Origin of the sequence: Pseudomonas sp. YuFO8 (assembly GCF_035065025.1) — a bacterium.
GTDB classification, from domain to species: Bacteria; Pseudomonadota; Gammaproteobacteria; order Pseudomonadales; family Pseudomonadaceae; genus Aquipseudomonas; species Aquipseudomonas putida_AE.
The window spans coordinates 171,988-227,699 of record NZ_JAXDEQ010000005.1; the positions used below are offsets into that span (position 1 = coordinate 171,988).

General features: G+C 61.4%; 56 protein-coding genes (2 of these 56 only partly in view). 27 read left to right on the top strand and 29 right to left on the bottom strand.

The features are described from left to right. The 4 genes in view from SOP95_RS06895 to SOP95_RS06910 are tightly spaced (at most 22 nt apart) and all read left to right on the top strand, a layout consistent with a single transcriptional unit that may run on beyond the window. On the top strand, positions 1–328 hold the 3' portion of the coding sequence (locus tag SOP95_RS06895; RefSeq protein ID WP_274075654.1) for a DUF4426 domain-containing protein. It extends 107 nt beyond the left edge of the window; only the last 328 of its 435 coding nucleotides appear in the window; its start codon lies beyond the left edge, outside the window; it ends in the stop codon at positions 326–328. Beyond that, positions 325–921, top strand: coding sequence for an RdgB/HAM1 family non-canonical purine NTP pyrophosphatase (gene rdgB / locus SOP95_RS06900; protein ID WP_323606621.1), 597 nt, complete (start codon positions 325–327; stop codon positions 919–921). Before SOP95_RS06895 ends, rdgB begins: the two co-directional genes overlap by 4 nt. Next, positions 918–2,123 carry a radical SAM family heme chaperone HemW gene (hemW, locus tag SOP95_RS06905; protein WP_274075656.1) on the top strand — a complete coding sequence of 402 codons (1,206 nt, stop codon included), beginning with the start codon at positions 918–920 and terminating at the stop codon, positions 2,121–2,123. Before rdgB ends, hemW begins: the two co-directional genes overlap by 4 nt. A gap of 22 nt (positions 2,124–2,145) precedes the next feature. Continuing rightward, the gene (locus tag SOP95_RS06910) at positions 2,146–2,469 is read left to right on the top strand and encodes a DUF3392 domain-containing protein (protein ID WP_008063519.1); all 324 of its coding nucleotides are present in this window, start codon (positions 2,146–2,148) and stop codon (positions 2,467–2,469) included. Here SOP95_RS06910 and SOP95_RS06915 read toward each other — a convergent pair. Beyond that, positions 2,466–2,918: an Lrp/AsnC family transcriptional regulator gene (locus SOP95_RS06915; RefSeq protein WP_323606622.1), complete on the bottom strand. Its 453-nt coding sequence runs from the start codon at positions 2,916–2,918 to the stop codon at positions 2,466–2,468. The genes SOP95_RS06910 and SOP95_RS06915 overlap by 4 nt on opposite strands. A 269-nt stretch (positions 2,919–3,187) precedes the next feature. Between SOP95_RS06915 and SOP95_RS06920 the strand changes: the two genes are divergently transcribed. After that, the gene (locus tag SOP95_RS06920; protein ID WP_323606623.1) at positions 3,188–3,571 is read left to right on the top strand and encodes a hypothetical protein; all 384 of its coding nucleotides are present in this window, start codon (positions 3,188–3,190) and stop codon (positions 3,569–3,571) included. A 22-nt stretch (positions 3,572–3,593) separates the two neighbouring features. Further along, positions 3,594–4,193: a LysE family translocator gene (locus SOP95_RS06925; RefSeq protein WP_323606624.1), complete on the top strand. Its 600-nt coding sequence runs from the start codon at positions 3,594–3,596 to the stop codon at positions 4,191–4,193. A 40-nt stretch (positions 4,194–4,233) separates the two neighbouring features. Here the strand turns inward: SOP95_RS06925 and trmB are convergent, their stop codons facing one another. The 4 genes from trmB to SOP95_RS06945 all read right to left on the bottom strand — a co-directional run bounded on the left by trmB (position 4,234) and on the right by SOP95_RS06945 (position 6,476). Then, on the bottom strand, positions 4,234–4,959 hold the full coding sequence (trmB, locus tag SOP95_RS06930) for a tRNA (guanosine(46)-N7)-methyltransferase TrmB (RefSeq protein WP_274075660.1): 726 nt from the start codon (positions 4,957–4,959) through the stop codon (positions 4,234–4,236). Between the two features lie 9 nt (positions 4,960–4,968). After that, positions 4,969–5,763, bottom strand: a complete 795-nt coding sequence (locus SOP95_RS06935) for a thiazole synthase (RefSeq protein ID WP_323606625.1) — start codon at positions 5,761–5,763, stop codon at positions 4,969–4,971. Positions 5,764–5,823: 60 nt separating this feature from the next. Beyond that, positions 5,824–6,024: a sulfur carrier protein ThiS gene (gene thiS / locus SOP95_RS06940; RefSeq protein ID WP_046818722.1), complete on the bottom strand. Its 201-nt coding sequence runs from the start codon at positions 6,022–6,024 to the stop codon at positions 5,824–5,826. Positions 6,025–6,095: 71 nt separating this feature from the next. Continuing rightward, entirely contained in the window at positions 6,096–6,476 is a 381-nt protein-coding gene (locus tag SOP95_RS06945) for a DUF423 domain-containing protein (protein WP_274075662.1), read from the bottom strand. 74 nt (positions 6,477–6,550) lie between these two features. Between SOP95_RS06945 and mtgA the strand changes: the two genes are divergently transcribed. Then, positions 6,551–7,273: a monofunctional biosynthetic peptidoglycan transglycosylase gene (gene mtgA / locus SOP95_RS06950; protein WP_323606626.1), complete on the top strand. Its 723-nt coding sequence runs from the start codon at positions 6,551–6,553 to the stop codon at positions 7,271–7,273. Positions 7,274–7,463: 190 nt separating this feature from the next. Here the strand turns inward: mtgA and rpoH are convergent, their stop codons facing one another. From rpoH to ftsY, 4 genes are all read right to left on the bottom strand, one after another. Further along, positions 7,464–8,318, bottom strand: a complete 855-nt coding sequence (gene rpoH / locus SOP95_RS06955; protein ID WP_323606627.1) for an RNA polymerase sigma factor RpoH — start codon at positions 8,316–8,318, stop codon at positions 7,464–7,466. A 113-nt stretch (positions 8,319–8,431) separates the two neighbouring features. Further along, the gene (ftsX, locus tag SOP95_RS06960) at positions 8,432–9,454 is read right to left on the bottom strand and encodes a permease-like cell division protein FtsX (protein WP_274075664.1); all 1,023 of its coding nucleotides are present in this window, start codon (positions 9,452–9,454) and stop codon (positions 8,432–8,434) included. Next, positions 9,451–10,122 (bottom strand): cell division ATP-binding protein FtsE, encoded by a 672-nt coding sequence (gene ftsE, locus SOP95_RS06965; RefSeq protein WP_008065082.1) that lies wholly within the window; start codon positions 10,120–10,122, stop codon positions 9,451–9,453. Before ftsE ends, ftsX begins: the two co-directional genes overlap by 4 nt. Beyond that, complete coding sequence (gene ftsY / locus SOP95_RS06970; protein WP_323606628.1) at positions 10,119–11,657, bottom strand: signal recognition particle-docking protein FtsY; 1,539 nt, start codon at positions 11,655–11,657, stop codon at positions 10,119–10,121. Before ftsY ends, ftsE begins: the two co-directional genes overlap by 4 nt. A 344-nt stretch (positions 11,658–12,001) precedes the next feature. Between ftsY and SOP95_RS06975 the strand changes: the two genes are divergently transcribed. The 5 genes from SOP95_RS06975 to SOP95_RS06995 all read left to right on the top strand — a co-directional run bounded on the left by SOP95_RS06975 (position 12,002) and on the right by SOP95_RS06995 (position 17,347). Continuing rightward, the gene (locus tag SOP95_RS06975; protein WP_323606629.1) at positions 12,002–13,357 is read left to right on the top strand and encodes a M16 family metallopeptidase; all 1,356 of its coding nucleotides are present in this window, start codon (positions 12,002–12,004) and stop codon (positions 13,355–13,357) included. Beyond that, on the top strand, positions 13,350–14,840 hold the full coding sequence (locus SOP95_RS06980) for a M16 family metallopeptidase (RefSeq protein WP_274075667.1): 1,491 nt from the start codon (positions 13,350–13,352) through the stop codon (positions 14,838–14,840). Before SOP95_RS06975 ends, SOP95_RS06980 begins: the two co-directional genes overlap by 8 nt. Beyond that, positions 14,840–15,454 (top strand): 16S rRNA (guanine(966)-N(2))-methyltransferase RsmD, encoded by a 615-nt coding sequence (rsmD, locus tag SOP95_RS06985; RefSeq protein WP_274075668.1) that lies wholly within the window; start codon positions 14,840–14,842, stop codon positions 15,452–15,454. Before SOP95_RS06980 ends, rsmD begins: the two co-directional genes overlap by 1 nt. A 63-nt stretch (positions 15,455–15,517) precedes the next feature. Continuing rightward, positions 15,518–16,516, top strand: a complete 999-nt coding sequence (locus SOP95_RS06990) for a hydrolase (RefSeq protein ID WP_323606630.1) — start codon at positions 15,518–15,520, stop codon at positions 16,514–16,516. A 3-nt stretch (positions 16,517–16,519) separates the two neighbouring features. Next, the gene (locus tag SOP95_RS06995; protein ID WP_323606631.1) at positions 16,520–17,347 is read left to right on the top strand and encodes an AraC family transcriptional regulator; all 828 of its coding nucleotides are present in this window, start codon (positions 16,520–16,522) and stop codon (positions 17,345–17,347) included. A 79-nt stretch (positions 17,348–17,426) separates the two neighbouring features. Here SOP95_RS06995 and SOP95_RS07000 read toward each other — a convergent pair whose 3' ends face one another. Further along, positions 17,427–18,281: a sulfurtransferase gene (locus SOP95_RS07000; RefSeq protein WP_323606632.1), complete on the bottom strand. Its 855-nt coding sequence runs from the start codon at positions 18,279–18,281 to the stop codon at positions 17,427–17,429. Positions 18,282–18,328: 47 nt separating this feature from the next. Beyond that, the gene (locus tag SOP95_RS07005) at positions 18,329–18,997 is read right to left on the bottom strand and encodes a TetR/AcrR family transcriptional regulator (protein ID WP_274075672.1); all 669 of its coding nucleotides are present in this window, start codon (positions 18,995–18,997) and stop codon (positions 18,329–18,331) included. Positions 18,998–19,144: 147 nt separating this feature from the next. Here SOP95_RS07005 and SOP95_RS07010 point away from each other — a divergent pair, with 147 nt between their 5' ends. From SOP95_RS07010 to SOP95_RS07030, 5 genes are all read left to right on the top strand, one after another. Next, positions 19,145–20,575: a coniferyl aldehyde dehydrogenase gene (locus tag SOP95_RS07010; protein ID WP_323606633.1), complete on the top strand. Its 1,431-nt coding sequence runs from the start codon at positions 19,145–19,147 to the stop codon at positions 20,573–20,575. 28 nt (positions 20,576–20,603) lie between these two features. Next, positions 20,604–21,149 (top strand): twin-arginine translocation pathway signal protein, encoded by a 546-nt coding sequence (locus SOP95_RS07015; RefSeq protein ID WP_274075674.1) that lies wholly within the window; start codon positions 20,604–20,606, stop codon positions 21,147–21,149. A gap of 159 nt (positions 21,150–21,308) precedes the next feature. Continuing rightward, complete coding sequence (locus tag SOP95_RS07020) at positions 21,309–22,904, top strand: GMC family oxidoreductase (RefSeq protein WP_274075675.1); 1,596 nt, start codon at positions 21,309–21,311, stop codon at positions 22,902–22,904. A 115-nt stretch (positions 22,905–23,019) separates the two neighbouring features. Beyond that, the gene (gene coaD, locus SOP95_RS07025) at positions 23,020–23,499 is read left to right on the top strand and encodes a pantetheine-phosphate adenylyltransferase (RefSeq protein WP_323606634.1); all 480 of its coding nucleotides are present in this window, start codon (positions 23,020–23,022) and stop codon (positions 23,497–23,499) included. Positions 23,500–23,683: 184 nt separating this feature from the next. Next, positions 23,684–23,935 carry a YfhL family 4Fe-4S dicluster ferredoxin gene (locus SOP95_RS07030; RefSeq protein WP_003195146.1) on the top strand — a complete coding sequence of 84 codons (252 nt, stop codon included), beginning with the start codon at positions 23,684–23,686 and terminating at the stop codon, positions 23,933–23,935. 78 nt (positions 23,936–24,013) lie between these two features. Here SOP95_RS07030 and mutM read toward each other — a convergent pair whose 3' ends face one another. Both mutM and SOP95_RS07040 read right to left on the bottom strand, forming a co-directional pair. Next, on the bottom strand, positions 24,014–24,826 hold the full coding sequence (gene mutM, locus SOP95_RS07035) for a bifunctional DNA-formamidopyrimidine glycosylase/DNA-(apurinic or apyrimidinic site) lyase (protein ID WP_274075677.1): 813 nt from the start codon (positions 24,824–24,826) through the stop codon (positions 24,014–24,016). Positions 24,827–24,868: 42 nt separating this feature from the next. Next, on the bottom strand, positions 24,869–25,684 hold the full coding sequence (locus SOP95_RS07040; protein WP_274075697.1) for an HDOD domain-containing protein: 816 nt from the start codon (positions 25,682–25,684) through the stop codon (positions 24,869–24,871). 207 nt (positions 25,685–25,891) lie between these two features. Here SOP95_RS07040 and SOP95_RS07045 point away from each other — a divergent pair, with 207 nt between their 5' ends. The 4 genes from SOP95_RS07045 to ilvD all read left to right on the top strand — a co-directional run bounded on the left by SOP95_RS07045 (position 25,892) and on the right by ilvD (position 31,219). Further along, entirely contained in the window at positions 25,892–26,431 is a 540-nt protein-coding gene (locus SOP95_RS07045) for a type 1 glutamine amidotransferase domain-containing protein (RefSeq protein ID WP_323606635.1), read from the top strand. Positions 26,432–26,593: 162 nt separating this feature from the next. Next, positions 26,594–27,790, top strand: a complete 1,197-nt coding sequence (locus SOP95_RS07050; RefSeq protein ID WP_046818366.1) for a class I SAM-dependent rRNA methyltransferase — start codon at positions 26,594–26,596, stop codon at positions 27,788–27,790. Between the two features lie 137 nt (positions 27,791–27,927). Continuing rightward, positions 27,928–29,136, top strand: coding sequence for an MFS transporter (locus SOP95_RS07055; protein ID WP_274075679.1), 1,209 nt, complete (start codon positions 27,928–27,930; stop codon positions 29,134–29,136). 241 nt (positions 29,137–29,377) lie between these two features. After that, positions 29,378–31,219 (top strand): dihydroxy-acid dehydratase, encoded by a 1,842-nt coding sequence (gene ilvD, locus SOP95_RS07060; RefSeq protein WP_046818369.1) that lies wholly within the window; start codon positions 29,378–29,380, stop codon positions 31,217–31,219. Positions 31,220–31,276: 57 nt separating this feature from the next. On the opposite strand, the gene SOP95_RS07065 is transcribed toward ilvD, so the two are convergent. Together SOP95_RS07065 and SOP95_RS07070 are read right to left on the bottom strand one after the other, a co-directional pair. Further along, positions 31,277–31,564 (bottom strand): DUF6124 family protein, encoded by a 288-nt coding sequence (locus tag SOP95_RS07065; RefSeq protein ID WP_323606636.1) that lies wholly within the window; start codon positions 31,562–31,564, stop codon positions 31,277–31,279. A gap of 539 nt (positions 31,565–32,103) precedes the next feature. Then, entirely contained in the window at positions 32,104–33,159 is a 1,056-nt protein-coding gene (locus SOP95_RS07070; RefSeq protein WP_323606637.1) for a haloacid dehalogenase-like hydrolase, read from the bottom strand. Between the two features lie 241 nt (positions 33,160–33,400). Here SOP95_RS07070 and SOP95_RS07075 point away from each other — a divergent pair, with 241 nt between their 5' ends. Further along, complete coding sequence (locus SOP95_RS07075) at positions 33,401–34,792, top strand: L-cystine transporter (protein ID WP_274075682.1); 1,392 nt, start codon at positions 33,401–33,403, stop codon at positions 34,790–34,792. Positions 34,793–34,914: 122 nt separating this feature from the next. Here SOP95_RS07075 and SOP95_RS07080 read toward each other — a convergent pair whose 3' ends face one another. Then, positions 34,915–35,427 (bottom strand): dihydrofolate reductase, encoded by a 513-nt coding sequence (locus tag SOP95_RS07080; protein WP_323606638.1) that lies wholly within the window; start codon positions 35,425–35,427, stop codon positions 34,915–34,917. A gap of 98 nt (positions 35,428–35,525) precedes the next feature. On the opposite strand from SOP95_RS07080, the gene SOP95_RS07085 reads away from it, so the two are divergent. Together SOP95_RS07085 and SOP95_RS07090 are read left to right on the top strand one after the other, a co-directional pair. Continuing rightward, a complete protein-coding gene (locus SOP95_RS07085) occupies positions 35,526–36,896 on the top strand; it encodes a DUF2868 domain-containing protein (RefSeq protein ID WP_323606639.1) in 1,371 nt (456 codons plus the stop codon). After that, positions 36,889–38,265: a GTPase/DUF3482 domain-containing protein gene (locus tag SOP95_RS07090; RefSeq protein WP_323606640.1), complete on the top strand. Its 1,377-nt coding sequence runs from the start codon at positions 36,889–36,891 to the stop codon at positions 38,263–38,265. The genes SOP95_RS07085 and SOP95_RS07090 overlap by 8 nt, the downstream gene beginning before the upstream one ends. A gap of 43 nt (positions 38,266–38,308) precedes the next feature. Here the strand turns inward: SOP95_RS07090 and SOP95_RS07095 are convergent, their stop codons facing one another. The 7 genes from SOP95_RS07095 to SOP95_RS07125 form a co-directional block, all read right to left on the bottom strand. Continuing rightward, positions 38,309–38,866 (bottom strand): phosphonate degradation HD-domain oxygenase, encoded by a 558-nt coding sequence (locus SOP95_RS07095; RefSeq protein ID WP_274075686.1) that lies wholly within the window; start codon positions 38,864–38,866, stop codon positions 38,309–38,311. Beyond that, on the bottom strand, positions 38,866–39,999 hold the full coding sequence (locus SOP95_RS07100; RefSeq protein ID WP_323606641.1) for a TIGR03364 family FAD-dependent oxidoreductase: 1,134 nt from the start codon (positions 39,997–39,999) through the stop codon (positions 38,866–38,868). The genes SOP95_RS07095 and SOP95_RS07100 overlap by 1 nt, the downstream gene beginning before the upstream one ends. Positions 40,000–40,116: 117 nt before the next feature. Then, entirely contained in the window at positions 40,117–41,142 is a 1,026-nt protein-coding gene (locus SOP95_RS07105; RefSeq protein WP_274075688.1) for a putative 2-aminoethylphosphonate ABC transporter substrate-binding protein, read from the bottom strand. A gap of 33 nt (positions 41,143–41,175) precedes the next feature. Next, positions 41,176–42,900 (bottom strand): putative 2-aminoethylphosphonate ABC transporter permease subunit, encoded by a 1,725-nt coding sequence (locus SOP95_RS07110; protein WP_323606642.1) that lies wholly within the window; start codon positions 42,898–42,900, stop codon positions 41,176–41,178. Next, positions 42,900–43,976, bottom strand: a complete 1,077-nt coding sequence (locus SOP95_RS07115; RefSeq protein WP_323606643.1) for a putative 2-aminoethylphosphonate ABC transporter ATP-binding protein — start codon at positions 43,974–43,976, stop codon at positions 42,900–42,902. Before SOP95_RS07115 ends, SOP95_RS07110 begins: the two co-directional genes overlap by 1 nt. 212 nt (positions 43,977–44,188) lie before the next feature. After that, positions 44,189–45,052 carry a LysR family transcriptional regulator gene (locus tag SOP95_RS07120; protein WP_323606644.1) on the bottom strand — a complete coding sequence of 288 codons (864 nt, stop codon included), beginning with the start codon at positions 45,050–45,052 and terminating at the stop codon, positions 44,189–44,191. A gap of 16 nt (positions 45,053–45,068) precedes the next feature. Next, entirely contained in the window at positions 45,069–47,327 is a 2,259-nt protein-coding gene (locus SOP95_RS07125; RefSeq protein WP_323606645.1) for a heavy metal translocating P-type ATPase, read from the bottom strand. A gap of 85 nt (positions 47,328–47,412) precedes the next feature. Between SOP95_RS07125 and cadR the strand changes: the two genes are divergently transcribed. Beyond that, a complete protein-coding gene (gene cadR / locus SOP95_RS07130) occupies positions 47,413–47,862 on the top strand; it encodes a Cd(II)/Pb(II)-responsive transcriptional regulator (protein ID WP_274075693.1) in 450 nt (149 codons plus the stop codon). An 89-nt stretch (positions 47,863–47,951) separates the two neighbouring features. Here cadR and SOP95_RS07135 read toward each other — a convergent pair whose 3' ends face one another. The 3 genes from SOP95_RS07135 to SOP95_RS07145 all read right to left on the bottom strand — a co-directional run bounded on the left by SOP95_RS07135 (position 47,952) and on the right by SOP95_RS07145 (position 50,652). Beyond that, positions 47,952–48,923 carry a thymidylate synthase gene (locus SOP95_RS07135; RefSeq protein ID WP_323606646.1) on the bottom strand — a complete coding sequence of 324 codons (972 nt, stop codon included), beginning with the start codon at positions 48,921–48,923 and terminating at the stop codon, positions 47,952–47,954. A gap of 49 nt (positions 48,924–48,972) precedes the next feature. Continuing rightward, complete coding sequence (gene lgt, locus SOP95_RS07140; protein WP_274073600.1) at positions 48,973–49,779, bottom strand: prolipoprotein diacylglyceryl transferase; 807 nt, start codon at positions 49,777–49,779, stop codon at positions 48,973–48,975. Between the two features lie 90 nt (positions 49,780–49,869). Then, complete coding sequence (locus SOP95_RS07145) at positions 49,870–50,652, bottom strand: sulfite exporter TauE/SafE family protein (RefSeq protein WP_274073601.1); 783 nt, start codon at positions 50,650–50,652, stop codon at positions 49,870–49,872. Positions 50,653–50,784: 132 nt separating this feature from the next. Between SOP95_RS07145 and SOP95_RS07150 the strand changes: the two genes are divergently transcribed. Then, positions 50,785–51,531: an NRDE family protein gene (locus SOP95_RS07150; protein ID WP_274073602.1), complete on the top strand. Its 747-nt coding sequence runs from the start codon at positions 50,785–50,787 to the stop codon at positions 51,529–51,531. 112 nt (positions 51,532–51,643) lie between these two features. Here the strand turns inward: SOP95_RS07150 and ptsP are convergent, their stop codons facing one another. Next, a complete protein-coding gene (gene ptsP / locus SOP95_RS07155; protein ID WP_274073603.1) occupies positions 51,644–53,923 on the bottom strand; it encodes a phosphoenolpyruvate--protein phosphotransferase in 2,280 nt (759 codons plus the stop codon). Between the two features lie 22 nt (positions 53,924–53,945). After that, positions 53,946–54,425 carry an RNA pyrophosphohydrolase gene (locus SOP95_RS07160; RefSeq protein WP_007897732.1) on the bottom strand — a complete coding sequence of 160 codons (480 nt, stop codon included), beginning with the start codon at positions 54,423–54,425 and terminating at the stop codon, positions 53,946–53,948. Between the two features lie 143 nt (positions 54,426–54,568). Between SOP95_RS07160 and SOP95_RS07165 the strand changes: the two genes are divergently transcribed. Next, positions 54,569–55,225: an HAD family hydrolase gene (locus tag SOP95_RS07165; RefSeq protein WP_323606647.1), complete on the top strand. Its 657-nt coding sequence runs from the start codon at positions 54,569–54,571 to the stop codon at positions 55,223–55,225. A 108-nt stretch (positions 55,226–55,333) separates the two neighbouring features. Here the strand turns inward: SOP95_RS07165 and SOP95_RS07175 are convergent, their stop codons facing one another. After that, on the bottom strand, positions 55,334–55,712 hold the 3' portion of the coding sequence (locus SOP95_RS07175) for a DUF2269 domain-containing protein (RefSeq protein ID WP_323606648.1). The gene runs 47 nt beyond the window's last position; only the last 379 of its 426 coding nucleotides appear in the window; its start codon lies off the right edge, out of view; the stop codon is at positions 55,334–55,336.

The window sequence follows — 55,712 nt, forward strand, 5'->3', positions numbered from 1 at the left end:
GCACTACAACACCTTCAACTCCACGTTCCTGACGCCGGACATTGCCAAGGCCGCAGAGCTCACCCGCAGCAAGAACCAGGGCGTGATCAACGTTTCGGTGCTCAAGGACGGCAAGCCGCAGATGGCCCAGGTCAGCGGTACGGTCAAAGACCTGACCAGCCAGAGTGTGAACCTGAACTTCCGCCAGATCACCGAACAAGGCGCGATCTACTACATCGCCCAATTCCCGGTGGAGCAGCAGGAAACCCGCACCTTCGACATCAAGGTGCAGACCGGTGACAAAATCAACACCATCAACTTCAACCAAGAGCTCTTCCCCGGCGAATGATCAACTTCACGCAACTCGTACTGGCCAGCCACAACGCCGGCAAACTCAAGGAACTCCAGGCCATGCTCGGCGAGTCGGTGCAACTGCGCTCGATCGGCGAGTTCAGCAGCGTGGAGCCTGAAGAAACCGGCCTGTCGTTCGTCGAGAACGCCATCCTCAAGGCCCGCAATGCCGCGCGCATTTCCGGCCTGCCGGCCCTGGCCGACGATTCCGGGCTGGCGGTGGATTTCCTCGGCGGTGCGCCGGGCATCTACTCGGCGCGTTATGCCGATGGCAAGGGCGATGCGGCGAACAACGCCAAGCTGCTCGACGTGTTGAAGGACGTGCCTGAAGCCGAACGCGGCGCGCAGTTCGTCTGCGTGCTGGCGCTGGTAAGACACGCCGACGATCCGCTGCCGATTCTCTGCGAAGGCCTGTGGCACGGGCGCATCCTGACCCAGGCCAGCGGCGAACACGGTTTTGGCTACGACCCGCTGTTCTGGGTGCCGGAGCGTGATTGCTCCAGCGCCGAGTTGAGCCCGGCCGACAAGAACCAGATCAGCCACCGCGCCCGTGCAATGGATCTGCTGCGCCAGCGCCTGGGCTTGAAATGACCCGTGAATCCTCCGCGTCGCCGCTGATCTTCGGCGGCGCCGCACAATCGCCTCGGGCCGCCCTGCCGGTGCTGCCGCCCCTGGCGCTGTACATCCACATCCCGTGGTGCGTACGCAAATGCCCCTATTGCGACTTCAACTCCCACACCGCCAGCCCCGTGCTGCCGGAAGAAGAGTATGTCGACGCATTGCTGGCCGACCTCGACCAGGACCTGCACGCTGTCTATGGCCGCGAGCTGAGTTCGATCTTCTTCGGCGGCGGCACGCCAAGCCTGTTCAGTGCCCAGGCCTTGGGGCGCCTGCTCAAAGGCGTAGAACAGCGCATCCCGTTTGCCCACGACATCGAAATCACCCTGGAAGCCAACCCCGGTACGTTCGAGCAAGAGAAGTTCGTTGCCTACCGCGCGCTGGGCATCAATCGCCTGTCGATCGGCATCCAGAGCTTTCAACAAGAAAAGCTCGAGGCCCTGGGTCGCATCCACAACGGTGACGAAGCGGTGCGCGCCGCCGGCATGGCCCGTCAGGCCGGGTTCGATAACTTCAACCTGGACTTGATGCACGGCTTGCCCGATCAATCCCTGGACGACGCCCTGAGCGACCTGCGCCAGGCCATCGCCCTGAAGCCGACCCACCTGTCCTGGTATCAGCTGACCCTGGAACCGAACACCGTGTTCTGGAACCAGCCACCGACGCTGCCGGAAGACGACACCCTGTGGGATATCCAGGAAGCCGGGCAGGCGCTGCTGGCCGAACACGGTTACGCGCAATACGAAGTCTCCGCCTACGCCCAGCCCGGGCGCCCGGCGCGGCACAATCTCAATTACTGGAGTTTTGGCGACTTCATCGGCATCGGTGCCGGCGCCCACGGCAAGCTGAGCCATCCGGACGGCCGTATCGTGCGCACCTGGAAGACCCGCTTGCCGAAGGATTACCTGAATCCGGCGAAAAGCTTCCAGGCCGGCGAGAAAGCGCTGACCAATGACGAGATGCCGTTCGAGTTCCTGATGAACGCCCTGCGCCTGACGGCCGGGGTCGAGGCGCGGCTGTACCCGGAACGCACCGGAATGTCCCTGGAAAGCCTCGCCAAAAGCCGTCGCGAAGCCGAACAAAGCGGCCTGTTGCAGGTCGAACCGTCACGTCTGGCGGCTACCGAGCGCGGACAACTCTTCCTCAACGACTTGCTGCAGAAATTTCTGAGCTGATTTCAGCCTTAAGGGAAAACGAATGGATTTGGTACTCGACCTGCTCGCCACCGCGTCTCGCTGGAGCCGCAGCAACCTCTCGGAAATCGCCCTCGCCCTGGTAGGTTGCCTGCTGGTGTTGTTCGGTGCGGATTTCAAAGGCTGGGTCGAGCAACGCCTGGGCAGCATCGCTGGCGCCTTGCGCGTACCGCTGATGTCCCTGCTGTGCATGATCGGCAGCGGTGCGGCGCTGATCTATGCCACGCCGTGGATCGTCAAGGGTTTGAGCCAGTTCAACAACTACAGCCTGGCGCCGGTGTTGTTGGTGGTACTGGTGCTGATTGGCGTAGTCGCCGACCGCCGCTAAAGCGGCGGCAACTTGCGCTCCATTGCTTTGATCAACGACGTATGAGTTGCTGCCATTGGCGCAAAACGGCATAGCAGTTCGTCTAGATGGTCGACTGAGCGCAGATACATCACGCAGACAAAGTCGTCATCCCCCGTCACCTTGTAAAAGGTGACGCACTCCTCCGCCTCCCTGAGTAGCTGCTCCACCGTTTGCATCTGACCGGGATTGGAGCGCATCCGAACAATCATCTGCAGCCGATATCCGACCACCTCGGGATCGACATCGACGCAGTAACCCTTGATTGCAGTCCTCTCCAAGTGCCGAAGTCGCTCCCCGCAACTGGGCGCAGACAGGCCAACCTGCCGGCTCAATGCTTTCACCGACAACCTGGCATTACTATTCAGTGCAGTGATGATCGACTTGTCGAGCGGGTCAAGTACCGCCTCTTTTTTAATAAGTTTTTTCATTCTGATGGCCTTCTGAAAACAGGTCTATGAAGGAGAACTCGTTGATCTTGTCGCATGCCAATGGAATTCATAGCACGTCGTCGGCTGTACTCATACACTCAAAAAACCGCCAAACAGCGTTATAGAAAAATACTACATAAAAATCGGAATGAGATGACGAGGTATCAAAATGAAACTTGAGCCCGACGAAAATCTGTTTGCCTGCTATCTTTCAAACCTGTTCCCAGAACAGCGTATATTTACATTAATACATAGAGCAACGATTGGGCATGGAACTAAAAAAGCGAGGTTTGAATGTTCTATTCCACGAGCGCAATTTTACAGCCACCCACCAGATTGTTATTAAATCGACTTATCTGGATAGCGCCGCCCAGGAAGTCAGATTATTAGAGTCTGCCAATATCATATGCAATAAAACACCACTTGGCTGGGGATCATCAAAAGACAGCCCTGCAGATCAAAGCGCGATAAGACTGGGTACTACCGAAATCACAAGACGAGGAATGAAGGAGCACCACATGGCGTGGATAGCTGAAAGAATAGCCGAAGCACTGCACCATTCACGCAGTCCCGAGTTGATTGCCCAAGATGTAATCGAGTTCATGAAAGATTTTAGAACGCTGTACTTCTGCCACGACACCGCTACTCACTGAAGCCCTCTTTCAGGTTTTCCCTATGAGCTTTATTACATCTTCGGAGTTTTCTTTTCTAATAACAGCCTCAGCGCTACTTGCAAGTCCAGGGCCCGCAACAATGGCTCTGGCGGCGAGTGGGGCGGCATACGGGCTCAAGCGATCACTCCTGTTCTTCGCCGGAATCATGGCAGGGCTCGCGATTTCAGTTAGCCTGGTAGCGTCAGGCGTCTTCCTTGTTATTCAACAGGTTCCAATACTTGCTACGGGAGTGGGACTTGTCTCGGCAGCCTACATCCTGTTCCTCGCCTGGTCGATTGCTAGAACTCCGCCTATCAGTAGTGTAACAACGGTGGCAGCACCACGATGGAATGCCGGATTTATTATTGGCGTAACCAATATCAAAGCCTACGCAGTATTTGCAGCGCTGCTGGGAGGATTTCCGCTGGGATTACCACATCCATGGGATTTGGTATTCAAGATTGCTGGTAGCCTGGGGATCTGCGTTACTTTTGATTTTATCTGGCTTTGTTCCGGCAATCATTTGAGACGCTTTTTTATCCGACCACGCTGGAATCGAGCACTCAACATAAGCTTTGCCATGCTGATGATATCCAGCGTTGCCTGGTCGCTATTGCTCTGAGATTCAACATGGGCAGGAGCGGGCGAGCCGCTCCTGAACATTAGGACTGTTTTTCGAACTTCAGGTCCCAAACGCCATGTCCAAGACGTTCGCCACGGCGTTCGAACTTGGTGATCGGCCGCTCGGCCGGGCGTGGTACACATTTTCCGTCTTCGGCCAGGTTGCGGTAACCCGGGGCCACGTTCATCACTTCCAGCATGTACTCGGCATACGGTTCCCAGTCGGTGGCCATGTGCAGGATACCGCCGACCTTCAGCTTGCTGCGCACCAGCTCGGCGAATGACGCCTGGACGATACGACGCTTGTGGTGACGGCTCTTGTGCCATGGGTCCGGGAAAAACAGCATCAGGCGGTCGAGGCTGTTATCGGCCACGCAGCGGTTGAGCACTTCAATGGCATCGCAATCGTAGACCCGCAGGTTGGTCAAACCCTGAGTCAGCACGCCATTGAGCAGCGCGCCGACACCCGGACGGTGAACCTCGACGCCGATGAAATCCTGATCCGGCGAAGCCGCGGCCATTTCCAGCAGCGAATGGCCCATGCCGAAGCCGATTTCCAGCGAGCGCGGTGCCGAGCGACCGAACACCTGGTCGAAGTCCACCGGCGCTTCGGCCAGGGGCAGCACGAACAGTGGCGCGCCCTGCTCCAGGCCGCGTTGCTGGCCTTCGGTCATGCGCCCGGCGCGCATCACGAAACTCTTGATGCGGCGGTGTTGGCGCTCGTCGCCTTCTTCCGTCTGGATTGGCGTGTCGTTCGATTCAGTCATCAATGGCTCTTACTTGATCAGACCATCCAGCGGCGAAGAGGCGCTGGCATAGAGTTTTTTCGGCATGCGGCCGGCGAGGTAGGCCAGGCGGCCTGCGACGATCGCGTGTTGCATGGCTTCGGCCATCATGATCGGCTGCTGGGCGTGGGCGATGGCCGAGTTCATCAGCACCGCATCACAGCCCAGTTCCATGGCGATGGTGGCGTCGGATGCGGTGCCGACACCGGCATCCACCAGCACCGGGATGTTCGCTTCTTCGAGGATGATCTGCAGGTTGTACGGGTTGCAGATCCCCAGGCCCGAACCGATAAGACCGGCCAGCGGCATCACTGCGATGCAGCCGATTTCCGCCAGTTGACGGGCAATGATCGGGTCATCGCTGGTGTAGACCATCACGTCGAAGCCTTCCTTTACCAGCAATTCAGCGGCCTTGAGGGTTTCGATCACGTTGGGGAACAGGGTTTTCTGGTCGGCCAGCACTTCCAGCTTCACCAGGTTGTGGCCATCGAGCAGCTCACGGGCCAGGCGGCAGGTGCGCACGGCCTCGATCGCGTCGTAGCAGCCGGCGGTGTTCGGCAGGAAGGTGTAGCGATCCGGCGAGAGGAAATCCAGCAGGTTCGGTTCGCCCGCGTTCTGGCCGAGGTTGGTACGGCGCACGGCGAAAGTGACGATCTCGGCACCCGAGGCCTCGATGGCCAGGCGGGTTTCTTCCATGTCACGGTACTTGCCGGTACCGACCAGCAAACGCGACTGGTAAGTACGACCGGCCAGGACGAAAGGCTTGTCGTTACGAACGATGCTCATGGGGAATCCTCTGTAGGGGTGAGGGTCTTGCAGAATTCTGTGGCCAATCGGCCGAGACTACTAGCCGCCGCCGATGGCGTGCACCACTTCGACGTTGTCGCCGTCGTTCAACGTGGTGCCTGCGTGCTGACTGCGCGGGACGATATCCAGATTGAGTTCGACCGCCACACGGCGTCCGGTCAAGTCCAGACGAGTCAGCAGGGCCGCAACGGTTTCACCGTCGGGCAGTTCAAAGGATTCGCCGTTCAACTGAATGCGCATGCGCAATGCCGCCATCATTTTTTGGGGCTGGCATTCTAGCCCGATCGTGACCTAAAGGTCAGCAACAAGCGTCAAGCGGTCAGCGGCAAGCGCCAGGCGGCAAGGCCCAGGCAGAGCCAGCCCGCCAGGAACGCCAGGCCGCCGAAGGGGGTGACGATGCCGAGCTTGCTGACACCCGTCAGCGTCAGCACGTACAGGCTGCCGGAGAAAAGCAGGATGCCGATGACAAAGGAAGCACCGGCCCAGGTGACCAGGCGACCGGGCATCTGCGTCGCCAGTAATGCCACGCCCAGCAATGCCAGGGTGTGCACCAGCTGATAGGTGACGCCGGTATGGAAAATCGCCAGGTATTCGGCACTCAGGCGGTTTTTCAGGCCGTGGGCGGCGAACGCGCCGAGACCGACTCCGGTGAAGCCGAAAAAAGCGGCCAGCATCAAAAAGCCACGCAGCATGAAGAACTCCAGTCAGTCTCGATCAACAGGGTCTGTATAATGGCCCGCTCAACGGGTTCGGCCAAGCCATCTCTATGCTGCGTATCTATTTCCGTCGTTTCATCAAGGCCGTGCTCTGGTTCATGGGCGTCAGCGTCGTGCTGGTGTTGATTTTTCGCGTGGTGCCACCGCCCGGGACCACGCTGATGGTCGAGCGCAAGATCGAATCCTGGATCGATGGCGAGCCCATCGACCTGCAACGCACCTGGAAACCCTGGGATGAAATCTCCGACGACCTGAAAGTCGCGGTGATTGCCGGTGAGGACCAGAAATTTCCCGAGCATTGGGGTTTTGACTTTGGCGCGATCCAGAAAGCACTGGCCCACAACGAGCTCGGCGGCACGATTCGTGGTGCCAGCACCCTAAGCCAGCAGGTGTCGAAGAACCTGTTCCTGTGGTCCGGCCGCAGCTGGCTGCGCAAAGGCCTGGAAGCCTGGTTTACCGGGTTGATCGAGGTGTTCTGGCCCAAACAGCGGATTCTTGAGGTGTACCTCAACAGCGTTGAGTGGGATGACGGGGTGTTTGGCGCCGAAGCCGCGGCCAGGCACCACTTTGGCGTGAGCGCGAAAGGCCTCAGCCGCCAGCAATCGAGCCTGTTGGCAGCGGTGTTACCTAATCCGCGGGTGTGGAGCGCCAGCCACCCGACCAATTACGTGGCGCGACGCGCTGGCTGGATTCGGCAGCAGATGAGCCAGCTCGGTGGGGACAGCTATCTGGTGGGCCTGAACGACTCGCGTCGTGCGCCTTGGGCGCAGTAACACCGCAGATCCCCTGTGGGAGCGGGATTGCTCGCGAAAGCGGTGTGTCATTCAGTATTAAAGCGCCTGACGCGACGCCTTCGCGAGCAAGCCCGCTCCCACATTGGCTCTGCGGCACACCAGGGATTCTCGCTCCAAACAAAAAAGCCCCGATCAATGATCGGGGCTTTTTTTATTGCCTTGGTGCAGCTTACGCGGCGATCGACATTTTGAGCTTGTTCATCGCGCTCTTCTCGAGCTGACGAATACGCTCGGCCGATACGTTGTACTTCTGCGCCAGGTCGTGCAGCGTGGACTTTTCTTCTGCCAGCCAGCGCTGGTAGAGGATGTCGCGGCTGCGGTCGTCCAGCACTTCCAGCGCTTCGTGCAGGTTGTGGTTGGAGTTGTCGCTCCAGTCGGCATCTTCCAGTTGACGGGCCGGGTCGTACCGGTGGTCTTCCAGATAGTTGGCCGGCGATTGGAAAGCGCTGTCGTCGTCGGCTTCGGCCGCCGGGTCGAAGGCCATGTCGTGACCGGTCAGGCGACTTTCCATCTCGCGCACTTCCCGCGGCTCGACGCCAAGGCTTTCCGCCACACGGTGAACTTCCTCGTTGTTCAGCCAGGCCAGGCGTTTTTTCTGGCTGCGCAGGTTGAAGAACAGCTTGCGCTGGGCCTTGGTGGTCGCGACTTTCACGATGCGCCAGTTACGCAGGATGAATTCGTGGATTTCCGCCTTGATCCAGTGCACGGCAAAGGACACCAGGCGCACGCCCATTTCCGGGTTGAAGCGCTTCACGGCCTTCATCAGGCCGACGTTACCTTCCTGGATCAGGTCAGCCTGGGCCAGGCCGTAGCCGGAATAGCTACGGGCGATATGTACGACAAAACGCAGGTGGGCGAGCACCATCTGCCGAGCCGCCTCAAGATCCTGCTCATAATAGAGACTCTCGGCCAGTTCACGCTCCTGCTCCGGCGTCAGCAATGGAATGCTGTTGACGGTGTGCACATAGGCCTCCAGGTTCGCACCCGGGACCAGAGCATATGCAGGCTGCAAAGAATTGGTCATACGAAAAAACCTCCCACTTACATACTCGTGCCAATGGCACTGCGAAAATTGACCGGAAACCGAAAGACAAGTTCCCCTAAAAACTGCAAGGTCAATCACGCGCAAAAAAGATTCTACTTCGGCGCCAGCTCCCTGAGATGACGTGCGACTGCAATCCATGCACCGATATAACCCAACAGCACCGCGCCAAGCAAGAGAGACAGACCGTCGGCAACCGGTACGCCGGCCAGTGCGAAATCACTGCCATATAAACCGGCCAGCCCGACCACTGCATCGTTCAACCAGTTCAGGCCGAACGCCAATACGCCCCAGGAAAGAATCCCCGCACCGAAACCGTAGAGCGCGCCCATATAAAGAAAGGGCCTGCGCACATAGCTGTCGGTGCCGCCTACGAGTTTAATCACTTCTATCTCTGTGCGGCGGTTTTCAATATGAAGACGAATGGTATTGCCTATCACCAAAAGTAATGCGGAAACCAGGAGCACGGTCAGACCGAAGACAAAACGGTCGCCCAGCTTGAGGATGGCTGCCAGACGCTCGACCCAGACTAGATCAAGCTGCGCCTGTTGTACCCTGGGCAGTTCGGAAAGTTTTTGTCTTAATGCTTCAAGGGTCGGCTTGTCGACCTCGGTCGGCGTCACCAGAACCACGCCAGGCAGCGGGTTTTCCGGCAGTTCCTTGAGCGCTTCACCCAGGCCGGACTGCTGCTGGAACTCTTCCAGCGCCTGATCGCGGCCGACGTATTCGGCATCTGCCACGCCAGGGATGCCCTTGATCTGTTCGCGCAGCGCCTCGCCGTCAGTCGGGCTGGCGTCGAGTTGCAGGTACAGGGAAATCTGCGCCGCGCGCTGCCATGAACCGCCCAGTCGCTCGACGTTACTTAGCAAAAGTGACAGCCCCATGGGCAAACTCAAGGCCACCGCCATCACCATGCAGGTGAAAAAGCTGCCGATGGGCTGCTTGCCCAGGCGGCGCAAGCTGTCGAGCAGGCTGGCGCGATGGCTCTCGATCCAGGCGCGCAACAGCGTGGCGAAGTCCGGCCCGTCATCGTCGTCGTGTTTTTTCTTCTTCGGTTGCGGGTCGGCAGCCTTGGGGGCCACGCGCTCGGAAACCTTTGGACTGCGGGTCGCACTCATTCGCCGGCCTCCCCATCGCCGATCAATCGGCCGCGTTGCAACGTCAGCATGCGGTGGCGCATGCGCGCGATCAGCGCCAGGTCGTGGCTGGCGATCAGCACGCTGGTGCCCAGGCGATTGATGTCTTCGAACACACCCATGATTTCCGCCGCCAGGCGCGGGTCGAGGTTACCGGTCGGTTCGTCCGCCAGCAGCAGGGCCGGGCGGTGCACGATGGCGCGGGCAATGCCGACGCGCTGTTGCTGACCGGTGGACAGGTCGCCGGGATACAGGTCGGTCTTGTCCGACAGCGCCACGCGCTCCAGGGCCGAGTCCACGCGCTTGGCGATTTCAGCCTTGGACAAACCGAGTATCTGCAACGGCAGCGCGACGTTGTTGAACACCGTGCGATCGAACAGCAACTGGTGGTTCTGGAACACCACGCCGATCTGCCGACGCAGGAAGGGAATCTGTGCGTTGCTGATGGTGCTCAGGTCTTGCCCGGCCAGCAGCAGCTTGCCACTGGTCGGGCGCTCCATGGCCAGCAGCAGTCGCAGCAAAGTGCTTTTGCCGGCGCCGGAATGGCCAGTGACGAACAAAAACTCGCCGCGACGGACCCGAAAGCTCAGCTCATGCAAGCCGACGTGACCGTTCGGGTAGCGTTTACCGACCTGTTCGAAACGAATCATGAACGCTCCCGCTCGGCAAACAGTGCCTGGACAAAGGGTTCAGCTTCAAAAGTGCGCAGATCGTCGATGCCTTCACCAACGCCGATGTAGCGGATCGGCAGGCCAAACTGCTTGGCCAGGGCGAATATCACCCCGCCCTTGGCGGTGCCGTCGAGCTTGGTCAGCGCCAGGCCGGTCAGTTCGACGGTCTGGTTGAATTGCTTGGCCTGGTTGATGGCGTTCTGGCCGGTGCCGGCATCGAGTACCAGCAACACCTCGTGGGGTGCGTCGGCATCGAGCTTGCCGATCACCCGGCGAACCTTCTTCAGTTCTTCCATCAGGTTGTCTTTGGTGTGCAGGCGACCGGCGGTATCGGCGATCAGCACATCGATGCCACGGGCCTTGGCGGCCTGCACGGCGTCGAAGATCACCGAAGCCGAGTCGGCGCCGGTGTGCTGGGCGATGACCGGAATCTTGTTGCGTTCGCCCCAGACCTGCAGTTGCTCGACGGCGGCGGCGCGGAAGGTGTCGCCGGCGGCGAGCATGACTTTCTTGCCTTCCAGCTGCAGTTTTTTCGCCAGCTTGCCGATCGTGGTGGTTTTACCGGCGCCGTTGACGCCGACCACCAGGATCACGAACGGCTTGTTCTGCGAGGTGATTTTCAGCGGTTGCTCGACGGGCTTGAGCATGGCTGCCAGCTCGCCCTGCAAGGATTTGTACAACGCGTCGGCATCGGCCAGCTCCTTGCGTGCGACCTTCTGGGTCAGGCGCTGGATAATCACTGAAGTGGCTTCGACGCCAACGTCAGCGGTCAGCAGGCGAGTTTCGAGGTCATCAAGCAACTCGTCATCGATGGCTTTCCTGCCCAGGAACAGGCTGGCCATGCCTTCGCCGATGCTGGCGCTGGTCTTGGACAGGCCTTGCTTGAGGCGGGCGAAGAAACCGGCTTTGGTTTCCTCGGAGCGTACTGGCTCGGCTGGAACTTCGACTGGCGCTTCGACGGGGGCGGAGGCGACAGGCGTAATAACAGGTGCAGGTGCAGGTGCAGGTGCAGGTGCAGGTGCAGGTGCAGGTGCAGGCTCTGGCGCCTGGACAATCGGTACAACCGGCGGAACAAATACAGGAGCCGCAGGCGTTGGCGCAGCCTCGACCGCGGGCGCAACGACCGGCTCGATCACTGGCGCCCGAACCGGCTCCGGCGTCCACGCAGCGGGTGCCGGAATCGGCGGCGTCACATGCGGCGCCTGCTCGTCTTCGACCAGCGCCACCGGCTCTTCCGCCACCGGCAAGGTCAGCCAAGGCTCAGCGACCGGGGTCAGCGGCAGTTCGGCGACGATTTCAGGTGCAGGCTCGACAACCGGTTGCAGCACCGGCTCGGCGATCGGCAACACCACCGGCGCAGGTTCGGCGTCTATCACCGGCGCAGGCGTTGGCTCAGGAAGTGGCTGTGGCTGTTCGACGACGGGTTCCTGCGGCTTTTTGCGCAGCCATCCGAACAGGCTTTTCTTTTCACCAGCCGCAGCTGGGGTCTTCTTGTCGTCGTTGGAACCAAACATGGAGGACGGCTATCTCACGGTAGCGACGCGCCAACGGGCGCCCCGGCAAATAAAAATTCGATGCAGAACAGACTGCGATTGACCCAGCTTGTTCACGCGCAACATTTTGTCGAGGTGCTGATCGGCGCCTCAAGGAATCGGCTTCTCATAGGACTAAAGCAGCAATATCGGCGAAAACGCGGAATTCAGTTGATAAATATCCACCTTCCGTCGCAAACCCATTCAACCTGATCAAGCATAAAGGCCTGATAGGCGTGGCCGCCGCTAAAACGGATCAGTATCCTAGCACCCTCTCGCCCGCTGACGCTAAGACCATGCGGGCAGCCCCAAAGGTTTAAAAACGAATGAATGCTCTAGCCCGCCGCGCCGCAGGCCTGCTGCTCAGCACAGTTTGCCTGCCCCTTTCGGCCCTGGCGGCCGACCCGCAACCGACCCACGAATTCACCCTCGACAACGGCTTGAAGGTCGTCGTGCGCGAAGACCATCGCGCACCGGTGGTGGTTTCCCAGGTCTGGTACAAAGTTGGCTCCAGCTACGAGACGCCAGGTCAGACCGGCCTGTCCCATGCCCTGGAACACATGATGTTCAAGGGCAGCGAGAAAGTCGGCCCCGGCGAAGCGTCGCTGATCCTGCGCGACCTCGGTGCCGAAGAGAACGCCTTCACCAGCGACGACTTCACTGCGTACTACCAGGTCCTGGCCCGCGACCGCCTGGGCGTGGCCTTCGAACTTGAAGCCGACCGCATGGCCAGCCTGCGTCTGCCGCCCGACGAGTTCGCCCGGGAAATCGAAGTCATTAAAGAAGAACGGCGCCTGCGCACCGACGACAAACCCATGTCCAAGGCCTACGAGCGCTTCAAGGCCATGGCCTATCCGGCCAGCGGCTATCACACGCCGACCATTGGCTGGATGGCGGACCTGGACCGGATGAAAGTCGAAGAGCTGCGCCACTGGTACCAATCCTGGTACGTGCCGAACAACGCCACGCTGGTGGTGGTCGGCGACGTGACGCCGGACGAGGTCAAGACCCTGGCCCAGCGCTACTTCGGCCCGATCGCCAAACGCGAGGTGCCGGCGGCGAAGATTCCGCTGGAGCTGGCCGAGCCCGGCGAACGCCAGATCACCCTGCACGTCAAGACCCAATTACCCAGCCTGATGCTGGCCTTCAACGTACCGAGCATCGCGACCGCCGAAGACAAACGCCTGGTCAACGCCTTGCGCCTGATCTCGGCGCTGCTCGATGGCGGCTACAGCGGACGCATCCCGACTCAACTGGAGCGCGGCGAAGAACTGCTGTCCGGCGGTTCGTCGAGCTACGACGCCTATACCCGTGGCGACAGCCTGTTCACCCTGTCGGCCACCCCCAACAGCCAGAAGAAAAAGACCATCGCCCAAGCCGAAGCCGGGTTGTGGAAGCTGCTTGAGCAACTGAAGACCACCGCGCCGACCAGCGAAGAACTGGAACGCGTACGGGCCCAGGTCATCGCCGGGCTGGTCTACGAGCGTGATTCGATCACCAGCCAGGCCACGGCCATCGGCCAGCTGGAAACCGTCGGCCTGTCGTGGAAACTGATGGACAGCGAGCTCGCCGACCTGGAAAGCGTGACACCGCAAGATGTCCAGAACGCCGCCAAGCTGTATTTCACCCGCGAACGTCTCAGCGTCGCCCATGTACTGCCAGAGGAGACGACTCATGAGTGAGCGTAAAAAACCGCGCCTGGCCCTGTTCGGCCTGATCGCCGTCGCCCTGATCGGGTCGGCCGCGTTCTATTTTTCCAAGACCGACCAGACCAACGCCAGCGAGGCGCTGGACAAGGCCAAGGCCAGCCAGAAGCTGCAATCACTGACCGAGCTCAACGGCAAGGCGCCGAGCCACCGCAAGCTCGACGTGCAAACCTGGAACACCGCCGAAGGCGCCAAGGTGCTGTTCGTCGAAGCCCGCGAACTGCCGATGTTCGACATGCGCCTGATCTTTGCCGCCGGCAGCAGCCAGGACGGCGACGCACCAGGCCTGGCGCTGCTGACCAATGCCATGCTCAACGAAGGCGTGGCCGGCAAGGATGTCAGCGTCATCGCCCAGGGTTTTGAAGGGCTGGGGGCCGATTTCGGCAACGGCGCCTACAAGGACATGGCGGTTGCCTCCCTGCGCAGCCTCAGTGCTGCAGACAAGCGTGAGCCGGCGCTGAAGCTGTTCGCCGAAGTCGTCGGCAAACCGACCTTCCCCGCCGACTCGTTTACCCGCATCAAGAACCAGATGCTCGCGGGCTTCGAATACCAGAAACAGAACCCCGGCAAACTCGCCAGCCTTGAACTGATGAACCGCTTGTACGGCGATCATCCCTACGCGCACGCCAGCGATGGCACGGCGCAGACCGTTCCGGCCGTTACCCTCGCGCAATTGCGCGCGTTCCACCAGAAAGCCTATGCCGCGGGCAACGTGGTGATCGCGCTGGTCGGCGACCTGTCCCGCGCCGAAGCCGAAGCCATTGCCGCGCAGGTCAGCGCCGCCCTGCCCAAAGGTCCGGCCCTGCCGAAGATCGAGCAACCCGCCGAACCCAAGGCCAGCATCGGCCACATCGAGTTCCCGTCCAAGCAGACCAACCTGATGCTCGCGCAACTGGGCATCGACCGTGACGATCCGGATTTCGCGGCCCTGTCCATGGGCAACCAGATCCTCGGCGGTGGCGGTTTCGGTACCCGATTGATGAGCGAAGTACGCGAAAAACGTGGCCTGGCGTATGGTGTGTACTCGGGTTTCAGCCCGATGCAGGCACGCGGTCCGTTCATGATCAACCTGCAGACCCGCGCCGAAATGAGCGAAGGCACCCTGAAACTGGTGCAGGATGTGCTCGCCGACTACCTCAAGACCGGCCCGACCGAAAAAGAACTCGACGACGCCAAGCGCGAACTGGCCGGCAGCTTCCCGCTGTCCACCGCCAGCAACGCCGATATCGTCGGCCAGCTGGGCGCGATCGGCTTCTACAACTTGCCGCTCAGTCACCTGGAAGACTTCATGCAGCAGTCGCAGAACCTGACCGTCGAGCAGGTCAAGGCGGCCATGAACAAACACCTGAGCACGGATAAACTGGTCATCGTCAGCGCTGGCCCGACCGTGCCGCAAAAGCCGTTACCGGCCCCAACTGATAAACCCGCCGAGCAGCCGCTCGGGGTTCCGGAGCATTAATGGCCACTTCTCGTCCGAAAAAACCGGTCCACAACGTCCACAACGGCGTGAACCAGCTGCGCATCATCGGCGGCGAATGGCGCAGCCGCAAACTGAGCTTCCCTGACGCGCCGGGCCTGCGCCCGACGCCGGACCGGGTGCGTGAAACCCTGTTCAACTGGCTCGCACCCTACGTCCCGGGCGCCAAGGTGCTCGATCCGTTCACCGGCAGCGGCGCGCTGTTTCTCGAAGCCCTGTCCCGCGGCGCCGCCATGGGCCAGGCGCTGGATGCCAGCAGCCTTGCGGTGTCCAGCCTCAAGGAGCATCTGGGTACGCTGCGCTGCACCACCGGCCAGGTCCAGACCGCCGACGCCCTGCGCTATCTGGAAACCCAGCCAGCGGTCGCCTACGACCTGGTCTTCCTCGACCCGCCGTTCAACCAGAACCTGCTGCCCGCCGTCTGCGCGCTGCTCGAAGAGCGCCAGTGGCTGGCCGAAGATGCCTGGGTGTACACCGAAAGCGAAAGCGCGCCGTCGACCCTCGGCCTGCCAGGCAACTGGCGCCTGCACCGGGAGCAAAAATCCGGGCGGGTCTATTATTCGTTATGGCAACGTATGGCAGAGATCGCCGGTTAATCGACCGGCCTGAACAAGGCGCGCGCCTCAATGCAGGCGTGCGCCACTGCATCGAGACGAATCGTGTCCCATCCGCCAGATCGCTTCACCCCGGCCTTCGGCCTCGGCAATCCGCACTTGCAGACCTTGTGGGGTCCGCTGTGGCGCAAAACCACCCACCTCGAACGTGAACGTGAGCGCCTGTGGCTCGAAGATGGCGACTTCCTCGACCTCGACTGGCATGGCCCGCACAGTGCCGATGCGCCTTTGGTGCTGGTGTTGCACGGGCTGACCGGTTCGTCGAATTCGCCTTACGTCGCCGGGATACAAAAAGCCCTGGGTGACCAAGGCTGGGCCAGTGTCGCGCTGAACTGGCGCGGCTGCTCCGGCGAACCCAACCTGCTGCCGCGCAGCTACCATTCCGGCGCCAGTGAAGACCTGGCCGAAACCATCAGGCACCTGCGGGCCAAGCGTCCGCTCGCGCCGCTGTATGCCGTCGGGTATTCCCTGGGTGGCAATGTGCTGCTCAAGCACCTGGGCGAAACCGGCAGTGCCAGCGGCGTACGCGGTGCGGTGGCGGTGTCGGTGCCGTTTCGCCTGGACCAGTGCGCCGACCGCATCGGCCAGGGTTTCTCCAAGGTCTATCAGGCGCACTTCATGCGCGAGATGCTGGCCTACATCAAGAACAAGCAACGCCAGTTCCAGCACGACGGGCGCGAGGACGGCCTCGCGGCCCTCGCTGCGCTGGGCTCCCTGGAAAACATGCGCACGTTCTGGGATTTCGATGGCCGGGTGACCGCACCGCTCAATGGTTTCACTGACGCCGAGGATTATTATCGCCGCGCCTCGAGCCGCTACTTCCTCGGCGAGATCTGTACGCCAACCCTGATCATTCAGGCCGCCGATGACCCCTTCGTATTCCCCCATAGCCTGCCGCAAGCCGACGAATTGTCGGCTTGCACGCAATTCGAATTGCAGGCCCGGGGCGGGCACGTCGGGTTCGTCGATGGCTCGTTCCGCCAACCGGGGTACTACCTGGAACGGCGTATCCCGCAGTGGCTGGCCAGCATGGGTCGCGAGTAGGCCATGGGCATTGCGCAGGGCGAATCCATCCACTTCTGGCAAACGGCGCCGTTGGCCGGGATCGAGCTGTTGTCGGCCCGCTACATCGAGCAGCGCTTCGCCCCTCACGTGCACGATGGCTATGTGATCGGCATGATCATGGCCGGCGCCCAGCGTTACCGTTATCGCGGCGCCGAACACCTGGCAGGCAGCGGCACCCTGGTGCTGATCAACCCCGATGAACTGCACACAGGCCACAAGGGCACGGAAGACGGCTGGTTGTACCGGGCGTTTTACCCAGACAGCGGGCAGATGCTGTCGCTGCTGGCCGAACTCGAATTGCCCACCCACCATCTGCCGGCGTTCGGCGCCACCTTGTACCGCGATCCGGATCTGGTGAACGGCTTCTGCCAATTGCATCGCTTGCTGGAAAGCCCGGCCACCGCACTGCAACAACAGACGGCCTGGCGAGAACTGGTGCTGTCACTGCTGCAGCGTCACGCAGCGGTTCCTGATGCCGGCAAACCGGGCAAGGAACACCGGGCGGTGACATTGGCCAAGGATCTGCTGCACGCGCAATTGGCGGCGCCGCCCTCGCTTGAAGAACTGGCAGCGGCGGTGAACCTGTCGCCCTTCCACTTCGCCCGGGTGTTCCGCCGCGCCACCGGCATGCCGCCGCACACCTGGTTGATGCAACAGCGCATCGCTAGGGCGCGGGGGTTATTGCAGGGTGGTTGCTTGCCTCTGGAAGTGGCGACGCAACTGGGGTTCGCCGACCAGAGTCATCTGAGTCGGCAGTTCAAGCAGGTGTATGGGGTGGGGCCTGGGGCGTATCGCAATGCGCGCCTTTAAAAGATCACAGCCTGCGGCAGCTCCTACAGGTCGACGCAAACCCATGTAGGAGCTGCCGCAGGCTGCGATCTTTTGATCTTCATTCGCCAGTGGCGATCCCGCGAGCAGGATCATTGATCCACTCGCTCCACGACCCGGCATACAGCGCCGCCAACGGATAACCCGCCAGGCACAACGCGAACAGGTTATGGCACGCCGTCACGCCGGACCCGCAGTACGCCACCAGATCGGCCGGCGAGCGATCACCCAGCTTCGCGGCAAAACGCTGCTTGAGCTGCTCGGCTGGCAGGAACCGCCCGTCGCTGCCCAGGTTGTCGGTGAAGGCCGCACATTGCGCACCGGGGATGTGCCCGGCAATCGGATCGATCGGTTCGACTTCGCCCTTGAAGCGCGGCAAGGCGCGGGCATCGAGCAGGGTCAGTTCGGGTCGGGCCAGACGCTTGTGCAACTGCTCGGCGCTGAGGACCAACGCGTTGTCCGGTTTCCCGGTAAAGGTGCCACGGCTGTTCGACGCAGGATCGAGGCTCAGGGGCAGCCCCGCCGCGTGCCAGGCCTTGAGGCCGCCATCGAGGATGAACACCCCGTCACGCTTGCCCAGCCAGGCCAGCAGCCACCAGGCCCGCGCCGCGAAAGCACCCGGGCCATCGTCGTACAAGACCACTTCGCTGTCGGCGTTGATGCCCCAGGCTTGCAGGCGCTCGATCAGGTCCGCCGGCTCGGGCAATGGATGACGCCCGGTCACACCCTTGACCACTTTTCCACTCAGATCACGCTCAAGATCGGCAAAAGCCGACCCGCCGATGTGCCCTTGCGCATAGCTGCGCTGGCCATAATCCAGGTCTTCGAGGGCAAAACGACAATCCAGAATCACCAACCCCGGCTGGTCCTTTTTCAGGTCCAGTGCTTGCGGGCTGATCAGTTGCGCAATGGGCATAACGGGCTCCTGTGATGGGCGATTTCGATCGTGCGGCAGGCTTTATTTCATACTTCTTCCAGCGCCTGGGCCAGCGGCACGTAAAACTCTTCAAACAGCGCAGCGACCGCATCACGCGCCTGGTCCGTGACGAACCCGGCCTCCAGCACCAGCACCTGGTAGACGCCGCGCTTGATGGCCTGCTCGCTGAGGTGGCTGGAGTTTTCCCGCGTGGTGCACAAAAAACGTACCCAGGAGGTGAGGATGATCCAGGCATTGATCGTCAGGGACTCGATCTGTACCCGATCCATCTTGAGGATGCCGGCGGCGACAAAACCTTCGTAGATGGCAGCGCCCTGAATCACGCAGCGCTGGGAAAAACGCCGGTAGCGGGCGGCCAGTTCCGGGTCACTGTCGAGCAGGTGCTCCAGGTCCCTGTGCAGGAACCGGTAGCGCCACATGGCCGACAACAGCTCCTTGAGGTAGAAACGCTTGTCTTCCACCGTGGCAGCGCGCCCATGTGGCGGACGCAGGAAACTGTCCACCAGGCTCTCATACTCACTGAACAGCACGGCGATGATCGCCTGCTTGTTAGGGAAGTGGTAGTACAGGTTGCCCGGAGAAATCTCCATATGGGCGGCGATGTGGTTGGTGCTGATGCTGCGCTCGCCCTGCTGGTTGAACAGCTCCAGGCTGTTCTGCACGATGCGCTCGCTGGTTTTGATCCGTGGGGCCATGGCTTGAGCTTAAATTCAGAGTGCGTTGAGGGGCATCTTACGGCCTATCCGCCAGCGGATAAAACAAAGCGATGCCGAGGAGAGCATTTGACTTTTTAGAGTATAGACTCTAAAAATGCCCTCATTACAATAAATCCGGAGCCGACCATGACTGCTGACATTTCCTACCTGCAAAATCTCCAGCAGCCTCTGGACGAGCTCCAGGCCCTGTTCGACGCACAGCGCGCGGCCTATGCCGGCAACCCGATGCCACCCGCGGCCCAGCGCCAGCAATGGCTCAAGGCACTACGGGATTTGCTGAACACCGAACGTCAGGCCCTGATCGATGCGATCAGCCAGGATTTCAGCCACCGCAGCGCCGATGAAACCCTGCTCGCCGAACTGATGCCCAGCCTGCACGGCATCCATTACGCCAGCCGCCACCTCAAGGGCTGGATGCGCGAGTCGCGGCGCAAGGTCGGTGTCGCCTTTCAGCCGGCCTCGGCGAAGGTGGTCTACCAGCCACTGGGCGTGGTCGGGGTGATCGTGCCGTGGAACTATCCGCTGTACCTGGCCATCGGGCCCTTGGTCGGTGCGTTGTCGGCGGGTAACCGGGTGATGCTCAAGCTCAGCGAATCGACCCCGGCCACCGGCTTGCTGCTCAAGGCATTGTTCGCGCGGATCTTCCCCGAAGACCTGGTGTGCGTGGTGCTGGGCGAAGCCGATATCGGCGTGGCGTTTTCGCGCCTGCCTTTCGATCACTTGCTGTTCACAGGCGCCACCAGCATCGGCAAGCACGTGATGCGCGCGGCGGCGGAAAACCTGACGCCGGTCACGCTGGAGCTGGGCGGCAAGTCCCCGGCCATCGTTTCCAAGGACGTACCGCTCAAGGATGCCGCCGAACGCATCGCGTTCGGCAAGACCCTCAATGCCGGCCAGACCTGCGTGGCCCCGGATTACGTGCTGGTGCCGGAAGATCGCGTCGACGCTTTCGTGGAGGCCTACCGGCAGGCGGTCCGCGGCTTTTATCCGACCCTCGCCGACAACCCGGACTACACCGCGATCATCAATGACCGACAACTGGCGCGACTCAATGGCTACGTCAGCGACGCCACCGACAAAGGTGCGCAGCTGATCCCGTTGTTCGATCAAGGCCAGGGCCGGCGCATGGGGCATAGCCTGCTGCTCAACGTCAGCGACGACATGACGGTGATGCAGGACGAGATCTTCGGCCCGCTGTTGCCGATCGTGCCGTACAAGCATCTGGACCAGGCGTTTGCCTACATCAACCAGCGCCCTCGCCCACTGGCGCTGTACTACTTCGGCTACGACAAGCGCGAACAGAACCGCGTGCTCAACGAGACCCACTCCGGCGGTGTATGCCTCAACGACACCCTGCTGCACGTGGCCCAGGATGACATGCCGTTCGGCGGCATCGGCGCTTCGGGCATGGGCCACTACCACGGCCACGAAGGTTTCCTGACCTTCAGCAAGGCCAAGGGCGTACTGATCAAGCAACGCTTCAACGCGGCGAAGCTGATCTACCCGCCCTACGGCAAATCCATTCAGAAACTGATCCAGAAGCTGTTTATCCGCTAACGATGGTCACCCTCGGGTAATAACAAGAATGCACCCAAGCCTGTCCGATACCCCCGCGCTGTCACGGCGCGGCCTGCTCAAATTCAGCCTCGGCGCCAGCGCCTTTCTTGCCACTGCCGGGTTGGGGGCCAGTCTGAGTGGCTGCTCATCGAGTTCGCCTGCCAGTGGTTTCGCGGCACTGCGCAGTGGCGACCTGGCGTTTCTGCGCGCCCTTGTCCCGGTGCTGCTTGAAGGCGCCGTGGCTGCCCAGCAGATGCCCGGCGCCGTCGAGGGCACCCTGAAAAGCCTCGATTACAACCTCGATCACCTGTCGCCGGAAATGCTCAAGCTCACCCGACAATTGTTCGACGTGCTGGGCATGGCCGTCACCCGCGGACCGCTGACCGGGATCTGGGGCAGTTGGGAAAACGCCGCTGCCGAGGATATACGGCACTTCCTCGATCGCTGGGAAAACAGCTCGTTGAGCCTGCTGCGCATGGGCCACAGTTCATTGGTGCAACTGGTGATGATGGCCTGGTATGGGCGCAAGGAATCGTGGGCGCATTGCGGGTATCCGGGGCCGCCGACGGTTTGAAACCGGGTCGCCCCCTTCGCGAGCAAGCCCGCTCCCACAGGTTTTCGATGTGTCTCACCTTTTGTGAACGACTCAACCCCTGTGGGAGCCGGGCTTGCCCGCGATGGCGTCAGCCGCCTCACCACCGCATCCAAACCATAACAATTAGAGAACATTAAGATGCCCGTACCCGACCCGTTCCGCGAAGGCATGGCCCGTGGCTGGAAAACCCACAACGGCGCCCAATTGACCCAGGACCTGACCCTCGAAGCGGATGTAGCGATCATCGGCAGCGGTGCCGGCGGCGGGACCACGGCCGAAATCCTCAGCACCGCCGGTTACAAGGTGCTGCTGATCGAGGAAGGCCCGCTCAAGACCAGCAGCGACTTCAAACTGCTCGAAGACCAGGCCTACGCCAGCCTCTATCAGGAAGGCATCGGCCGCATGAGCAAGGATGGCGCGATCACCATCCTCCAGGGCCGGGCGGTGGGCGGCACTACGCTGATCAACTGGACTTCGAGCTTTCGAACACCAGAACCCACGCTCGAACACTGGGCTAAAGAACACAATGTGAAGGGCCACTCCCCCGCTGAAATGGCGCCCTGGTTCGAAAAAATGGAACAGCGCCTGGGCGTCGCTCCATGGATGGTGCCGCCCAATGCCAACAACGACGTGATCCGCAAGGGCTGCGAGAAGCTCGGATATAGCTGGCATGTCATCCCACGCAATGTGCGCGGCTGCTGGAACCTCGGCTATTGCGGTATGGGCTGCCCGACCAACGCCAAGCAATCGATGATGGTCACGACCATTCCGGCCACCCTGGAAAACGGCGGCGAGCTGCTCTACCTGGCCCGCGCCGAAAAGCTCCTGATCAGCGGTGACAAGGTCACCGGCCTGCAATGCGTGGCAATGGACGAGCGTTGCGTCGAGCCCACCGGTCGCAAGATCATGGTCAAGGCGCGGCATTACGTGCTGGCGGGCGGCGGGATCAACAGCCCGGCATTGCTGCTGCGCTCCGGGGCACCCGACCCGCACCAACGCGTGGGCAAGCGCACCTTCCTGCACCCGGTGAACATGTCCGCCGCGTTGTTCGACGAAGTGGTCAACCCCTTCTATGGCGCGCCGCAGTCGATCTACTCCGACCATTTCCAATGGCAGGACGGCACCACCGGCAAAATGGCCTACAAACTGGAGGTTCCACCGCTGCACCCGGCATTGGCGACCACGCTGCTGGGCGGTTTCGGCCAGGAAAACGCGCAACACATGGCCAATCTGCCGCATACCCACGCCATGCTCGCGCTGCTGCGCGACGGTTTTCACCCCGACAGCCAGGGCGGCACTGTGCAGTTGCGCGGCGACGACACCCCCGTGCTCGATTATCAGGTGTCTGCCTATGCCTGGGACGGATTGCGCCGGGCCTTCCACAGCATGGCCGAAATCCAGTTTGCTGGCGGTGCCAGGGCCGTGATGCCGATGCACGCCGACGCGCGTTATGTGAACACCCTCGCCGAAGCCCGCACCCTGATCGACAGCCTGAGCCTGGAGTTGTATCGCACGCGGCTGGGCAGTGCGCATGTGATGGGCGGCTGCGCGATGGGCGAAGAGCCGAAAAATGCCGTCACCGACAGCCTCGGCCGGCATCATCAACTGGCCAATCTGTCGATTCATGACGGCTCGCTCTTCCCCACCAGTATTGGCGCAAACCCGCAGTTGTCGGTCTATGGGCTGACGGCGCAGCTGGCGACTTCCCTGGCCGAGCGTTTAAAAAACCCATGAAAAATACGATTATTCTGATCGTCTATAGTGCGTTCTTACCCAAAAGGCGACTTGGCCGACCGGTTAGGCTGCGATACCATCCGAGTCCCCAACGCACTCCCGCCAGGACGACGCGATGAACCGAGTGTTGTACCCAGGTACCTTCGACCCTATTACCAAGGGCCATGGCGATCTGGTCGAACGCGCCTCGCGCCTGTTCGATCACGTGATCATTGCTGTCGCCGCCAGCCCGAAGAAAAACCCGTTGTTTCCCATGGAACAGCGTGTGGAACTGGCTCGCGAGGTCACCAAACATCTGTCGAACGTAGAAGTCGTCGGCTTCTCGACGCTGCTGGCGCACTTTGCCAAAGAGCAGAATGCCAACGTGTTCCTGCGTGGTTTGCGCGCCGTGTCGGACTTCGAATACGAGTTCCAGTTGGCCAACATGAACCGCCAGCTGGCCCCGGATGTGGAAAGCCTGTTTCTTACCCCGTCCGAGCGTTATTCGTTCATTTCTTCGACCTTGGTCCGTGAAATTGCAGCCCTGGGCGGCGATATCACCAAGTTCGTGCACCCAGTGGTGGCGGACGCCCTGACCCAACGCTTCAAGAAGTAATACCCGGACTGTAGGACCCGGCTTGCGGGCGATCAATATTACGCGGTGTACCCTGACACACCGCCATCGCCAGTAAGCCGGCTCCTGCAGAACGTCGCGCCCGCGTGCATAGCGCTCACCAATGCGGCACAATTACGCGCATTGATTTATTGCGCCCGGGCCTGCCGCCCCGGCTGGAGTTAGCATGTCCCTGATCATCACCGACGATTGCATCAACTGCGACGTCTGCGAACCCGAGTGCCCCAACGCCGCCATTTCCCAGGGCGAAGAAATCTACGTGATCGACCCGAACCTGTGCACCCAGTGCGTCGGCCACTACGACGAACCGCAGTGCCAGCAGGTCTGCCCGGTGGATTGCATTCCGCTGGACGAAGCCCATCCGGAGACTGAAGAGCAGTTGATGGAGAAGTACCGCAAGATTACCGGCAAGGCTTGAAAGATCGCAGCCTGCGGCAGCTCCTACAGAGATCGCATTCCCCTGTAGGAGCTGCCGAAGGCTGCGATCTTTTGCTTTTCAGGTCTGACAGCGCGGGCAAAACACGCTGGCGCGCTGTCCGAGTTTCACCTCACGCAACTGCGTACCACAGACCTTGCAGTGCTCGGCACCACGGCCGTACACGAACAGCTCCTGCTGGAAATAGCCCGGCTGCCCATCCCCGCCGATAAAGTCGCGCAGCGTGGTGCCGCCACGCTCGATGGCGGCTGCCAGGATGCGCTTGATCTCGATCGCCAGCTTCAGATACCGCGCCCGGGAAATGCTCCCGGCTTCGCGACGCGGGTCGATACCAGCGGCGAACAACGCTTCGGTCGCATAGATATTGCCGACGCCGACCACCACCGCGTTGTCCATGATGAACGGCTTGACCGCCATCGAGCGCCCGCGGGACAGCTGGAACAGCCGCTCGCCGTCGAACAGGTCGGTCAGCGGCTCCGGCCCCAGGCGAATCAGCAGCTCATGATTGAGCGGATCGAGGCTCCACAGCATTGCACCGAACCGCCGCGGGTCGGTGTAGCGCAAGGCCAGGCCCGATTCCAGCTCGATATCCACATGCTCATGCTTGGCGGCCGGCAGGCCGGCTTCCACCAGGCGCAAATTCCCCGACATGCCCAAATGGCTGATCAAGGTGCCGACCTCGGCATTGATCAACAGGTACTTGGCGCGCCGCTCCACCAACACGATGCGCTGGCCCGACAGACGCACATCGAGGTCTTCGGGAATCGGCCAGCGCAGGCGCCGATCACGCACGATCACCCGGCTGACGCGCTGGCCTTCCAGGTGCGGCGCAATCCCGCGGCGGGTGGTTTCGACTTCTGGCAGTTCAGGCATGGGGCTCTCGAATCAGGCGCTCGGTGAGAAGAGATTCGCCACTCAGCGGTGAGCGCCGAGGTCGCGAATCGTCTGCTTGAGGGTTTCGAAATCGTAATCCGAGAGGCCGACGTAATCGAGCACCAAATGACCGATGCTGTTCCACTCGTGGTCTTCGGGCTGGTTGCCCAGCACCCGGTAAGACGCACAAATATGCTCGGCCATTTTCAGGATCGCCAACAGGTTTTTCAGGGCACTGTTGCGCGATGACTCATCGCTGAATATCGCCAGGGCATTGTGATGATTGGCGATCGCGGCAGACACGTGATCCGGCAGGCGCCAGGACTTGGCCGTGTAGTACCCGACCACGGCGTGGTTGGTATTGAACGCCTGGTTCTCGGTGTCCACCACCCGGCAATCGGGACCGGCGTTGGCATAGGCCTGTTCCAGCACGCTCATGTAGTTGGGGAACCGCTGCAGCATCAGCGGCACGCCACAATCGTGGAACAGCCCCAGGGCATAGGCTTCGTCGCCGGCCTGGGCGCCAATGCGCTTGGCCAGGGTCAGGCAGGTCATCGCCACGTCCTGGGCGGTGTCCCAGAACCGGTTCAGGGTGACGATGGTGTCGTCGTTCATCTCGCCCTTGATCGACTGCGCGTTGATCAGGTTGATGATCGAACGGCTGCCCAGCAGATTCACCGCGCGCTGGATCGAAGCGATCTTGTTGCTCAGGCCGTAATACGGCGAGTTGACGATTTTCAGCAGGGAGCCAGAGAGCCCCGGGTCCTGGGAAATCAGCTTCGCGATCACTTCCAGATCCGGGTCGGGCATGTACTGCTCCATCTGCAGATCCACCATGATCTGCGGTTGGGCCGGCACACTGATGCCTTGCAGGGATTGCTGGATTTGTTCGGGCGTCAGCTCTTGGGACATAAGTACACACTCTGGGACAGGCGCAGATTCTAACCTTTATGACATTGGATCCGACATACCAGCGAGCACATCGCCGGAACTTTCATTCCAGACCTGGCTTCGGACTTTGTAACGCTCACGGGCGAATCATTCTCTCAAGTCAGGAGCTTTTTCATGTCCAATTCCCTGATTGGCAAGCGCGTCGCGATACTGGTAACCAATGGATTCGAACAGGTCGAATTGACCGGACCGAAAGACGCACTGGAGCAGGCGGGTGCCCGGGTCGACATACTTTCCGCGAAGGAAGGCCAGGTCAAAGGCTGGAACCACGATAAACCGGCGGACGACTTCAAGGTCGACCGGACCTTCCGCTCGGCCAGCATCGAAGAATACGACGCCGTGGTCCTGCCGGGCGGCGTGCAGAATTCCGACACCATCCGCATCGACCAGGATGCCCAGCACCTGGTCAAGATGGGCACCTCTGCCGGCAAGCCGATCGCGGTCATCTGCCATGGCGGCTGGCTGCTGGTTTCGGCCGGGCTGGTCAATGGCAAGACCATGACCAGCTACAAGACGCTCAAGGACGACCTGGTGAATGCCGGTGCCCACTGGGTCGACAAGGAAGTGGTCACCGACGGAACACTGATCAGCAGCCGCCAGCCGGATGACATTCCGGCGTTCAACCGTGAGTTGATTCAGCTGTTGTCGGCGTAGTACCCAAAACCGCTATCGCGAGCAAGCTCGCTCCCACAGGGCAACGTATTCCCCTGTGGGAGCGGGCTTGCTCGCGAAGAGGCCATCAGCGTTTCATCGCCCATAGAACCCGCCACAAGCTTCAACACGCTATACTCCCGCTCTTTTTTCCGGAGCGACGTCATGTCCCTGCCTAGCCTGCGCCTCAAAGCCAACGCCGACCGCCGTCTGCGCAACGGTCATTTGTGGGTCTACAGCAACGAAATCGATGTAGCCGCGACCCCTTTGCACGGTTTCAAGGCCGGCGACCAGGCGATCCTCGAAGCCGCCGGCGGCAAGCCGCTGGGCATCGTCGCCATGAGCCCGAACAACCTGATCTGCGCGCGCCTGCTGTCGCGCGACATCAAGCTACCGCTCGACAAATCGCTGCTGGTGCATCGCCTCAACGTGGCCCTGTCGCTGCGCGAGCGGCTGTTCGACAAACCGTTCTATCGCCTGGTCTACGGCGACTCCGACCTGCTGCCAGGCCTGGTGGTCGACCGTTTCGGCGACATCCTGGTGGTGCAGATCGCCTCGGCGACCATGGAAGCCCACAAAGACGACGTGATCGCGGCACTGACCCAGGTGCTCAAGCCAAGCGGCATCCTGTTCAAGAACGACTCCGCCGCCCGTGACGCCGAAGGCCTCACCCGCTACGTCGAAACCGTCTTCGGCCTGGTGCCGGAGTGGGTCGCGCTGGAAGAGAACGGCGTGAAATTCGAAGCGCCGGTCATCCAGGGCCAGAAAACCGGCTGGTTCTACGACCACCGCATGAACCGCGCACGCCTGGCACCCTACGCCAAGGGCAAGCGCGTACTCGACCTGTACAGCTACATCGGCGGCTGGGGCGTGCAAGCGGCCGCGTTCGGCGCCAGTGAAGTGTTCTGCGTCGATGCCTCGGCCTTCGCCCTCGACGGCGTCGAGCGCAACGCCGCACTGAACGGTTTCGCCGAAAAAATGACCTGCATCGAAGGCGACGTTTTCGAAGCCCTGAAAGAGCTGAAAGCCAGCGAAGAGCGCTTCGACGTGATCGTGGCCGACCCGCCCGCGTTCATCAAACGCAAGAAAGACATGAAAAACGGCGAAGGCGCCTACCGCCGCCTGAACGAGCAAGCCATGCGCCTGCTCACCAAGGACGGCATCCTGTTCAGTGCATCGTGCTCGATGCACCTGCCCGAAGACGACCTGCAGAACATCCTGCTGACCAGCGCCCGCCACCTGGATCGCAATATCCAGATGCTCGAACGCGGCGGCCAGGGCCCGGATCATCCGGTGCACCCGGCGATTGCCGAGACGCGTTACATCAAGAGCATCACCTGCCGGTTGCTGCCAAACAGCTAAAACCGCAATCCACTGTAGGAGCGTCGACCGGCTGCTCCTACAGTAGATTCAGACTTGTCCTACGCTCTCCCGCATTGACTTCAGCCCTCATCAAATCAATCCTCGCCTCCCCCCTCGCGGATCGAGAGCGAAGTTTGATGAATCGCCCCATTCACGCCAAAGAAAAATCGTCGTTCATCCTGTTGTTGATGGCCATGACGCTCCTCGCCGTATTCCCTCTCGACGTGGTTCTACCCTCGTTTCCCGCGCTGTCCGAGCACTTTCGTACCACCCCCACCGATATCGCCTTGTCGGTCAGCCTCTTTGCCATCGGCCTGGCGTTTTCGTTGCTGTTGATCGGGCCGCTGTCGGATATGTTCGGGCGCAAGAAGCTGTTGCTCGGAGGAATAGCCTTGGCGGCAGTGGGTGCGACGGGCTGTCTGTTCGCCAGTGATTTCACCTGGTTCCTGGTATTTCGCGTGGTGCAGGCGGTGGGCTGCGGGTCGTTTGCCTTGTCTCAGGCGCTGGTTCAGGACTTGTTCGCCGGCCGGGAGCTGGAGCGCCTGCGGATCTGGATGACCACCGCCGGCGGGATTTTCATCTCCAGTTCGCCGCTGATGGGCACCTGGCTGCAGTTGCATCTGGGTTGGCAGGGCAGTTTTTATGTCTTCATCAGCCTGGCGATCATTGTCTGGTTGAGATCCTGGTTCCTGCTTAGGGAAAGCCGCAGCAGTGAACGCGCACCACGGCGATTTTTCGGCGCCTATTGGCTGCTCCTTTCGGACATCCGTTTTACCGGTTACTGGCTGATTTCCGCCCTCGCCTTCGCCTGCCATTTCTCCTTTCTCATCATCTCACCGATCATTTTCATGGAGCACCTGGACCTTTCCGCCTACCAGTTCGCCTGGGCGCTGCTGTTATATGGTGCGGCCTATGTGATCGGCGGGGTTGTTGCCAGCATCCTGCATCGCCATCTGGAAGGCGGCACGCAAATCATCATCGGCCTGGGTCTGATCGCCCTGTCGGGGCTGGTGATGCTGTGGCTGGCCTGGCAGTTCGGCCTGTCGGCTGCCACTGTGCTGATCCCCATGCTGATCTGTACCGCGGGCACCACCGTTTCCCGGCCCATCGCCAACTCCAGGGCGATGAGTCTCTACCCGCAACACGCCGGCACCTCGACCTCGGCCGGCAGCCTGATGATTTTCATGTGTGGCGGCTTGGTCAGTGCGGTGATCAATCTGGCCAGCGAACACCTGACCACCGCGCTGGGCTTGTGCTTTTTGATCCTGAGCGCGGTGGGGCTGGGATTGAACGCTTTGATCAGTCGGCGTGCGTTGAGCAGTAGCAAAATAACCACGACGGTGTAGGCCGCACGTCTCGTGATGGCTGTCTGCACGCTCGCAGCCATTCCCTCCTGCCGCCAGCCGTGTAGAATCGCGAACATTCATCGCCAGTCATCCCCGGCGGGTTTATGAGCTCAAGCTGAAGCGCGCGGCGATCCCGCAAAGTTATCGGCAACTTCCGGACACGCGGCCATTTCTGAGTGTTCCAGACGTCAATAGAAGCTCACTTCCCTTTTGATACCTGATTAGCCGCCCGGAGTGCTTCATGCCTGATTACCGCTCGAAAACATCCACCCATGGCCGCAACATGGCCGGCGCCCGCGCACTGTGGCGCGCAACGGGGATGAAAGATGACGACTTCAAAAAGCCGATCATCGCCATTGCCAACTCCTTCACCCAGTTCGTACCGGGCCACGTGCACCTGAAAGACCTGGGCCAACTGGTCGCCCGCGAAATCGAACGCGCTGGCGGTGTGGCAAAAGAATTCAACACCATCGCCGTCGATGACGGCATCGCCATGGGCCACGACGGCATGCTGTACTCGCTGCCGAGCCGCGAGATCATCGCCGACTCCGTCGAATACATGGTCAACGCCCACTGCGCCGACGCCATCGTTTGCATCTCCAACTGCGACAAGATCACCCCTGGCATGCTGATGGCGTCCCTGCGCCTGAACATCCCGGTGATCTTCGTGTCCGGCGGCCCGATGGAAGCCGGCAAGACCAAACTCGCCAGCCACGGTCTCGACCTGGTCGACGCCATGGTGATCGCCGCCGATTCCAGCGCTTCTGACGAGAAAGTCGCTGAATACGAGCGTAGCGCCTGCCCGACCTGCGGTTCTTGCTCCGGCATGTTCACCGCCAACTCGATGAACTGCCTGGTCGAGGCCTTGGGCCTGGCATTGCCGGGCAACGGTTCGACCCTGGCCACTCACAGTGACCGCGAGCAGCTGTTCCTGCAGGCCGGGCGCACCATCGTCGAGCTGTGCAAGCGTTACTACGGTGAGAACGATGAGTCGGTGTTGCCGCGCAACATCGCCAACTTCCAGGCGTTCGAGAACGCCATGACCCTGGACATCGCCATGGGCGGTTCCACCAACACCATCCTGCACCTGCTGGCCGCTGCCCAGGAAGCCGAGATCGATTTCGACCTGCGCGACATCGACCGCCTGTCCCGTCACGTGCCGCAACTGTGCAAGGTCGCGCCGAACATCCAGAAGTACCACATGGAAGACGTGCACCGCGCCGGCGGGATCTTCAGCATCCTCGGTTCGCTGGCCCGTGGCGGCTTGCTGCACACCCAGCTGCCGACCGTGCACAGCCGCAGCATGGAAGAAGCCATCGCCAAGTGGGACATCACCCAGACCACCGACGAAGCCGTGCACCACTTCTTCAAGGCAGGTCCCGCAGGCATCCCGACGCAAACCGCGTTCAGCCAGTCGACCCGTTGGGACACCCTGGACGACGACCGTGAAAACGGCTGCATCCGCAGCGTCGAACACGCCTACTCGCAAGAAGGCGGCCTGGCCGTTCTCTACGGCAACATCGCCCTGGACGGCTGCGTGGTGAAAACCGCCGGCGTCGACGAGTCGATCCACGTGTTCGAAGGCAACGCGAAGATCTTCGAAAGCCAGGACAGCGCCGTACGCGGCATCCTCGCCGACGAAGTGAAGGAAGGCGACATCGTCATCATCCGCTACGAAGGCCCGAAAGGCGGCCCGGGCATGCAGGAAATGCTCTACCCGACTTCCTACCTGAAATCCAAAGGCCTGGGCAAAGCCTGCGCCCTGCTCACCGACGGCCGTTTCTCCGGCGGCACCTCGGGCCTGTCCATCGGCCACGCTTCGCCTGAAGCGGCTGCCGGTGGCGCGATTGGCCTGGTGCAGGACGGCGACAAGGTACTGATCGACATCCCGAACCGCTCGATCAACCTGTTGGTCAGCGACGAAGAACTGGCCGCACGCCGGGTCGAGCAGGACAAGAAAGGCTGGAAACCGGTGGAAGTGCGTCCACGTAAAGTGACTACTGCACTGAAGGCTTACGCCCTGCTCGCGACCAGTGCCGACAAGGGTGCTGTGCGTAACAAGGCGATGCTTGACGGGCTGTAAGGCTTAAGCGTCGAACAAAAAATGCCCCGCCAAGTGCGGGGCATTTTTTTGCCTGCGTTAATCCTGCGGGTCGAGGTTATCCAGCGCCTGGTTAACCGCCAGCTCGCCCAGCATGATGACCTGGGCAATCCCCAGCATCGTGCTGCGTTGAGAGCCTTCCAGCAGTGCGGCGAAATCGCTGGCCATGACATTGGCCGAGGCGAGGGATTCGCAGGCGTGGGCCAGGAGGGTTTCGGTGTCGAGGCCGGGGGCGATGATGAAGGTTCGGCTGGGTTTTCGTGGGGTGGCGTTGATTTGGGTGGACAGGTTGTCGGTGTCCGGTGGATCAGGGGTAATTTTCAGCATTGATGATTCTCCTGGAGGTAAGGAGCCATCACCTTCGCTACCAAACGAAAGGTGGCAGCCATACGCAGGTTGGTAGACCGGTCCAGGGAGCCGGCGCGCTCGAAAGCGCCCCACGCATGACCACCATAGAAGCAGAGACGAAAAAACCTGCCAAAGGTGTAGTCATGCGCCTGGAAATCCGGGCTACCAAACCCGATCGCTGATGGGCAGCGACGCGCAGAAGATAGAACCCGCCAAACAGGCGCACAAGTCGGCGGATTCTGAAGTAGTCGTAGTCCGTTACGCAAGAACGCGCAGGCTGCGACAGTAGGAAGAAGTTGAGCAAGCAGAGGCTTTCATTGCCCCGGCTGACCTCATCGCGAGCAGACTCGCTCCCACAATGGGTCTTCAGCGGACAAGCCATGTGTGACCAATAGGGATCAAACTGTAGGAGCGAGCTTGCTCGCGATGAACGCAAGGACACCGCGTAAAACCAGGAAGTACGCGTTATCGTTAACGACCATCGCGAGCAAGCTCGCTCCTACAGTGAATCAAAACCCTTACTGGATTTCTTGCGGTGTAACGATCACCCAATTCTTGTCTGCGGTCACCGGCAAGCCTTCCTTGGCCTGGGCCGCGGCGCTCTTGGCCATCATGCCCTGGATCTGGGTCATGTACTTGTCCTTGCGGTTGACCCACAGGTGGATGCCGCCCTTGGCCACGTCGACGCTGTGGAACAGCATGTAGCCATCGCTGGTGGGGGTATCGCCGCCGACCAGGACCGGTTTTTTCCATTCATCGATGTAGGTCAGGATTGCCGCTTGTTTACCCGCCATCCAGGTCGCCGGGGTCCACAGGTACGGGGTCAGTTCCAGGCCCAGGTTGGCCTTCTCGTCATATTTGCCGGCGGTGATCTGCTTGCGCGCGGTGGTCAACTCACCGGTCTTGGTGTCCTTGAGCAGCAGCGACACGCCGATCACGTTCTGCGGTTTGACGTTGTAGCCGTACTTCGGATCGGCCGCGACCATGCGCACCAGCTCTTCGGAGGCGGCGGTCATGACATAGACCTCGATGCCGTTCTCCATCAGTTTGTTGTAGAGCTCTTGCTGGCCGGTGAAGATTTTCGGCGGATTGACGTCGAGTTTCTTGACCACATCACCTTCGTAATAAGTGGCCGGCACCGGTTTGCCGGACGCCATCATCTCGTCGACATAGCCCTTGAGTTCTTGCAGCGTAAAGCCGGAGAACACTTGCGCGACCCATGGATAACACACCATGTCGTCGACTTCGCAGAGGCGGTAGTAATAGCTGAACAGGCTTTCCTTGTGGTCGGCGGTGTCCTTGAACGGCATCAGTTTCAGGGAGGGGTCGAGCTTGTCGCGGGTGATCAGGCCCTTGTTTTCCATGAACGGCAACAAAGACTCTTCAAGGTCGTAGCGGTAACTGGTGTTGTCCATGTCGAACACCGCGTAGTTACCCTTGTTGGCATTGGCCGCGATCATCGCGTCCAGCGCCTTGGCCTGATCGGCTGGCCAGTGCTTCAGATCCGTGGCGAGTACCTGGCCGGCAAGGCCCAGGCAAAGTACGGCAACCAGATATTTCGGTGCGAACTTCATCTGCGTTTCTCCCTGAGTGAAAGAGATCGACGCTAACAAATAAGTGTGACAGTCCTCGTCTGTCAGCGACCGCCAACGTGCGTATCGCGTCAGCTGCATCCCCGAGAGCGACACCGGCTTATTCCAAAAACGACAGTCACCAGACGTTTTTGATATTAATTCATTGTAAATCAAGCTGTTAGGCTTGCCGGTTCGCAGCTGCCCCGGAAGGTAGCTGGCACAAGTCACTTTCGGAGTCCTCATGAATCTGCCGCTGATTCTCAATCTGCTGGTGTTCCTCGCCCTGCTCCTGGGCCTGGCACAAACCCGCCACACCACCTGGAGCCTGGCGAAAAAAGTCCTGCTCGCCCTGGTGCTGGGCGTGGCGTTCGGTGTGGCGTTGCACACTGTCTACGGTGCCGGTAACCCGGTGTTGAAAGCCTCGATCGGCTGGTTCGACCTGGTGGGCAACGGTTATGTGCAGCTATTGCAAATGATCGTGATCCCGCTGGTATTCGCCTCGATCCTCAGCGCTGTGGCTCGCCTGCACAACGCCTCGTCGCTAGGCAAGATCAGCTTCCTGACCATTGGCACGCTGCTGTTCACCACCGCCATCGCGGCCTTGATCGGCATCGGCCTGACCAACCTGTTCGGCCTGACCGCCGAGGGCCTGGTGGCCGGCACCCAGGAAATGGCGCGCCTGCAAACCATCCAGACCGACTACGCCGGCAAGGTCGCGGACCTCAATGTGCCGCAGTTGCTGCTGTCGTTCATTCCGCAAAACCCCTTCGCCGACCTGGCGCGGGCCAAGCCGACGTCGATCATCAGCGTGGTGATCTTTGCGGCGTTCCTCGGGGTCGCGGCGTTGCAGCTGCTCAAGGATGACGTGGAAAAAGGTCAGAAAGTGATCAACGCCATCGACACCCTGCAAGCCTGGGTGATGCGCCTGGTTCGCCTGGTGATGAAGCTGACCCCTTACGGCGTACTGGCGCTGATGACCAAGGTGGTCGCTGGGTCCAACCTGCAGGACATCATCAAGCTCGGCAGTTTCGTGGTGGTGTCCTACATCGGCCTGGGCCTGATGTTTGTGGTGCATGGCGTGCTGGTGTCGGCGGCGGGGATCAACCCGCTGCGGTTCTTCCGCAAGATCTGGCCGGTGCTGACATTTGCGTTTACCAGCCGTTCGAGCGCCGCGACCATCCCGCTGAGCATCGAAGCGCAGACCAGCCGCCTGGGCATCCCGCAGTCCATCGCCAGTTTCGCCGCTTCGTTCGGCGCGACCATTGGCCAGAACGGCTGCGCCGGCCTGTATCCGGCGATGTTGGCGGTGATGGTGGCGCCGACCGTGGGCATCAACCCATTGGACCCGTTGTGGATCGCGACGCTGGTGGCGATCGTGACCTTGAGTTCGGCCGGTGTGGCGGGCGTTGGCGGCGGCGCGACCTTTGCCGCGTTGATCGTGTTGCCGGCGATGGGTTTGCCGGTGTCACTGGTGGCGTTGCTGATTTCGGTCGAGCCGTTGATTGATATGGGGCGCACGGCGTTGAACGTCAGTGGTTCGATGACGGCCGGGGCGATTACCAGCCAGGTGATGCAGCAGACGGATAAAGAGTTGCTGGATGCGGATGAGCATTCGGCGTTGGCGCACGCTTGAATTCTTGAGCGTCTGAGCAGGCCTCATCGCCAGCAGGCTGGCTCCCACAGGGGTTTTGGGTGATGACACAATCTGTGTTTCTCCTCAAACCCACTGTGGGAGCCAGCCTGCTGGCGATGCTTTTAGACTTTCTCCCAAACCTCAAATGTGTACGCCGGTTTGTCACCTTCGGGCGGATTCAATTTATCCCACACCAGCTTCCATTGTTTCGAATCGAACTCTGGGAACCACGCATCACCTTCTGGACTCAACGCGACACTGGTCAGATACAGCCGATCAGCGTGTGACAACCCTTGCGCATACAATTGAGCGCCACCAATCAACATAACTTCGTCGACACATTGCTCACGAGCCCACTCTTCAGCTCGAACTACCGCAGCTTCCAGCGACGGATAAACCTCTGCACCTTCCAACTGCAGTTCCGCTTGACGGCTGACCACGATGTTCAAGCGGCCGGGTAGCGGACGGCCGAGGGAATCCCAAGTTTTGCGACCCATGATGATCGGCTTGCCAAGCGTTGTTTCTTTGAAGTACTTGAAATCCCCCGGCAGGTGCCAGGGCATGCTGTTATTCACGCCAATCACTCGATTTTCACCGAGAGCTGCGATCAGACTTAGAGTAAGAGTTTTTTTCATGCTGACGAGGATACCAGAGGCTCAACATCTCGCAACGGCCCCCCCGACCAGCGCCACAGCGGTTATGCTCACAGTTCAATTAAGCGACGGGATGCCGCGTGACTGAACTGAATACTCTCTGGCTGACAGAAACCATCCGCCTGCGCGAAGAACACGCCGGTCCCCTGGAAGATCTGGAAGCCAACCGATTGGCCCGCAGCGCCGGCGGCGATCTGCCGACGCGCATTCAACGCCGCGCCCTGTGGCTGGCCGAGCGCGATGGCCTGAGCGATGCACTCAAACACTGGCAACAAGGCGCGCGACTGGCGCTGATCGTTATGGCGGTGCTGGCCGTGGTCAGCGGCGCCGGCCTGGCCTTTGCCGCCATGGGCGACGGCCTGCACCCGGTGAATGTGTTCTGGGCGCTGGGCAGCCTGCTCGGGCTCAACCTGATCCTGCTGCTGAGTTGGGCCCTGGGCCTGGTGTTTGCCGGCGAACACGGCGCCAGCCTCGGGCGCCTGTGGTTGTGGCTCAGCGAAAAACTCGCCCGGGACGCCAAGGCCGCGCAACTGGCACCGGCCCTGCTGCTGTTGCTGCAACGCCGGAAACTCAATCGCTGGGCCATCGGCGTACTGGTCAATGGCCTGTGGTTATTGGCGATGCTCAGTGCCCTGGTGATTCTGTTGACGTTGATGGCCACCCGACGCTACGGCTTCGTCTGGGAAACCACGATCCTCAGTGCCGACACCTTCATTGCCGTGACCCAGGCCCTCGGCGCGCTACCGGCCTTGCTCGGCTTCAGCGTGCCCACCGAGGAAATGATCCGCGCCAGTGGCGACGCCGCACTGAACATCGAAAGTGCCCGCCAAGCCTGGGCGGCGTGGTTGGTGGGTGTGTTACTGGTCTACGGCGTGGCGCCGCGCCTGGTGTTGGCGCTGTTTTGTCTGTGGCGCTGGAAGTCCGGCCGCACAAGCCTGCAGCTTGACCTGAACCTGCCAGGTTATGCCCAACTGCGCGAACGGCTGATGCCCACCAGCGAACGCCTGGGTGTCAGCGATGCCGCGCCAGCACAACTTCATCGAGTGCAAAGCGGCGTCAGCGAACAGCACAGCGATGGCGCACTCTTGGTCGCCATCGAGCTGGACGACGACCGTCCGTGGCCGCCCCAACTGGCGAAGAACGTCAGCAACGCCGGGATCCTCGACAGCCGCGAATCGCGCAACAAACTCCTCGAGCAACTGAGCCGTTTTCCTCCTGCGCGCCTGGCGATCGCGTGCGATCCACGGCGCTCGCCGGATCGCGGCAGCCTGGCGCTGATCGCCGAACTGGCCCGCAGCGCCAGCGCCACCCGCGTGTGGTTGTTGCAGGCGCCGCCCGGGGAAGCGCTGGATGCCGAACGCCTGGGCGACTGGCATGTGGCGCTGCAACAGCTGGAATTGCCGTTCGCCGATTGCGCTCCGATGAACTGGCTGGAGACGGGTCATGACTGACACCAGCAAGCAGCCCCTGAAACTCGCCGTGGTCGGCCACACCAACGTCGGCAAAACCTCGTTGTTGCGCACCCTGACCCGCGATGTCGGTTTCGGCGAAGTGTCCCACCGCCCCAGCACCACGCGGCATGTCGAAGGCGCGCGGTTGTCGGTGGACGGCGAGCCCTTGCTGGATCTCTACGACACCCCGGGACTGGAAGACGCCATCGCCCTGCTCGACTACCTCGAACGCCTGGAGCGTCCCGGCGAGCGACTGGATGGCCCGGCGCGGCTGGCGCGTTTTCTTGAGGGCAGCGAAGCCCGGCAGCGTTTCGAACAGGAGGCCAAGGTGCTGCGCCAGTTGCTGGCGTCGGACGCCGGGCTCTATGTGATCGACGCCCGGGAACCGGTCCTGGCCAAGTATCGCGATGAGCTGGAAGTGCTGGCCAGCTGCGGCAAACCCCTGCTGCCGGTGCTGAATTTTGTCAGCAGCGCCAACCACCGCGAGCCGGCGTGGCGTGAAGCCCTGGCGCGCCTTGGTTTGCATGCGCTGGTTCGCTTCGACAGCGTCGCACCGCCGGAGGATGGCGAACGCCGGCTCTATGAAAGCCTGGCGCTGCTGCTGGAAACCGCACGGCCACAACTGGAACGCCTGATCGCCGACCAGCAGGCACAACGCCTGGCCCGTGAGCGCAGCGCCGTGCGCCTGATTGCCGAATTGCTGATCGATTGCGCCGCGTGCCGGCGCAGCGTTGTCAGCGATGTGCAGCAGGAACAGCAGGCGATCGATGAGCTGCGCAAAGCCGTACGCCAACGCGAGCAGCGTTGTGTCGAAGCGCTGCTCAAGCTCTACGCGTTTCGCCCGCAGGACGCCGCGGCCAGTGATCTGCCGCTGCTCGATGGACGTTGGGGCGATGACTTGTTCAACCCCGAAACCCTCAAGCAACTGGGCGTGCGGGTGGGCGGTGGTATCGCTGCCGGTGCCGCCGCGGGGGCCGGCGTCGACTTGCTGGTCGGCGGCCTGACGCTCGGTGCTGCCGCGCTGGCCGGGGCGATCGCCGGCGGCGCCCTGCAAACCGCGCGCAGTTATGGCAGCCGCTTGCTGGGCAAGATCAAGGGCCAGCGCGAACTGACTGTGGATGACAGCGTGTTGCGGCTGTTGGCGTTGCGTCAGCGGCAACTGCTGCAAGCGCTGAACGCCCGTGGGCATGCGGCGATGGACAGCATTCAGGTGGCCACGCCGCAGGACAAGAGTTGGCGGGAAGGTAAATTGCCCGAGGCCCTGAACAGGGCGCGGGCGCATCCGCAGTGGTCTTCGCTTAATGCGCATCCGAAGTTGAATCAGGCGGAGCGGCAGGAGCAGGTTGAGGTACTTGCGCAGCAGCTCTAGTGGCCTGACCGGCCTCTTCGCGAGCAACTCGGTATCACAGGCTTTACGCCGCCAGCAGGCGCGATGCTTTGCCCTTCAACACCGCCAGATCAATCACCGGCACATGCATCTCCTTGGCCAGCTCATCCCACTGACGCATGCGCAAACTGACCGCGCACAACGGGTCCTGCTCGAATGCATCGGCCTCGGCCTCGGACATCACGCCGCCCTGATATTCCAAGGTGCGACGGCTGGCTTCGCTCAGACGCTCGTAATACCCCGGCTCTCTGAGCGTCAGATAGCGCTTGGCTTGAACGTGATATTCCACCAACCGCGCCATCCGCTCGCTGAAACCTGCACGGCGCAAATAATCAGCGCCCAACCGCTCATGACTCACTATGCCGAAGCCGCCCATGTTCTCGGCACTGTCGGTACAGATATGCCCGATGTCGTGAAAAAACGCTGCCAACACCACTTCGTCATCGAAGCCTTCGGCCATCGCCAGTTGCGCGGCCTGGGACATGTGCTCGATCTGCGACACCGGCTCGCCGATGTAGTCGCTGCCACCGAAGCGCTCGTACAAAGCGAACACTTCGGCGATTACCTGCTCGTTGCGTTGCATCAGATTTCTCCCAACAGGGTGGCGACGTTACGTTCGGCCATGGCCGGCCCGACACTCATGCCGACGCCGGTGTGCATCAATGCCACAGCCAGGCCTTTTGCCGGACGCAGGAACGAAAACGGTCCCGGCCCCTGTGAACCATAGACACCCTGCCAGCGTTCGACCACTTGCACTTTGCAGCCCAGCGTTTGCTCGGCCAACTCGATCATCCAGTCGTCGACCTGCTCGGCATTGAAGGGCGACGGATCACTGCCGTAATGGTGGGAGTCGCCAATGATCAACTCGCCATAGGGCGTCGGGCTGATCAGCAGGTGAATGCCGTGTTCATCCAGGTGCGGCACGTGCCGGAGAATCTCGGCCTGCACCGCCGCGGCTTCGGGCAAATCGGCGAAGGCACCGTAATGCACGCAGCTCAAACCGGTGAGCACTGCGTGTTGCAGGTTAAGGTTGATCTGCGGCCGGGCGCGGAGCATCTGCAGGCGGCAGATTTGCGGGGCGAGCTGGGCGAGCTGCTCGGCCAGCAACGTCTGATAGTCGTGACCGGAACAGAGGATAATCTGCTCGGCACTGAAACTGCCGGCGGTGCTGTGCAGGCGACCCGGTTCGATGTCGCGCACCAGGGTGGAGAAGTGAAACTCGACGCCCAGGTCGCGACGCAAAAAGTCGATCAGCGCCGGAATCGCTTCGCGCGAATACAGTTGCTGGTCGTCCATGCCGTGCAACGCCGCGCGGTGATGGCGGAACTGGCCGTTGTACAGATCACCCAGTTGGGCGTCACGCAGCAGCTCGACGCGGTAGCCGTGTTCCACGGCGCGACCGGCGCAAAAGGCTTCCAGCAACTGTTCTTCGGCTTCGGTGCGGGCGAACAGGTATGAGCCGTTGCGCTTGAGTTGCAGGCCGGCGAGCTGCGCCCAGTCGCCCCAGATGTCGCGACTGGCCCGGGCCAGCTCCAGCATCGGGCCCGGGGGTTGGCCGGTGACCAATGCCTGGCCGAAGTTGCGCACCGATGCGCCTAGAGGCGTTGCGCTGCGTTCGAAAACCCTGACCTTGAGACCGCGCTTGGCGGCGGCATAGGCATGGGACAGGCCCAGGATGCCGGCGCCGATGATCAGCATGTCGTTGTGTTGTGTCATCTAGAGGTGTCCTGAATTCAAAGCCGCTTTCGCTGGCAAGCCAGCTCCTACAGGGGTATGCGTTTACCTGTAGGAGCTGGCTTGCCAGCGAAGAGGCCCTGTCAGCCGATGAAGATCTTACTTGGCCGCCACTTTCTCGGACTTGCCGTCATAACGCTTGCGCCATTCGGTCAGGATCTCGTCGCGGTTTTTCGAAGCCCAGGCGAAGTCGTTCTTGATCAAACGCTGCTCGTAGTCCGCTGGCAGTTCGGTCTGCGGCTTGGCAATGCCTGGCTGCGCAAGAACCGCGAAGTTCTCCTTGTACAGATCCATCGCTTCGGCGCTGGCGGAGAAATCAGCCAGTTTCTTCGCCGCTTCTTCATGTGGAGTGCCCTTGATCACGGCCGTCGCTTCGATCTCCCAGCCCAGGCCTTCCTTCGGCAGGATGATGTCCAGCGGTGCGCCTTGGCGTTTCAGCTGAACAGCCGGGTATTCAAAGGAAATGCCGATCGGGAATTCCCCTGCCGCCGCCAGTTTGCAAGGCTTGGAACCAGAGTGAACGTACTGGCCGATGTTCTGGTGCAGGCCGTCCATGTACGCCCAGCCCTGCTTCTCGCCGAAAGTCTGCAGCCAGGCGCTGACGTCGAGGAAACCGGTGCCGGACGATGCCGGGTTAGGCATGACGATCTTGCCTTTGTATTCAGGCTTGGTCAGGTCCTGCCAGCTCACGGGCTTGGTCAGGCCCTGTTTCTCGGCTTCGACGGTGTTGAAGCAAATGGTCGCGGCCCAGACGTCCATACCGACCCATGCAGGTGGGTTGGCGGCGTCGCGATAGTTGGCGCCGATCTTGCCCAGGTCTTTTGGCGCGTAGCTTTGCAGCATGCCTTGCTGGTCGAGGATCGCCAGGCTCGAAGCGGCCAGGCCCCACACGGCGTCAGCCTGCGGACGGGCTTTTTCGGCCAGCAGTTTGGCGGTGATGATGCCGGTGGAATCGCGCACCCATTTGATCTCGACGTCCGGGTTGGCCTTTTCGAAAGCTTCTTTGTAGGTCTTCAGCTGTTCGGCTTCGAGGGCGGTGTACACCGTCAACTCGGTTTTCGCCGCAAAGGCGTTCAGGCTGAAAGCGGTGAGGACAGCAGCGGCCAGGGCCATAGGCTTGAACATGATCTTTTCCTGTATTTGAGTTGAGGGTATGAATCAGTGACCGGGCGCGGTCTGCCGCCAGGCTTGCGAGCGGCGCAGCAAACCGCGCGAAGCCCAGGCCAGCAGCAGGGACACGCCCGCCGAGGTGAACAGAATCAGGGTCGACATCGCCGCCGCACCGCCGACGTTGCCGGCGTCGTCCATGTTCAGCACCGCCACCGCCGCGAGGATGGTGTCGGGGCTGTAGAGGAAGATCGCCGCCGAGACGGTGGTCATGGCCGAGACGAACAGGTAGCGCACGATGTCCAGCAGCGCGGGCAGACAGATCGGCACGGTGACCCGCAGGTAGTGCCGATACAGCGGCGCCTTGAGCGACAGCGCGGCGGCTTCGAACTCGGCATCGAGTTGGCGCAGCGCGGTGGTGGCGGTCATTTGCGCAGTGGTCAAATAGTGAGCAATGGTGCAGACCACTAACAGCGTCATGGTCCCGTAGAGCACGTGCAGCGGGTTGCCGGTGAGGTTGAAGAAGAAGACGTAACCCAGCCCCAGCACCAGCCCCGGCACCGCCATCGGTACGAAACTGAGCATTCGCAGGGTCAGGTTAAGCCCGCGTTGGCCCCTGGTTTTTTCCATCAGGTAGGCACCGGTGAAAATCAGCACACTGCCGATCAGCGCCGTGCACAACGCCATCTTCACGCTGTTGCCATAGGCCAGCCAGCCACCGCCAGCGGTTTCGTTGAACTGGTAGTGGTTGAGCGACAGCGACAGGTTGTACGGCCAGAACTTCACCAGGGACGAGAACACCGCCATGCCGAACACCAGCAGCAATGCGCTGCAGATCAGCAGGACCACGACCAGGTAGCAGCCGTCGCGCAGTTTCGAGGGCGCAGGCTTGAACACCTGGGCACGACCGCTCATGGAATCGCCATGACGGCGACGCAACCAGGCATCGACCCCGAAGCTGAACAGCGCCGGCAGCAACAGCACCATGCCGATCAATGCGCCGCGACCGAACTGTTGCTGGCCGACCACCGCCTTGTAGGCTTCCAGCGCCAGCACCTGATAGTCGCCACCGACCACCACGGGTACGCCGAAGTCAGTGATGGTCAGGGTGAACACCAGGCAGAACGCGGCGAATACCGCCTGGCGGGTCGCTGGCCAGGTGATGCTGCGGAAGGCTTTTGCCGGGCTGGCACCCATGCTGGAAGCGGCATCGAACAGGCGCGCATCCGCCAGGGACAGGGCCGACAGCAGGATCATCAAGGCATGCGGAAAGGTGTAGATGACTTCACCGAGCACAATGCCCCAGAAGCCGTAGATGTTGTCCGAGAGCAAGCTACGCAGCATGCCCTGGTTGCCGAACAGGTACACCAGCGCGATGCCGGGCAGCATCGACGGCGCCATCAACGGCAGCAGTGAAATGCCACGCCAGATGCCTTTGCCGGGAATCAGGGTGCGTTGCAGCGCGTAGGCAAACAGGTAGGCCAGCGGTACGACAATGGCCGCCACGCTGAGGGACACCTTCAGGCTGTTGCCGAGCAACCAGTGGAAGTTCTCGCTGGTCACCAGCTCTTTGGCAGCGACCCAACCACCCCCCTGCCCGGCCTCGGCGCTGAAGCCACGCCAGAAGATCGCCAGCAACGGCATCAATACGGCGACGCCCAACAACGCCAGCAGAAGGACTTTGCCGCCGACCACGAACAGCCGGTCGCCGATCTCGGCACGGGAAGTCTGCCGCACCTGATTTTGCGGCAGCGGCAGCGCGATATTCGCGCTCATCAGGCAAACACCTGCAGGCTGCGTGGCGGCAAGGCGACCATGATCTGCTGGGCGCCCAGGCGCGGCATGGCTTCCGGTGCCAGCTCCGCCAACAGCGCATGACCCGGCAATTGATCGAGTTCGAAACTCATGCGGCAACGGTTACCGAGGAAGGTGATTTCCCGAACCTTGGCCGGGAACAGGTTTTCCTCGTGCACCAGCGGGTTGACGTTGATCGCTTCCGGACGGCAGAACAGACGGCCCGACGCGGTCTTGGCGCCGCCATCGGCGAGGCGCATGCTCATCCCGCCGACCTGGGCGTGGTTGTCGCTGCTGCGCTGGAACGGCAACCAGTTGCCCTGGCCGACGAACTCCGCCACGAACGGCGTGGCCGGACGGTTGTAGATTTCCTGCGGCGTGGCGTACTGCTCGACCTTGCCGTTGTTCATCACGGCAATGCGGTCGGCCATCAGCATGGCCTCGTCCTGATTGTGGGTGACCATCAGGGTGGTGATGCCGAGGCTGCGTTGCAGCTGGCGCAGCTCGGTGCACAGGTGCTCACGCACGCGGGCATCGAGGGCCGACATCGGTTCGTCCAGCAGCAACAAAGAAGGTGCCGGGGCCAAGGCGCGAGCCAGCGCCACGCGCTGCTGCTGGCCGCCGGACAATTGGCCGGGGTACTTTTTCTCGCTGCCGCCAAGGCCCACCAGTTCCAGCATCTGGCCAACGCGCTGGCGCACCTGGTCGCGACCACTGCCGGCCAGGCCGTAGGCAATATTGGCTTCGACGGTGAGATTGGGAAACAGCGCGTAGGACTGAAACAGAATGCCGTAGTCTCGCGCCTGGGGCGCCAGGTGGGAAACGTCGCGATCGCCCAGGTACAGCTCGCCGCTGTCCTGCTTCTCCAGACCGGCGATGCAACGCAGCAAGGTGGTTTTGCCACAGCCCGAAGGGCCCAACAGGCACACCAGTTCACCGGCCGCCACGTCGAGGGAAACATTGTCCAGCGCGGTAAAGGCGCCAAAGCGCTTCTGTACACCGCGCACCTTCATGGGCGCGCCGGGGTTGGTCAGGGCGGTTGCGATCGAGTTGTTCATGGACGGACCTCATCTGGCAGATGGGGCCATCCTAGGGTTGTAATGCGTCCGTCATGTGGCAGTAAGGCAAAAACTGCCGATAGTGGTATTCGAGGATTTTGGTTCGGTGTCTGTGCTGACCCCTTCGCTGGCAAGCCAGCTCCTACAGTTTATCGCATTCCCCTGTAGGAGCTGGCTTGCCAGCGAAGAGGACCGAACAATCACCGCAGAGCTCAGGCCGGAGACATTTCCTGCGCCAACCCCAGGAACGCCGCCGGCAACCGGGCGTTTTTTCTATCTTTGAGGCAGTACAGATATTCAGGAATCTGCGGCGCATCCTCGATCGTCAGCACCCGCAACTGCGGATCGTGCGGCACTTCCTGGCGGGCGATGATGCTGATGCCGATGTTGCGCAACACCGCCTCGCGGATCGACTCGCGGCTGCCGATTTCCAGCAGCGGCCCGAAACACACACCGGCGCTCGCGAGCAATTCTTCGGTCAAACGACGGGTGGTCGAACCCGGTTCGCGCATCAACAAGGTATGCCCCGCCAAGGCACCCAGCGACACGTGATCGTGAACCGCCAGCGGATGATTGCGATGCACCGCCAGCACCAGCGGATCACTGCCGAGCACCCGCCGAATCAGCCGCGCATCCTCCAGCAACTGCGAGGACGCCGCGACATCGACCCGATAGTCCTCGAGCGCTTCCAGCACTTGCTGGGAGTTGCCGATCTCCACCGACACTTCCACCTGCGGCAGGCGCTCGCGGAAGGTCTTCACCAGGTCAAGGATGTAATACGGCGCCGTGGCGGCAATGCGCAACGCGCCTTGGACCTGCCCGCTGTTGCGCAGGAAAAACTCGATGTCGGCTTCCTGCTGCAGCAGCGCCTTGACCATCGGCAACAGCCGCGCACCCTCATCGCTGACGCTGAGACGGCGGCCGCCTCGGTAGAACAATTCAACCGAGTACTGGCTTTCCAGGTTGCGAATCTGGGTGGTCACCGTGGGTTGGCTCAAGCCGAGCTTTTTCGCTGCCAAGGTGATGCTGCCCAGGCGGGCAACCATGTAAAACGCCTTCAGCTCGGCACTCAGCACAACCGTCCCTCATCGTCTATTTGCGCAACAGGCGCAGTCCATTGAACACCACCAACAGGCTCACGCCCATGTCGGCAAACACCGCCATCCACATGGTAGCGAGCCCGGCGAAGGTTACCCCAAGAAAGATCGCCTTGATCACCAATGCCAGGGCGATGTTCTGCTTGAGGATGCTCGAGGTCTGGCGCGACAGGCGAATGAACGCCGGGATTTTACGCAGATCGTCGTCCATCAGGGCGACATCCGCGGTTTCGATGGCCGTGTCGGTACCCGCGGCCGCCATGGCGAAACCAATTTCGGAACGGGCCAATCCCGGCGCGTCATTGATGCCGTCACCCACCATGCCGACGTTATGCCCTTTGGCATACAGCGCTTCGATCGCCTGCAACTTGTCGCTGGGCAGCAGATCGCCCTTGGCCTCGTCGATGCCGACCTGGGCGGCAATCGCCTGGGCGGTGTGCACGTTGTCGCCCGTGAGCATCAGGGTCTTGATGCCCAGCTCATGCAGCTGCTGGATCGCTTCGCGGCTGGATTCCTTCACCGTGTCGGCCACGGCGAACAGCGCTAAAGGACCGGATTGATCTAGCAGCAGTACTACGGATTTACCCTGCTTTTCCAGCGCGAACAGCTTCTCCTCCAGCTCGGGCGAGCACAGGTTCAGCTCTTCCACCAGCCGATGGTTGCCCAGGTGATAGGTCTGACCATTGATATCACCGCGCACCCCGCGCCCGGCCAGTGCCTCGAAATTATCCACAACCAACGGCGCGAGTTGTTTATCCACAGCCGCATTGGCGATGGCCAGCGACACCGGGTGATCCGAACGACCGGCCAGCGCGGCGGCAAGCGCCGGAGCAGATTCGTCGGCAGTCGGGTCAAGCGACAGATAATCGGTCTGCACCGGCTTGCCATGGGTGATGGTTCCGGTTTTATCCAGCGCCAGGTAGTCGAGCTTGTAGCCGCCTTCCAGATAAACGCCGCCCTTCACCAGAATGCCCTTGCGCGCGGCGGCGGCGAGCCCACTGACGATGGTCACCGGGGTGGAAATCACCAGTGCGCAGGGGCACGCGACCACCAGCAAGACCAGTGCGCGATAGATCCAGTCGAACCACAACGCGTCCATGAACAGTGGCGGAATCACTGCCACTGCGAGGGCTAGGATGAACACGGCCGGCGTGTAGATTTTCGAAAACTGGTCAACGAATCGCTGGGTGGGTGCCCGCGCGCCTTGAGCCTGTTCGACGGCGTGGATGATCCGCGCCAGCGTCGAATGGTTCGCTTCAGCAGTCACGGCATATTCAAGGGAACCGGCCTGATTGATGGTGCCAGCGAACACCTTGTCGCCAACTGATTTCTCCACCGGCAGGCTTTCACCGGTGATCGGCGCCTGGTCGATGGTCGAACTGCCGGACACAACTTCACCGTCCAGACCGATGCGCTCGCCAGGTCGCACCCTCACCCGCGCACCGAGCTGGATGGTTTTGACATCTTGCGTGGTCCAGCTGCCATCGGCCTGCAACACCGTGGCCTGTTCCGGGGTCATCTGCATCAGGCCGCTGATGGCGTTGCGCGCCCGGTCCAGGGATTTGGCCTCGATCAACTCGGCCACGGTGAACAGGAACATCACCATCGCCGCTTCCGGCCACTGCCCGATGAGGATCGCGCCGGTCACGGCGATACTCATCAGTGCGTTGATGTTCAGGTTGAGGTTCTTAAGCGCGATCCAGCCTTTTTTATAGGTACCGAGGCCGCCGCTGAGGATCGAGACCAGCGCAATGATCGCTACCACCCAGTTAGGCGCAGCGTTGGTGAAATGGATGACTTCGGCGGCCAGCGCGCCAATGCCCGACAGCGCCAGGGGCCACCAGGGCTTTTTCTCTGGGGCCGGCGCGGGTGATTCAACGCCCTTCTCTATCGGCTCGGCCTGCATGCCGAGGGACTTGATGGCGTCGATGATCGGCGCGGTGCTCGGCAGGTCATGGGTGACGCCCAACACACGGTTGATCAGGTTGAATTCCAGCTGCTGCACACCCGCCAGCTTGCCGAGTTTGTTCTGGATCAGTGTTTGCTCGGTCGGACAATCCATGGCCTCAATGCGGAAACTGCTCAGCCGCGCGCCAGCGGTCGGCGTTTCGCTCAACTTGATCAGCGATGGTGCTGCTTTCGACGAACAGCAGGAATCACCATGACTGCCATGGGCATGTTTCTGCACAGGCTGCAGTTTGTGGCTGTGATCGTGCTCAGCCTCGGGTTTGTGGGTATGAAGGGAATCGCTCATCAGGTCGCGTCCTTGAAGGTGCCTGTTGCCAAGTAAAGACCCTGTAGCCACTATAGGGTCAAGCACCCATTTGGAGATTGCCGTCATGAAGATTGGAGAACTCGCCAAACTCACCGACTGCGCCGTAGAAACCATCCGCTACTACGAACGCGAGAACCTGCTGCCGGAGCCGGCCCGCAGTGACGGCAACTACCGCGTCTATACACAGGCCCACGCCGAACGCCTGACCTTCATCCGCAACTGCCGCACCCTCGACATGACCCTCGAGGAAATCCGCAGCCTGCTGGCCTTTCGCGACAGTCCGCAGGATCAGTGTGAAAGCGTGAATGCGTTGATCGACGAGCACATCCACCACGTCAAGGCGCGGATCGATGGGTTGATGGCGTTGCAGACACAGTTGCTCAACCTGCGCCAACGCTGTGGTGAAGGGCCGGATGTCGATCAGTGCGGGATTTTGCAGCGGTTGGAGGTGAGTGGCGGGGTTGTGGCGACGGAGGTGGAGCATTCCCATGTCGGGAGAAGTCATGGGCATTGAGGACGCCATCGCTGGCAAGCCAGCTCCTACAGGTTCGGTGTGATCCTGTAGGAGCTGGCTTGCCAGCGATCACCGCGAAGCGGTGCCAGTCAGACGGCCATTGGCGCGGTCATCGGTGCGTGGTGCTGGTAGCCCTCAAGCGAGAAATCGCTCGGCTCCACCAACTCCAGCCACTCCGGCTGATAAACACCGGTCTTGGCAAACTCCGGCACACGGTCACTGATCACCAGTTTCGGCATCGGGAACGGCTCGCGCTTGAGCTGTTCGTTGAGCATGTCCAGGTGATTTTCGTAGACGTGGGCATCACCGATGAAATAGGTGAACCAGCGCGGCGTGTAGCCGGTCAGGCGCCCGATCAGGCTCAGCAACGCGGCGCCTTCGGTGAGGTTGAACGGCGTGCCCAGGCCCAGGTCGTTGGAACGGATGTAGAGGGTCAGGGAAATCTCCCTGGTCTCTACATTCGGGTGGAACTGGTACAGCAGATGGCACGGCGGCAAGGCCATTTCATCGAGCTGGGCGACGTTCCAGCCGTGGAACAGGATGCGGCGGCTGCCCGGGTCCTTGATGATGGTGTCGACGCACTGGCGAACCTGGTCGATGGCCTTGTACAGCACCACGTAGGCCTGGCCATCTTCTTCGCCTTCGGCGATCTGGCGGTAGCCTTGCTTCAGGGTCTGCTCGATGGCGGCCGGGTTGCTCACCGGGATCTGTTTGTATGCCGGCCATTTGCGCCATTGCACGCCGTAGATTTCACCGAGGTCGTCTTCACCCTGGCGGAACGGGTTGGCCAGCCACTGGGCGTTTTCGTTGGCGTTCTGGTCCCAGACCTTGCAGCCCAACGCACGGAATTCGGCGGCATTGTTCACGCCACGCAGGAACCCGCACATTTCGCCGATGGCCGATTTAAAGGCCATCTTGCGCGTGGTGATCGCCGGGAAACCTTCCTTCAGGTCGTAGCGCAGCATCGCGCCCGGAAAGCTGATGGTGTTCACGCTCGTGCGGTTGGCCTGTTTGGTGCCGTTCTTGATGACGTGGGCGACCAGTTCGAGATATTGCTTCATGAGTTACCTGTGTCCTTGAACCCGCAGCCATCGCTACGGGGTTCGAATTTTATACGGCTGCCGCTGGAGTTGCCGGGGCGCGGTGATACGCCAGCCAGATCAGGAACAGCCCGCCGACGATCATCGGTACGCACAGCACCTGGCCCATGGTCAGCCAGTTCCAGGCCAGATAGCCCAGTTGCGCATCCGGGACGCGGACGAATTCGACGATGAAACGGAAGATGCCATAGAACAGCGCGAACATCCCCGACACCGCCATGGTCGGCCGCGGCTTGCGCGAGTACAGCCAGAGGATCAGGAACAGCGCCACGCCTTCGAGCGCGAACTGATACAGCTGCGAGGGGTGACGCGCCAGTTGCGCCGGGTCGGTCGGGAAGACCATCGCCCACGGCACGTCGGTTGCCTTGCCCCATAACTCGGCGTTGATGAAGTTGCCGATACGTCCGGCGCCCAGGCCGATCGGCACCATCGGCGCGACGAAATCCATCAGCTGGAAAAACGACTTGTTGTTCTTTTTACCGAACCACAAGGCCGCCAGCATCACGCCGATGAAGCCGCCGTGGAACGACATGCCGCCCTTCCACACTTCAAAGATCAGCAGCGGGTTGGCGATATAGGCGCTCAGGTCGTAGAACAGCACGTAGCCCAACCTGCCGCCGACGATCACCCCCATCGACATCCAGAACACCATGTCGGAGAGCTTCTCCTTGGTCCAGGTCGGGTCGAAGCGGTTCAACCGGCGCGACGCCAGCAGCCAGGCGCCGCCGATGCCGATCAGGTACATCAACCCGTACCAGTGGATTTTCAGCGGACCGATGGCCAGGGCCACCGGGTCGATCTGCGGGTAAGGCAGCATTGCGACTCCTCATGAGTTCAAATCAATTCCCGGGCGACGCTGCCACCTCAGGATTAAGCCAGGATTGTGCTGCCCGTCAGAGCAGATGCTTCAGACTAGAAAGCTCAGACCGACGCAGAACAGCAAAGCGGCAAACAGTCTTTTCAGCAACCTGGGCGACAGATTGTGCGCCAGTCGCGCGCCGAAGCGGGCGAAGACCATGCTGGTCAGGGCAATGCCCAACAACGCCGGCAAATAAATGAAACCGAGACTATGGGCTGGCAGCAATGGATCGTGCCAGCCCAGAATCATGAAAAATAATGCACTGGACAATGCAATCGGCAGGCCGCAGGCCGATGACGTCGCCACCGCTTGCTGCATCGGCACGCTGCGCCAGGTCAGGAACGGCACGGTCAGCGAACCGCCGCCAATGCCGAAAATCGCCGAAGCCCAGCCAATCACGCTGCCGGCAACAGTCAGACCGACTTTCCCCGGCACCGTTCGGCTGGCCTTGGGCCTGAGGTCCAACGCCAGCTGCGCGGCGATGACCAGGGCGAACACGCCGATGATCTTTTGCAGGTTGGGCCCGGAGATCGCTTCGGCGGTCAGTGCGCCAAAACCCGCACCGATCAGGATACCCAGGGTCATCCACGCAAAAACTGGCCAGCGCACCGCCCCGCGGCGGTGATGCTCACGAATGGCGTTGACCGAGGTAAAGATGATCGTCGCCAGCGAGGTGCCCACGGCCAGGTGCGTGAGGATCGACGGATCAAATCCCTGCGCTTTGAAACTGAACACCAGCACCGGGACGATGATGATTCCACCCCCCACGCCGAACAGCCCGGCCAGCACTCCGGCACAGGCGCCAAGCGCCAGATAGAGCAGAAATTCCATGCTGTTTCCCCACCCAACCCCAAAACCGGAGCGGCATGGTAACGGATGCATGGCCTCGGGCTCCACTGGATGGCGATGGATACCCGCACCATGACTGCGTAGAGTGGGCAAAAAACACACAGGGATCACCTTATGTGCCTGATTGTTTTCGCCTGGCGACCGGGCCACGCCCAACCGCTGATCGTGGCGGCCAACCGCGACGAATTCTATGCCCGCCCCAGCCTGCCGCTGGCGCAATGGCCCGAAGCTCCGCAGGTGCACGCCGGGCGCGACCTGGAGGCGGGTGGCACCTGGCTGGGTGTCGGCGCCAATGGGCGTTTTGCTGCGCTGACCAACATCCGCGACCCGCATCGACCGCCGGGGCGCCGGTCTCGCGGTGAACTGGTGGCAGGATTCCTCACCAAAGACCTGCCAATTGACGACTATTTAGACGACGTTGTCGCCCGTTCGCCGGAATATGGCGGGTTTAACCTGCTGATCGGCAACGCCAACGAGCTGTGGCACTTCAATGCCCGGGAATCGGAAGCAGTGATGCTGCCACCGGGGGTCTACGGCCTGTCGAACGCCGGGCTGGATACGCCGTGGCCGAAACTGCTCAAGGCCAGGGCGGCGTTGAGTGAGGTGCTGGATGATCCGCAACCCCAGGCGTTGTTGGCCTTGCTGAACGACCCGCAGACCGCACCCTTTGCCGAGTTGCCGGATACCGGGGTGGGGCTGGCGACAGAGACGTTGCTGTCGAGTGTGTTCATTGCCAGCCAGAGTTATGGCACGCGGGCGAGTACGGCGTTGATTGTGCAGGCGGATGGGTCGCGGCGTTTGGTTGAACGGAGTTTCGGGCCGTATGGGGGGCATCTTGGGGAAGTGGAAATCAGGATTTAGTTGCGTTGTCCGTGCCGGCCCCTTCGCGAGCAAGCCCGCTCCCACATTAGATCTATGAACGACGCAAATCCCCTGTAGGAGCTGGCTTGCCAGCGATGAGGCCCTCAGCGTTTCAGAGAACCTTGATCGCCGCCGGATTGATCATCCGCGCCAGCCCAAGGTTCTTCAGCGCCAACTGCAGCGAGCTGTGGATAACCTGCGGGTTGTCGATGGTCATCAGCTCGGCGAGCAATTCCTTGGCCTTGCTCAGGTTGATCTGGCGCAGCATCCACTTCACCTTCGGCAGGTTGGTGGCGTTCATCGACAGGCTGTCGAAGCCCATCGCCATCAACAGCACCGCCGCAGCCGGGTCACCGGCCATCTCGCCGCAGATGCTCACCGGCTTGCCTTCGGCATGGGCGTCGCGCACCACGTTCTGCAGGGCCTGGAGCACCGCCGGGTGCAGGTAGTCATAGAGGTCCGCCACCCGCGGGTTGTTGCGGTCCACGGCCAGCAGGTACTGGGTCAGGTCGTTGGAGCCGACCGACAGGAAGTCCACCTGACGTGCCAGTTCCTTGGTCTGATAAACCGCCGCCGGAATCTCGATCATCACACCGACAGGCGGCATAGGCACGTCGCAGCCTTCGTCGCGGACTTCGCCCCAGGCCCGGTGAATCAGGTGCAAGGCCTCTTCCAGCTCGTGAGTGCCGGAGATCATCGGCAGCAGGATCCGCAGGTTGTTCAAGCCTTCGCTGGCCTTGAGCATGGCGCGGGTCTGCACCAGGAAGATTTCCGGGTGGTCGAGGGTGACACGAATGCCGCGCCAGCCGAGGAAAGGGTTGTCTTCCTTGATCGGGAAGTACGACAGCGACTTGTCGCCGCCGATGTCCAGGCTGCGCATGGTCACCGGTTGCGGGTGGAAGGCGGCGAGTTGCTCGCGATAGATCGCAAGCTGTTCCTTTTCGCTGGGGAACCGCTGGTTGATCATGAACGGCACTTCGGTGCGATACAGACCCACGCCTTCGGCGCCGCGTTTCTGTGCCCGCGCCACATCCGCCAACAGGCCGGTGTTGACCCACAGCGGCATGCGGTGGCCATCGACCGTGACACACGGCAGGTCACGCAGCGCATCGAGGCCCAGGGCCAGTTGTTTCTCTTCCTCGACCATCTCGGCGAACTGCTTGCGCAGCACGTCGCTGGGGTTGGTGTAGACCTCGCCGCGATGACCGTCGACGATCATGCCGATGCCATCGACCTTGGAATACGGCAGGTCGACCAGGCCCATCACCGTCGGAATGCCCATGGCCCGGGCAAGAATCGCCACGTGGGAGTTGCCCGAACCGAGTACCGACACCAGGCCCACCAGCTTGTTTTCCGGCACCTCGCCGAGCATGGCCGGCGTCAGTTCCTCGCTGACCAGGATGGTGTTGTCGGGGTAGACCAGGGTTTGCTGGCGCTCTTCCTGCAAGTAGGCGAGCAGGCGCCGACCAAGGTCCTTGACGTCCGAGGCGCGCTCACGCAGGTAGGCGTCGTCCATCAGTTCAAAACGGTTGACGTGATCGGTGACCACCTGGCGTAACGCGCCCTGGGCCCACTGGCCGGTCTTGATCACGGTGGTCACTTCGTTGCCCAACGCCGCGTCGTCGAGCATCATCAGGTAGACGTCGAACAGGGCCCGTTCTTCCGGGCGCAACTGGGTGGCGAGCTTGGCCGACAAGGTGCGCATGTCGGCCCGAACGCCTTCGATGGCGGTCTTGAACAGCCCGAGTTCAGCTTCGATGTCGGTAATGGTCTTGTCGGGCACCACGTCCAGGTCGGCCGGTGGCAACATGACCACCGCCGTGCCCACCGCCGCGCCAGGCGAGCCCGGCACACCGACGAACTTGGCTTCCTGGATACCCTTGCCCTGCCGGCCCAGGCCACGGATCGAACCGGTGGCCTCGGCATGGGCGATAACCCCGGCGAGCTGCGCGCTCATGGTCACGAGGAAGGCTTCTTCACCTTCATCGAACTGGCGGCGTTCTTTTTGCTGGATGACCAACACGCCGACGACGCGGCGGTGGTGAATGATCGGCGCCCCGAGGAACGACGCGTAGCGCTCTTCACCGGTTTCGGCGAAGTAGCGGTAACGCGGGTGATCCGCGGCGTTTTCGAGGTTCAGGGGTTCTTCACGCGTGCCGACCAGGCCGACCAGACCTTCATTGGGCGCCATGCTGACCTTGCCGATCGAGCGCTTGTTCAAGCCCTCGGTGGCCATCAGCACGAAGCGGTTGGTCTCCGGGTCAAGCAGATAGACCGAGCAGACCTGGCTGCCCATGGCCTCTTTGACCCGCAACACAATAATCCCCAACGCCGCCTTGAGATCCTTGGCGGAGTTAACTTCCTGGACGATCTTGCGCAGCGTATTGAGCATGGCTCGGGGTCGAACTCCGTCGTCAGTCGCGCGCTAAAAGGCGCGGGGCAAGCTCTTTGAGGGCGCGTCGATACACCTCGCGCTTGAATGTCACCACCTGGCCCAACGGATACCAATAGCTGACCCAGCGCCAGCCATCGAATTCCGGTTTACCGGTCAAATCCATCCGCACCCGCTGCTCGTTGGAGATCAGGCGCAGGAGAAACCATTTCTGTTTCTGGCCGATGCACAGCGGCTGGCTGTGCGTCCTGACCAGACGTTGCGGCAAACGATAGCGCAACCAGCCCCGGGTGCAGGCGAGTATTTCAACATCTTCGCGCTCCAGGCCCACTTCTTCGTTCAGCTCGCGGTACAAGGCGTCTTCCGGCGTCTCCTGGGGGTTGATCCCACCTTGAGGAAACTGCCAGGCATCTTGATTGATACGGCGAGCCCACAGCACCTGGCCGGCATCATTCGTGAGAATGATCCCGACATTAGGACGGAAACCATCGGGGTCGATCACGGCAACAACCTCGCAAACGCATGTCGTCGCATTGTTCCACAAAGGTTGTGAAGGCAGCAACGCGCCGGTCTACGTTATGTGCACTCTTGTGAAAAGTCCGTATTCTGGACGCCTTTCTACAGACTTTTCAGCGAGTAACTGCAATGCGGCTGGCTTTATTCGACTTGGACAACACGCTTCTGGGCGGCGACAGCGACCATGCCTGGGGCGATTACCTGTGTGAGCGCGGCTTCCTCGACGCCGTCGCCTACAAAACACGCAACGACGAGTTTTACCAGGACTACCTGGCCGGCAAGCTGGATAACGCCGCCTACCTGAACTTCTGCCTGGAAGTGCTCGGCCGTACCGAAATGGCCACCCTGGATCTGTGGCACAGCGACTACATGCGCGACTGCATCGAACCGATCATGCTGCCCAAGGCGATCGAGTTGCTGGCCAAACATCGCGATGCCGGCGACAAACTGGTGATCATCACCGCCACCAACCGCTTCGTGACCGGCCCCATTGCCACACGCCTGGGCGTCGAGACCCTGATCGCCACCGAATGCGAGATGCAGGACGGCCGTTATACCGGGCGCAGTACCGATGTACCGTGCTTTCGTGAAGGCAAGGTGACAAGGCTGAATCGTTGGCTGGAAGAGACCGGGTTTTCGCTGGAAGACAGCTACTTTTATAGCGACTCGATGAATGATCTGGCGTTGCTGGAGCAGGTGGCGAATCCGGTGGCGGTTGATCCGGATCCGAATTTGCGGGCTGAGGCTGAGAAGCGTGGGTGGCCGGTGATTAGCTTGCGCGATTAATTGAGCTCCACCCTGTAGGAGCGAGCTTGCTCGCGAAAAACTTAAGGTCGCTGCGGAGAGTCAGGCACCCCGCGTTTTCGTTAACGACCATCGCGAGCAAGCTCGCTCCTACACAGGCTTGGCCCCCATCAACCCGGCAATCGCCACAAAACAGACAAAACTGAACAACGCCAGGGCAAAGGTAAATCTGCCCACCCCACCCGGCGTCTTGCGCAATCTATTCAGGCGCACCAACAACCAGAACCACGCCAACGCCGCCACGGTGTAAAGCACACTGGAAGCCAGCAACCAAGTCTGCCCCAACGGCCAACCCACCAGGTGCACCATCCCCCAGCCGGTAAACGGCATGCTCAACAGCGCCAGCCCCATCAACAACCAAACAAACACTCGCGGCCGTTGCAGGGTGCGGCTGCCTGCCGTCGCGTCGCCGCTACGCCGCGCGCGCCAAACCCAGATGCCCAAGCCCAGCGCACCCAGCAGCAGCACC

Excerpts from the sequence above, each read along its gene's own strand:
- rdgB (WP_323606621.1), top strand. The coding sequence starts at position 325 with ATGATCAACTTCACGCAACTCGTACTGGCCAGCCACAACGCCGGCAAA.
- hemW (WP_274075656.1), top strand. The coding sequence starts at position 918 with ATGACCCGTGAATCCTCCGCGTCGCCGCTGATCTTCGGCGGCGCCGCA.
- SOP95_RS06910 (WP_008063519.1), top strand. The coding sequence starts at position 2,146 with ATGGATTTGGTACTCGACCTGCTCGCCACCGCGTCTCGCTGGAGCCGC.
- SOP95_RS06915 (WP_323606622.1), bottom strand. The coding sequence starts at position 2,918 with ATGAAAAAACTTATTAAAAAAGAGGCGGTACTTGACCCGCTCGACAAG.
- SOP95_RS06920 (WP_323606623.1), top strand. The coding sequence starts at position 3,188 with ATGGAACTAAAAAAGCGAGGTTTGAATGTTCTATTCCACGAGCGCAAT.
- SOP95_RS06925 (WP_323606624.1), top strand. The coding sequence starts at position 3,594 with ATGAGCTTTATTACATCTTCGGAGTTTTCTTTTCTAATAACAGCCTCA.
- trmB (WP_274075660.1), bottom strand. The coding sequence starts at position 4,959 with ATGACTGAATCGAACGACACGCCAATCCAGACGGAAGAAGGCGACGAG.
- SOP95_RS06935 (WP_323606625.1), bottom strand. The coding sequence starts at position 5,763 with ATGAGCATCGTTCGTAACGACAAGCCTTTCGTCCTGGCCGGTCGTACT.
- thiS (WP_046818722.1), bottom strand. The coding sequence starts at position 6,024 with ATGCGCATTCAGTTGAACGGCGAATCCTTTGAACTGCCCGACGGTGAA.
- SOP95_RS06945 (WP_274075662.1), bottom strand. The coding sequence starts at position 6,476 with ATGCTGCGTGGCTTTTTGATGCTGGCCGCTTTTTTCGGCTTCACCGGA.
- mtgA (WP_323606626.1), top strand. The coding sequence starts at position 6,551 with ATGCTGCGTATCTATTTCCGTCGTTTCATCAAGGCCGTGCTCTGGTTC.
- rpoH (WP_323606627.1), bottom strand. The coding sequence starts at position 8,318 with ATGACCAATTCTTTGCAGCCTGCATATGCTCTGGTCCCGGGTGCGAAC.
- ftsX (WP_274075664.1), bottom strand. The coding sequence starts at position 9,454 with ATGAGTGCGACCCGCAGTCCAAAGGTTTCCGAGCGCGTGGCCCCCAAG.
- ftsE (WP_008065082.1), bottom strand. The coding sequence starts at position 10,122 with ATGATTCGTTTCGAACAGGTCGGTAAACGCTACCCGAACGGTCACGTC.
- ftsY (WP_323606628.1), bottom strand. The coding sequence starts at position 11,657 with ATGTTTGGTTCCAACGACGACAAGAAGACCCCAGCTGCGGCTGGTGAA.
- SOP95_RS06975 (WP_323606629.1), top strand. The coding sequence starts at position 12,002 with ATGAATGCTCTAGCCCGCCGCGCCGCAGGCCTGCTGCTCAGCACAGTT.
- SOP95_RS06980 (WP_274075667.1), top strand. The coding sequence starts at position 13,350 with ATGAGTGAGCGTAAAAAACCGCGCCTGGCCCTGTTCGGCCTGATCGCC.
- rsmD (WP_274075668.1), top strand. The coding sequence starts at position 14,840 with ATGGCCACTTCTCGTCCGAAAAAACCGGTCCACAACGTCCACAACGGC.
- SOP95_RS06995 (WP_323606631.1), top strand. The coding sequence starts at position 16,520 with ATGGGCATTGCGCAGGGCGAATCCATCCACTTCTGGCAAACGGCGCCG.
- SOP95_RS07000 (WP_323606632.1), bottom strand. The coding sequence starts at position 18,281 with ATGCCCATTGCGCAACTGATCAGCCCGCAAGCACTGGACCTGAAAAAG.
- SOP95_RS07005 (WP_274075672.1), bottom strand. The coding sequence starts at position 18,997 with ATGGCCCCACGGATCAAAACCAGCGAGCGCATCGTGCAGAACAGCCTG.
- SOP95_RS07010 (WP_323606633.1), top strand. The coding sequence starts at position 19,145 with ATGACTGCTGACATTTCCTACCTGCAAAATCTCCAGCAGCCTCTGGAC.
- SOP95_RS07015 (WP_274075674.1), top strand. The coding sequence starts at position 20,604 with ATGCACCCAAGCCTGTCCGATACCCCCGCGCTGTCACGGCGCGGCCTG.
- SOP95_RS07020 (WP_274075675.1), top strand. The coding sequence starts at position 21,309 with ATGCCCGTACCCGACCCGTTCCGCGAAGGCATGGCCCGTGGCTGGAAA.
- coaD (WP_323606634.1), top strand. The coding sequence starts at position 23,020 with ATGAACCGAGTGTTGTACCCAGGTACCTTCGACCCTATTACCAAGGGC.
- SOP95_RS07030 (WP_003195146.1), top strand. The coding sequence starts at position 23,684 with ATGTCCCTGATCATCACCGACGATTGCATCAACTGCGACGTCTGCGAA.
- mutM (WP_274075677.1), bottom strand. The coding sequence starts at position 24,826 with ATGCCTGAACTGCCAGAAGTCGAAACCACCCGCCGCGGGATTGCGCCG.
- SOP95_RS07045 (WP_323606635.1), top strand. The coding sequence starts at position 25,892 with ATGTCCAATTCCCTGATTGGCAAGCGCGTCGCGATACTGGTAACCAAT.
- SOP95_RS07050 (WP_046818366.1), top strand. The coding sequence starts at position 26,594 with ATGTCCCTGCCTAGCCTGCGCCTCAAAGCCAACGCCGACCGCCGTCTG.
- SOP95_RS07055 (WP_274075679.1), top strand. The coding sequence starts at position 27,928 with ATGAATCGCCCCATTCACGCCAAAGAAAAATCGTCGTTCATCCTGTTG.
- ilvD (WP_046818369.1), top strand. The coding sequence starts at position 29,378 with ATGCCTGATTACCGCTCGAAAACATCCACCCATGGCCGCAACATGGCC.
- SOP95_RS07065 (WP_323606636.1), bottom strand. The coding sequence starts at position 31,564 with ATGCTGAAAATTACCCCTGATCCACCGGACACCGACAACCTGTCCACC.
- SOP95_RS07070 (WP_323606637.1), bottom strand. The coding sequence starts at position 33,159 with ATGAAGTTCGCACCGAAATATCTGGTTGCCGTACTTTGCCTGGGCCTT.
- SOP95_RS07075 (WP_274075682.1), top strand. The coding sequence starts at position 33,401 with ATGAATCTGCCGCTGATTCTCAATCTGCTGGTGTTCCTCGCCCTGCTC.
- SOP95_RS07080 (WP_323606638.1), bottom strand. The coding sequence starts at position 35,427 with ATGAAAAAAACTCTTACTCTAAGTCTGATCGCAGCTCTCGGTGAAAAT.
- SOP95_RS07090 (WP_323606640.1), top strand. The coding sequence starts at position 36,889 with ATGACTGACACCAGCAAGCAGCCCCTGAAACTCGCCGTGGTCGGCCAC.
- SOP95_RS07095 (WP_274075686.1), bottom strand. The coding sequence starts at position 38,866 with ATGCAACGCAACGAGCAGGTAATCGCCGAAGTGTTCGCTTTGTACGAG.
- SOP95_RS07100 (WP_323606641.1), bottom strand. The coding sequence starts at position 39,999 with ATGACACAACACAACGACATGCTGATCATCGGCGCCGGCATCCTGGGC.
- SOP95_RS07105 (WP_274075688.1), bottom strand. The coding sequence starts at position 41,142 with ATGTTCAAGCCTATGGCCCTGGCCGCTGCTGTCCTCACCGCTTTCAGC.
- SOP95_RS07110 (WP_323606642.1), bottom strand. The coding sequence starts at position 42,900 with ATGAGCGCGAATATCGCGCTGCCGCTGCCGCAAAATCAGGTGCGGCAG.
- SOP95_RS07115 (WP_323606643.1), bottom strand. The coding sequence starts at position 43,976 with ATGAACAACTCGATCGCAACCGCCCTGACCAACCCCGGCGCGCCCATG.
- SOP95_RS07125 (WP_323606645.1), bottom strand. The coding sequence starts at position 47,327 with ATGAGCGATTCCCTTCATACCCACAAACCCGAGGCTGAGCACGATCAC.
- cadR (WP_274075693.1), top strand. The coding sequence starts at position 47,413 with ATGAAGATTGGAGAACTCGCCAAACTCACCGACTGCGCCGTAGAAACC.
- SOP95_RS07135 (WP_323606646.1), bottom strand. The coding sequence starts at position 48,923 with ATGAAGCAATATCTCGAACTGGTCGCCCACGTCATCAAGAACGGCACC.
- lgt (WP_274073600.1), bottom strand. The coding sequence starts at position 49,779 with ATGCTGCCTTACCCGCAGATCGACCCGGTGGCCCTGGCCATCGGTCCG.
- SOP95_RS07145 (WP_274073601.1), bottom strand. The coding sequence starts at position 50,652 with ATGGAATTTCTGCTCTATCTGGCGCTTGGCGCCTGTGCCGGAGTGCTG.
- SOP95_RS07150 (WP_274073602.1), top strand. The coding sequence starts at position 50,785 with ATGTGCCTGATTGTTTTCGCCTGGCGACCGGGCCACGCCCAACCGCTG.
- ptsP (WP_274073603.1), bottom strand. The coding sequence starts at position 53,923 with ATGCTCAATACGCTGCGCAAGATCGTCCAGGAAGTTAACTCCGCCAAG.
- SOP95_RS07165 (WP_323606647.1), top strand. The coding sequence starts at position 54,569 with ATGCGGCTGGCTTTATTCGACTTGGACAACACGCTTCTGGGCGGCGAC.